Source organism: Kitasatospora sp. NPDC097643, assembly GCF_040302625.1.
GTDB lineage: Bacteria > Actinomycetota > Actinomycetes > Streptomycetales > Streptomycetaceae > Kitasatospora.
The window spans coordinates 56,776-110,765 of record NZ_JBEOSA010000023.1 but is presented as its reverse complement, the minus strand read 5'-3'; the positions used below and the strand labels follow the sequence as shown (position 1 = coordinate 110,765).

52 protein-coding genes and 2 pseudogenes (1 of these 54 running past the window's edge) are annotated in these 53,990 nt (G+C 73.9%); 24 read left to right on the top strand and 30 right to left on the bottom strand.

The annotated features are described in order from the left end of the window. Nucleotides 1-59 precede the first annotated feature (59 nt). Entirely contained in the window at nt 60-215 is a 156-nt protein-coding gene (locus ABTY15_RS39795; protein ID WP_502893525.1) for a DUF8730 family Cys-rich protein, read from the bottom strand. 189 nt (nt 216-404) lie between these two features. Here ABTY15_RS39795 and ABTY15_RS17325 point away from each other — a divergent pair, with 189 nt between their 5' ends. Then, nucleotides 405-710 (top strand): rhodanese-like domain-containing protein, encoded by a 306-nt coding sequence (locus ABTY15_RS17325; protein WP_350588934.1) that lies wholly within the window; start codon nt 405-407, stop codon nt 708-710. Between the two features lie 117 nt (nt 711-827). On the opposite strand, the gene ABTY15_RS17320 is transcribed toward ABTY15_RS17325, so the two are convergent. From ABTY15_RS17320 to ABTY15_RS17310, 3 genes are all read right to left on the bottom strand, one after another. Next, nucleotides 828-1,550 (bottom strand): DJ-1/PfpI family protein, encoded by a 723-nt coding sequence (locus tag ABTY15_RS17320; RefSeq protein ID WP_350588933.1) that lies wholly within the window; start codon nt 1,548-1,550, stop codon nt 828-830. A 229-nt stretch (nt 1,551-1,779) separates the two neighbouring features. Then, nucleotides 1,780-2,529 (bottom strand): Type 1 glutamine amidotransferase-like domain-containing protein, encoded by a 750-nt coding sequence (locus ABTY15_RS17315; protein ID WP_350588932.1) that lies wholly within the window; start codon nt 2,527-2,529, stop codon nt 1,780-1,782. 65 nt (nt 2,530-2,594) lie between these two features. Further along, complete coding sequence (locus ABTY15_RS17310) at nt 2,595-3,353, bottom strand: SDR family oxidoreductase (protein ID WP_350588931.1); 759 nt, start codon at nt 3,351-3,353, stop codon at nt 2,595-2,597. Nucleotides 3,354-3,613: 260 nt separating this feature from the next. On the opposite strand from ABTY15_RS17310, the gene ABTY15_RS17305 reads away from it, so the two are divergent. From ABTY15_RS17305 to ABTY15_RS17295, 3 genes are all read left to right on the top strand, one after another. Further along, the gene (locus tag ABTY15_RS17305; protein WP_350588930.1) at nt 3,614-4,792 is read left to right on the top strand and encodes a serine hydrolase domain-containing protein; all 1,179 of its coding nucleotides are present in this window, start codon (nt 3,614-3,616) and stop codon (nt 4,790-4,792) included. A gap of 221 nt (nt 4,793-5,013) precedes the next feature. Continuing rightward, on the top strand, nt 5,014-5,961 hold the full coding sequence (locus ABTY15_RS17300; RefSeq protein WP_350588929.1) for a hypothetical protein: 948 nt from the start codon (nt 5,014-5,016) through the stop codon (nt 5,959-5,961). 233 nt (nt 5,962-6,194) lie between these two features. After that, nucleotides 6,195-6,995: a thioesterase family protein gene (locus ABTY15_RS17295; protein ID WP_350588928.1), complete on the top strand. Its 801-nt coding sequence runs from the start codon at nt 6,195-6,197 to the stop codon at nt 6,993-6,995. A 30-nt stretch (nt 6,996-7,025) separates the two neighbouring features. Here the strand turns inward: ABTY15_RS17295 and ABTY15_RS17290 are convergent, their stop codons facing one another. Then, on the bottom strand, nt 7,026-9,308 hold the full coding sequence (locus tag ABTY15_RS17290; RefSeq protein WP_350588927.1) for a WD40 repeat domain-containing serine/threonine protein kinase: 2,283 nt from the start codon (nt 9,306-9,308) through the stop codon (nt 7,026-7,028). Between the two features lie 175 nt (nt 9,309-9,483). Between ABTY15_RS17290 and ABTY15_RS17285 the strand changes: the two genes are divergently transcribed. Further along, nucleotides 9,484-10,008 (top strand): GNAT family N-acetyltransferase, encoded by a 525-nt coding sequence (locus ABTY15_RS17285; RefSeq protein ID WP_350588925.1) that lies wholly within the window; start codon nt 9,484-9,486, stop codon nt 10,006-10,008. Between the two features lie 107 nt (nt 10,009-10,115). Here ABTY15_RS17285 and ABTY15_RS17280 read toward each other — a convergent pair whose 3' ends face one another. From ABTY15_RS17280 to ABTY15_RS17270, 3 genes are all read right to left on the bottom strand, one after another. Further along, nucleotides 10,116-12,185: an MDR family MFS transporter gene (locus tag ABTY15_RS17280; protein ID WP_350588924.1), complete on the bottom strand. Its 2,070-nt coding sequence runs from the start codon at nt 12,183-12,185 to the stop codon at nt 10,116-10,118. Nucleotides 12,186-12,275: 90 nt separating this feature from the next. Beyond that, entirely contained in the window at nt 12,276-13,115 is an 840-nt protein-coding gene (locus ABTY15_RS17275; RefSeq protein ID WP_502893524.1) for an SAM-dependent methyltransferase, read from the bottom strand. A gap of 107 nt (nt 13,116-13,222) precedes the next feature. Next, a complete protein-coding gene (locus tag ABTY15_RS17270) occupies nt 13,223-14,221 on the bottom strand; it encodes an ArsR family transcriptional regulator (RefSeq protein WP_350588923.1) in 999 nt (332 codons plus the stop codon). An 88-nt stretch (nt 14,222-14,309) separates the two neighbouring features. On the opposite strand from ABTY15_RS17270, the gene ABTY15_RS17265 reads away from it, so the two are divergent. Continuing rightward, on the top strand, nt 14,310-15,614 hold the full coding sequence (locus ABTY15_RS17265) for an MFS transporter (RefSeq protein WP_350588922.1): 1,305 nt from the start codon (nt 14,310-14,312) through the stop codon (nt 15,612-15,614). Nucleotides 15,615-15,719: 105 nt separating this feature from the next. Here ABTY15_RS17265 and ABTY15_RS17260 read toward each other — a convergent pair whose 3' ends face one another. From ABTY15_RS17260 to ABTY15_RS17250, 3 genes are all read right to left on the bottom strand, one after another. Continuing rightward, nucleotides 15,720-17,222, bottom strand: coding sequence for a phosphodiester glycosidase family protein (locus tag ABTY15_RS17260; protein WP_350588921.1), 1,503 nt, complete (start codon nt 17,220-17,222; stop codon nt 15,720-15,722). A 14-nt stretch (nt 17,223-17,236) separates the two neighbouring features. Then, complete coding sequence (locus tag ABTY15_RS17255) at nt 17,237-17,965, bottom strand: peptidase inhibitor family I36 protein (RefSeq protein WP_350588920.1); 729 nt, start codon at nt 17,963-17,965, stop codon at nt 17,237-17,239. 362 nt (nt 17,966-18,327) lie between these two features. After that, the gene (locus tag ABTY15_RS17250) at nt 18,328-19,179 is read right to left on the bottom strand and encodes a LysR family transcriptional regulator (RefSeq protein ID WP_350588919.1); all 852 of its coding nucleotides are present in this window, start codon (nt 19,177-19,179) and stop codon (nt 18,328-18,330) included. Between the two features lie 81 nt (nt 19,180-19,260). Here ABTY15_RS17250 and ABTY15_RS17245 point away from each other — a divergent pair, with 81 nt between their 5' ends. Beyond that, the gene (locus ABTY15_RS17245; protein WP_350588918.1) at nt 19,261-19,755 is read left to right on the top strand and encodes a cupin domain-containing protein; all 495 of its coding nucleotides are present in this window, start codon (nt 19,261-19,263) and stop codon (nt 19,753-19,755) included. A gap of 212 nt (nt 19,756-19,967) precedes the next feature. Continuing rightward, nucleotides 19,968-20,153: a hypothetical protein gene (locus tag ABTY15_RS17240; RefSeq protein ID WP_350588917.1), complete on the top strand. Its 186-nt coding sequence runs from the start codon at nt 19,968-19,970 to the stop codon at nt 20,151-20,153. 90 nt (nt 20,154-20,243) lie between these two features. On the opposite strand, the gene ABTY15_RS17235 is transcribed toward ABTY15_RS17240, so the two are convergent. Both ABTY15_RS17235 and ABTY15_RS17230 read right to left on the bottom strand, forming a co-directional pair. Beyond that, on the bottom strand, nt 20,244-20,648 hold the full coding sequence (locus tag ABTY15_RS17235) for a DUF2267 domain-containing protein (protein WP_350588916.1): 405 nt from the start codon (nt 20,646-20,648) through the stop codon (nt 20,244-20,246). A 116-nt stretch (nt 20,649-20,764) separates the two neighbouring features. Then, on the bottom strand, nt 20,765-21,199 hold the full coding sequence (locus ABTY15_RS17230; protein ID WP_350588915.1) for an Hsp20/alpha crystallin family protein: 435 nt from the start codon (nt 21,197-21,199) through the stop codon (nt 20,765-20,767). Between the two features lie 109 nt (nt 21,200-21,308). Between ABTY15_RS17230 and ABTY15_RS17225 the strand changes: the two genes are divergently transcribed. Together ABTY15_RS17225 and ABTY15_RS17220 are read left to right on the top strand one after the other, a co-directional pair. Beyond that, nucleotides 21,309-21,983 (top strand): hypothetical protein, encoded by a 675-nt coding sequence (locus ABTY15_RS17225; RefSeq protein ID WP_350588914.1) that lies wholly within the window; start codon nt 21,309-21,311, stop codon nt 21,981-21,983. Beyond that, nucleotides 21,958-22,185, top strand: coding sequence for a hypothetical protein (locus ABTY15_RS17220; protein WP_350588913.1), 228 nt, complete (start codon nt 21,958-21,960; stop codon nt 22,183-22,185). The genes ABTY15_RS17225 and ABTY15_RS17220 overlap by 26 nt, the downstream gene beginning before the upstream one ends. 81 nt (nt 22,186-22,266) lie before the next feature. On the opposite strand, the gene ABTY15_RS17215 is transcribed toward ABTY15_RS17220, so the two are convergent. From ABTY15_RS17215 to ABTY15_RS17205, 3 genes and pseudogenes are all read right to left on the bottom strand, one after another. Continuing rightward, entirely contained in the window at nt 22,267-22,830 is a 564-nt protein-coding gene (locus ABTY15_RS17215; protein WP_350588912.1) for a hemerythrin domain-containing protein, read from the bottom strand. Between the two features lie 43 nt (nt 22,831-22,873). Continuing rightward, a pseudogene (locus ABTY15_RS17210) lies at nt 22,874-23,140 on the bottom strand (WD40 repeat domain-containing protein); the annotation flags it as partial. Between the two features lie 214 nt (nt 23,141-23,354). Next, nucleotides 23,355-24,893, bottom strand: a complete 1,539-nt coding sequence (locus tag ABTY15_RS17205) for an amidohydrolase family protein (protein WP_350588911.1) — start codon at nt 24,891-24,893, stop codon at nt 23,355-23,357. Between the two features lie 37 nt (nt 24,894-24,930). On the opposite strand from ABTY15_RS17205, the gene ABTY15_RS17200 reads away from it, so the two are divergent. After that, nucleotides 24,931-25,608, top strand: a complete 678-nt coding sequence (locus ABTY15_RS17200; protein ID WP_350588910.1) for a TetR/AcrR family transcriptional regulator — start codon at nt 24,931-24,933, stop codon at nt 25,606-25,608. A gap of 67 nt (nt 25,609-25,675) precedes the next feature. Next, nucleotides 25,676-26,491 carry a maleylpyruvate isomerase family mycothiol-dependent enzyme gene (locus ABTY15_RS17195; protein WP_350588909.1) on the top strand — a complete coding sequence of 272 codons (816 nt, stop codon included), beginning with the start codon at nt 25,676-25,678 and terminating at the stop codon, nt 26,489-26,491. 65 nt (nt 26,492-26,556) lie between these two features. Here ABTY15_RS17195 and ABTY15_RS17190 read toward each other — a convergent pair whose 3' ends face one another. After that, on the bottom strand, nt 26,557-28,608 hold the full coding sequence (locus ABTY15_RS17190; RefSeq protein WP_350588905.1) for a SpoIIE family protein phosphatase: 2,052 nt from the start codon (nt 28,606-28,608) through the stop codon (nt 26,557-26,559). Between the two features lie 242 nt (nt 28,609-28,850). Between ABTY15_RS17190 and ABTY15_RS17185 the strand changes: the two genes are divergently transcribed. Beyond that, complete coding sequence (locus ABTY15_RS17185) at nt 28,851-30,149, top strand: cation:proton antiporter domain-containing protein (RefSeq protein ID WP_350588903.1); 1,299 nt, start codon at nt 28,851-28,853, stop codon at nt 30,147-30,149. Between the two features lie 64 nt (nt 30,150-30,213). On the opposite strand, the gene ABTY15_RS17180 is transcribed toward ABTY15_RS17185, so the two are convergent. The 4 genes from ABTY15_RS17180 to ABTY15_RS17165 all read right to left on the bottom strand — a co-directional run bounded on the left by ABTY15_RS17180 (nt 30,214) and on the right by ABTY15_RS17165 (nt 31,803). Beyond that, nucleotides 30,214-30,513 (bottom strand): SHOCT domain-containing protein, encoded by a 300-nt coding sequence (locus ABTY15_RS17180; RefSeq protein WP_350588894.1) that lies wholly within the window; start codon nt 30,511-30,513, stop codon nt 30,214-30,216. A gap of 85 nt (nt 30,514-30,598) precedes the next feature. Beyond that, a complete protein-coding gene (locus tag ABTY15_RS17175; protein ID WP_350588892.1) occupies nt 30,599-31,045 on the bottom strand; it encodes a DUF6325 family protein in 447 nt (148 codons plus the stop codon). Nucleotides 31,046-31,091: 46 nt separating this feature from the next. Beyond that, entirely contained in the window at nt 31,092-31,517 is a 426-nt protein-coding gene (locus tag ABTY15_RS17170; protein WP_350588891.1) for an SHOCT domain-containing protein, read from the bottom strand. A 64-nt stretch (nt 31,518-31,581) separates the two neighbouring features. Next, complete coding sequence (locus ABTY15_RS17165; RefSeq protein WP_350588888.1) at nt 31,582-31,803, bottom strand: hypothetical protein; 222 nt, start codon at nt 31,801-31,803, stop codon at nt 31,582-31,584. A gap of 254 nt (nt 31,804-32,057) precedes the next feature. Here ABTY15_RS17165 and ABTY15_RS17160 point away from each other — a divergent pair, with 254 nt between their 5' ends. The 3 genes from ABTY15_RS17160 to ABTY15_RS17150 all read left to right on the top strand — a co-directional run bounded on the left by ABTY15_RS17160 (nt 32,058) and on the right by ABTY15_RS17150 (nt 35,352). After that, the gene (locus tag ABTY15_RS17160; protein ID WP_350588887.1) at nt 32,058-34,763 is read left to right on the top strand and encodes a winged helix-turn-helix domain-containing protein; all 2,706 of its coding nucleotides are present in this window, start codon (nt 32,058-32,060) and stop codon (nt 34,761-34,763) included. Nucleotides 34,764-34,881: 118 nt separating this feature from the next. Beyond that, on the top strand, nt 34,882-35,079 hold the full coding sequence (locus ABTY15_RS17155; protein WP_350588886.1) for a DUF8691 family protein: 198 nt from the start codon (nt 34,882-34,884) through the stop codon (nt 35,077-35,079). A gap of 63 nt (nt 35,080-35,142) precedes the next feature. Beyond that, nucleotides 35,143-35,352, top strand: a complete 210-nt coding sequence (locus tag ABTY15_RS17150; RefSeq protein WP_350588885.1) for a hypothetical protein — start codon at nt 35,143-35,145, stop codon at nt 35,350-35,352. A gap of 12 nt (nt 35,353-35,364) precedes the next feature. On the opposite strand, the gene ABTY15_RS17145 is transcribed toward ABTY15_RS17150, so the two are convergent. After that, complete coding sequence (locus ABTY15_RS17145; protein WP_350588884.1) at nt 35,365-36,927, bottom strand: hypothetical protein; 1,563 nt, start codon at nt 36,925-36,927, stop codon at nt 35,365-35,367. Nucleotides 36,928-37,072: 145 nt separating this feature from the next. Here ABTY15_RS17145 and ABTY15_RS17140 point away from each other — a divergent pair, with 145 nt between their 5' ends. The 3 genes and pseudogenes from ABTY15_RS17140 to ABTY15_RS17130 all read left to right on the top strand — a co-directional run bounded on the left by ABTY15_RS17140 (nt 37,073) and on the right by ABTY15_RS17130 (nt 39,312). After that, nucleotides 37,073-37,981, top strand: coding sequence for a YhjD/YihY/BrkB family envelope integrity protein (locus tag ABTY15_RS17140; protein ID WP_350588882.1), 909 nt, complete (start codon nt 37,073-37,075; stop codon nt 37,979-37,981). 35 nt (nt 37,982-38,016) lie between these two features. Continuing rightward, a pseudogene (locus ABTY15_RS17135) lies at nt 38,017-38,835 on the top strand (formylglycine-generating enzyme family protein); the annotation flags it as partial. Nucleotides 38,836-38,922: 87 nt separating this feature from the next. Beyond that, nucleotides 38,923-39,312, top strand: coding sequence for a hypothetical protein (locus tag ABTY15_RS17130; RefSeq protein WP_350588879.1), 390 nt, complete (start codon nt 38,923-38,925; stop codon nt 39,310-39,312). 39 nt (nt 39,313-39,351) lie between these two features. Here ABTY15_RS17130 and ABTY15_RS17125 read toward each other — a convergent pair whose 3' ends face one another. Both ABTY15_RS17125 and ABTY15_RS17120 read right to left on the bottom strand, forming a co-directional pair. Next, a complete protein-coding gene (locus ABTY15_RS17125; protein ID WP_350588877.1) occupies nt 39,352-40,644 on the bottom strand; it encodes an MFS transporter in 1,293 nt (430 codons plus the stop codon). Continuing rightward, a complete protein-coding gene (locus ABTY15_RS17120) occupies nt 40,641-41,879 on the bottom strand; it encodes an aminotransferase class V-fold PLP-dependent enzyme (protein WP_350588875.1) in 1,239 nt (412 codons plus the stop codon). The genes ABTY15_RS17125 and ABTY15_RS17120 overlap by 4 nt, the downstream gene beginning before the upstream one ends. On the opposite strand from ABTY15_RS17120, the gene ABTY15_RS17115 reads away from it, so the two are divergent. Further along, entirely contained in the window at nt 41,878-43,281 is a 1,404-nt protein-coding gene (locus ABTY15_RS17115; protein ID WP_350588874.1) for an aminotransferase-like domain-containing protein, read from the top strand. The two genes, ABTY15_RS17120 and ABTY15_RS17115, sit on opposite strands and share 2 nt — an antisense overlap. Nucleotides 43,282-43,309: 28 nt before the next feature. Here ABTY15_RS17115 and ABTY15_RS17110 read toward each other — a convergent pair whose 3' ends face one another. Beyond that, on the bottom strand, nt 43,310-44,152 hold the full coding sequence (locus ABTY15_RS17110; protein WP_350588873.1) for a hypothetical protein: 843 nt from the start codon (nt 44,150-44,152) through the stop codon (nt 43,310-43,312). A gap of 13 nt (nt 44,153-44,165) precedes the next feature. Next, nucleotides 44,166-44,507 (bottom strand): hypothetical protein, encoded by a 342-nt coding sequence (locus tag ABTY15_RS17105; RefSeq protein ID WP_350588872.1) that lies wholly within the window; start codon nt 44,505-44,507, stop codon nt 44,166-44,168. 102 nt (nt 44,508-44,609) lie between these two features. Between ABTY15_RS17105 and ABTY15_RS17100 the strand changes: the two genes are divergently transcribed. Beyond that, on the top strand, nt 44,610-48,032 hold the full coding sequence (locus ABTY15_RS17100; RefSeq protein WP_350588871.1) for a CHAT domain-containing protein: 3,423 nt from the start codon (nt 44,610-44,612) through the stop codon (nt 48,030-48,032). A gap of 126 nt (nt 48,033-48,158) precedes the next feature. Here the strand turns inward: ABTY15_RS17100 and ABTY15_RS17095 are convergent, their stop codons facing one another. The 4 genes from ABTY15_RS17095 to ABTY15_RS17080 form a co-directional block, all read right to left on the bottom strand. Further along, on the bottom strand, nt 48,159-48,923 hold the full coding sequence (locus ABTY15_RS17095) for a hypothetical protein (protein WP_350588870.1): 765 nt from the start codon (nt 48,921-48,923) through the stop codon (nt 48,159-48,161). Nucleotides 48,924-49,121: 198 nt separating this feature from the next. Continuing rightward, nucleotides 49,122-49,712: a hypothetical protein gene (locus ABTY15_RS17090; RefSeq protein ID WP_350588869.1), complete on the bottom strand. Its 591-nt coding sequence runs from the start codon at nt 49,710-49,712 to the stop codon at nt 49,122-49,124. Between the two features lie 80 nt (nt 49,713-49,792). Further along, entirely contained in the window at nt 49,793-50,878 is a 1,086-nt protein-coding gene (locus ABTY15_RS17085; protein WP_350588868.1) for a DUF1648 domain-containing protein, read from the bottom strand. Then, nucleotides 50,875-51,222, bottom strand: a complete 348-nt coding sequence (locus tag ABTY15_RS17080) for a GntR family transcriptional regulator (protein WP_350588867.1) — start codon at nt 51,220-51,222, stop codon at nt 50,875-50,877. Before ABTY15_RS17080 ends, ABTY15_RS17085 begins: the two co-directional genes overlap by 4 nt. Nucleotides 51,223-51,352: 130 nt before the next feature. Here ABTY15_RS17080 and ABTY15_RS17075 point away from each other — a divergent pair, with 130 nt between their 5' ends. The 3 genes from ABTY15_RS17075 to ABTY15_RS17065 all read left to right on the top strand — a co-directional run. Next, nucleotides 51,353-52,777, top strand: a complete 1,425-nt coding sequence (locus tag ABTY15_RS17075) for a phytoene desaturase family protein (protein WP_350588865.1) — start codon at nt 51,353-51,355, stop codon at nt 52,775-52,777. A gap of 161 nt (nt 52,778-52,938) precedes the next feature. Continuing rightward, nucleotides 52,939-53,403, top strand: a complete 465-nt coding sequence (locus ABTY15_RS17070) for a hypothetical protein (RefSeq protein WP_350588864.1) — start codon at nt 52,939-52,941, stop codon at nt 53,401-53,403. 166 nt (nt 53,404-53,569) lie between these two features. Beyond that, nucleotides 53,570-53,990 carry the 5' portion of a universal stress protein gene (locus ABTY15_RS17065; protein ID WP_350588863.1) on the top strand. Its footprint extends 134 nt past the window's final position, so the window shows 421 of its 555 coding nt (coding positions 1-421); it begins with the start codon at nt 53,570-53,572; the stop codon falls past the right edge of the window.

Below are 53,990 nucleotides of genomic sequence, written 5' to 3'. Positions count from 1 at the left end.
CCGCACGGCCCGCGTCGGTGAGCCGAGCGGGGTCGCCACGGCATTCGGGCGTCGTCCGGTCATCGCCTCCCGAACGGCCACCACGACCGCTTCGGCGCCGGCGGGCAGCTGCACCGCTGCGCCTTGGGCACGCCGCCCAGCACCTGGTCCACGTGGTTCCCGCATCCGGAGTAGGTGGCCTTGCCGCACTGCTTGCACGTCACTCGACGGCACATGTCTCGGTCCTTCCTGTCCGGGGCGCAGCGCCACCGGACCGATCGCTTGGTGCAATAATACCCCCGGGGGTAATTGTCCGACGTGCCGGCGACGCTGGGGAGGCCCCTCGGCGGGCCTGGAATGCATCGCGGCACTCGCTGGTTCCCGTACGCTGAAGATACCCCGGGGGGTAATAGAAAGGTTTGATCATGCTGAAGGAAGTGGACATCGAGGCCTTCGCTGCGGCCCGCGAGGGCGGAGTGCTGGTGCTCGACGTGCGTGAGACGTTCGAGTTCGCGATGGGCCACGTGCCGGGGGCGCGGTCGCTTCCACTGGGCATGCTGTCCGGCGGCCTGGCCGAGCTGCCCCGGGACCGTGCCGTCATGGTGATCTGCGCCTCCGGCAACCGCAGCCAGGTCGGCGCCGAACTGCTCGCCCGAGCCGGCTTCGACGCCGCGTCCGTCCGCGGCGGCACCGCGGCCTGGTCCCGCTCCGGCCGCGAACTGACCACCTGAGCGGGCTGCCGCCGCCCCCGACCGCCTGGGCCGAGGCCGTCACCGCCGCCCTGGTGACGCACACCCCCGGCATCGCCGGAGCCGTGCCCGCCCAGCCCGTTGGCGTGTGACGGTCGTTCAGTAGGTCAGGCGTTCCAGGAGTGCGGGATGGTCGGCGAGGGCCTGGCGAAGACGCTTCTGGCCCTGGGGAGCGTACTGGCCGGGGTTGGCGGCCTCCCAGTCGATCGGGCCGAACGGGGGCTGGGGGTCGTACTCGAGGAACAGCTGGACCTTGCGCGCGACGTCCTGGCCGGCGAGCTCGCCGACCAGGTGGAATGCCATGTCGATGCCGGCCGAAACCCCGGCGGCGGTGATGACGTTCCCGTCCCGGACCCAGCGCTCGGCCACCGGGATCGCTCCGAACCTGGCCAGCAGGCTGCGGTACATCCAGTGCGAGTTGGCCCGGCGTCCTTCCAGGAGACCGGCGGCGGCGAGGAGCAGCGAGCCGGTGCACACGGAGCCGATGATCTGGGCCCGTGCGGCCGCGGTGCGCAGCTTGTCCAGCAGCTTCTCGTCGGCCATCGCGGCGAGGGTGGGGACCGTGCCACCGGGCACGATGAGCGCGTACGGATCGGGCATGGTCTCGAAGGTGTGGCTGGGAACCAGGGACAGCGGGGTGTCCGTGGCCATCGGTTCGATCTGCTCGGCGACCACGACCGTGTTGTAGCCGGGGACGAGATGGGACAGCTCGCCGAGGACCTGTAATGGGCCGACGATGTCGAGCGGGGTGAGGCCCGGGTACTGGACGAAGGCGATGGTCCTCACCGGGGCTTTGTCCTGGGAGGCCGAGGATTCGGTCATGGGGATGTGCTCCTGGTGGCTGGGCCGACCTGCTGGGGCGGAAGGACGTCCCTGCCACCATGCGTGCTGTTGCGGACGAGGACAACAGGAGGGACTGCGAAGTCGGTATGCCTGCGACACCCGTCTCCCGGACGCCGGTGCAGCTGGCCGGTCGGGTGAACGACCGGGCCCGCGCTCCGCGTGGTGCCGAGCGTGCGGGTCTCCAGGTGGGGCTTGAGCGCCAGTGGGTTCATGGCCGTTCGATCTCCGGACGGGGGGAGGCAGGAAGGCTCGCGGGGAACCGCGTTTCGATGGCATCGGGAGCGGCCGACCGCGCGGCGTCGAGGCGGCGGGTGACCTGGTACAGCGCGGAGTCCGGTGTTCTCGAAACGACGTCCGCGAGACGTCCGTCCGTGAACAGTGCGGCGGCGCCGTCGTCCAGGGCCCAGCCCTCCGGCAGCGCTCCGCTTGCCACGGCGGAGAGATATGCCGTTCTGCGTTCGGCCTCGGTGTCGTAGTGCGGGCACATGCTGCCGGGCAGGATTCCCAGGCCCCCGGTGAGCGGGGCGAGAGGACCGAAGGAGTCGGTGAGGCAGGCCTCGAACCAGCAGGCGGCCCCCGCGCTGATTCCGCAGAGCAGCGTCCCGCTCGCGTAGGCCGCACGCAGGATGTCGTCCACACCGTGCTCCCGCCACACGGCGAGCATGTTCGCGGTGTTGCCTCCGCCGACGTACACGATGTCCTGGGCCAGCAGGAACGCACGGAGGTCGTGGTGCGTGCGTCGGAACAAGGGCAGGTGGGCCGGCTCGCAGTCGTCGCGTTCGCCGAACGCGACGTGGAAGCGCCGGACGTAGCCGTCGGAGTCGCCGCTCGCGGTGGGCAGGAAGCAGATCTTCGGCCGCTTGCTTCTCGCGTGGCTCAGTACGAAGTCGTCGAGAAGGGTGTCCGGGTCGTCGGAGAATCCGCCGCCGAGCAGCACGATCTTCCGCGGTGTGGTCATTGAGGTGCTCTTCCTCCGTAAGGGGGGCAGGAGGTGCGACGCCTGGCGAGGTGGCGTCGCGCCGGTCAGTGGAGCTGGCCGGTGGGGCGGACCACCACGGTGTTGACGTCCACGCCGGTCGGTTGGCCGAGCGCCCAGACGATGGCGTCGGCGATGTGGTCCGCGGTCAGCACCGGTCCGGCCGGGGCGGCCTGGTCCGGGTGGGTGCTCCAGAACGGGGTGTCCACCCGGCCGGGGGCGACCAGGGTCACGCCCACCCCGGCCCCGGTGACCAGGACCCGGGTGTTCTCGGCGAGCGAGGTCAGGGCGGTCTTGGAGACCGAGTACATGTTGCCGGGGGTGTTCTTGATGCCCGCGGTGCTGCCGACCAGCACGATCCGCCCGCCGTTCTCCTTGAGCGCGGGCAGCGCGGCCTTGACCAGCAGGGCCGGGCCGAGGACGTTCACCAGCAGCATCTCGCGCCACTGCTCCGGGTCGCCGTCGGCCAGGTTGTCGTGGGTGGAGAAGCCGGCGTTGGCGATCACGTGGTCGAGCCGGCCGAAGTGCTTGACCGTCGCCTCGACGGCGGCCCGCACGGCCTCGAAGTCGGTGGTGTCCGCGGCGACGGGCAGCACGGCGTCGGCCTGGTCGAGCTCGGCCGCGAACCGGTCGAGGCGCGCCTGGTCGCGCCCGGTCACGGCGACCCGGTGTCCGGCGGCCAGCAGCCGCCGGGTGGTCGAGGCCCCGATCCCGGTGGCCCCGCCGGTGATCAGCGTGACGGGTGCGGCGGTGTGCTGGGCGGGGTGCTGTGCGCTGTGCTGTGCGCTGTGCTGGGCGGTGTTCATGATTCCCCCATGACGGTCGTGAAGTGAGTGTCCGTCATATCAGACGGATGGTGGGGCTGTCCGGTTGAGGCTCGGACCGACGTGATCGCGAAGTCGCACTGGAGTATTAGGGGTGAACCCCGGCAACGTCTGCGTCAGGAAGCGTGGTTGACCAGGGGGGTCTCAGGGGCGGAGCCCTCCTCGGCGGTGATCCAGGGCGTTCGTTCGGTCGACAGGATGGGCTCCACACGAACAAACAGGTCCACACCACGGAGTGTCTCTTGAGTATCCGCATACGTACCGCCCTGGCCACTGTGCTCGTGCTGGGCCTCGGCGCCGGTCCGCTGGCCGCAGCTCCCGCCATGGCCGCAGCGCCCAGCGCTCAGGCCACGGTGAGTCAGTTGTCCGGCCCGGATGTGAAGGCGTTGGAGAACGCCCTTCGCGAGCTGCCCGGCCCGGACGCGACGGCGGCCCTCGTACGTGTCGGCGGCTACGGGAGCTGGCACGGAAGCGCCGGGGTGCACGACCTGCAGAGCGGCCGCAAGGCCCTGGAAGGGGCCCGGTTCCGGGCGGGATCCGTCACCAAGGTGGTCACCTCGGTCGTCGTGTTGCAGCTCGCCGCGGAGGGCAGGGTGGATCTGGACGGCACCGTCCAGCAGTACCTGCCGAACCTGCTGACCGACGCCTTCGAGCCGATCACCGTACGGCAGTTGCTCACGTTCACCAGTGGGCTCCAGCCGGGCTCATCCCTCGGCCCGGATAACGCCGAGGGGTACGAGAACCGCTTCGAGACCCTCACACCCGAAGCCGTCGTCGCGGCGTCGGTCGCCAAGGGCCCCTACCAGGGGCAAGGGGAAGGCCCGGGCAGGAAACAGCGCTACAGCAACATCGACTACACGGTCCTCGGCCTGCTGATCGAGAAGATCACGGGTGACTCGTACGCCCACCAGGCGCAGGTCCGTGTCCTCCGTCCGGCCGGCATGTGGCACACCTCGTTCCCGGACGGTCCCGACCCGCGCATCCACGGCGCGCACAACGAGGGCTACCAGAAGCTGGCGGACGGCACGGTCGTGGACGCGACCGAGTGGAACATGTCGGACCGGTGGGCGGCGGGTGACATGATCTCCACCACCGATGACCTGGAGAAGTTCCTCTTCGCGCTGTTCAGGGGAGAGCTCGTCCCCCAGCCCCTGCTCGACAAGGAGATGTTCACCGTGCCGGACATCCCGGGCGCCGTGATGAGTGCGGGACTGCAGCGCTTCGACGCGGGTGGCGGGCAGATCCTCTGGCTCAAGACCGGAGAGCGGCCCGGCTACAGCACGCTCATCGCGGCAACCAGGGACCTGTCCCGAACCCTCGTCTACTCGGTCAACGCGACCGACGCCAAGGCCACGACCATGAACCCCGTCGGCGAGCGCATCGTCCGGGCCGCCTTCGCACCCCCGGCCGTTAGCGGCTGAGGCGGACCCCGGGCCGGGGGGAGGCACTGAATCCGCACGGCCACGGCCACGGCCACAGCCACGGCCGTGGCCATGACCAGGATTTGGCATAGCCACGGCAAAGTCTTCCCATCGCGGCCACCGCACATCTGGACGCCGGACCCCCGGACTGATGTGGTGTCGGGGCTCCAACTCGTACGCAGCACGTCCCTCCCTGACACCCTCACATCGGGAGCACACGCATGCGCACCAGACCGCTCAAGGCCGCCGTCCACACCCTCACGGCGCTGGCCCTGGCCGCCTTCGGCAGCACCTCGCTGGCCACCGGGGCCGAAGCGCAACCCGCCTCGCCCGCCGCCCACTTCGGCGTCAAGCCGCTGGCCGGCGGCGCCGCCGGACCGCAGCGTTCGATCACCGCCGCCGCCAACACCCTGAAGGTCGGGTCCAACGCCAGCCAGGGCGTGGTGTCCCCCACCCCGAAGGTGTACCTGGTCTTCTGGGGCACCCAGTGGTCCTCGGACCCGGCCGGGGTGGCCACCGACATGCAGAACATGTTCAAGGGCCTCTACGGCGGCCAGGACACCTGGGGCACCATCCTCGACCAGTACTGCGAGGGCGTCCCCAAGGGCACCGTCACCTGCGGCACCAAGGGCATCCACGTCACGCACCCGACCTCGTCCCCGCTGGCGGGGGTCTGGTTCGACAACACCGCCGCCGCCCCGGGCAGCGCGACCGCCGCACAGATCGCCGCCGAGGCCGGAAAGGCCGCCGCGCACTTCGGCAACACCACCCAGACGCCGAACCTCAACGCCCAGTACGTGATCGTCTCGCCCACCGGCACCCACCCCGACGGGTTCCCCAACTCGGGCTTCTGCGCCTGGCACGACTACACCACCAGCGCGTACGGCAAACTCGCCTACACCAACCTGCCGTACATCCCGGACAACGGCCCGGGCGCCTGCACCACCTTCACGGACGGCCGGCTGCTGTCGGGCATCGAGTCGACCGAGACCCACGAGTACGCCGAGACCGTCACCGACTTCTGGCCCAGCGCGGGCTGGAACGGCGGCGGCGGCGAGATCGGCGACGCCTGCGTCCAGCTCGACGCCTACGTGACGCTGAGCACCGGCACCTTCGACCTCCAGGGCCTGTGGTCCAACAGCGCCAACAAGTGCGTGACGCACGGCTGACCGCCGGCGTGACACGGCCTCCCCGGGCTCCGGCCCGGGGAGGCCGTGCCATTGGTGCGGGTGGCTCCCGGTGACGCGGTGTGGCAGGTAGCGCCGGTGACGCGGTGGGGCCTGTGCTGCCGGTGATGCGGTGTGGGATGCGCCACCGTTTCGTCCGACGGGCCGTTCGGCCGCCTACGATCCTGAGCGCGGACGTCCGCCGCCGTCCGTCCCGCCCAGAGGAGAAGCGCACCGTGACCACCCCCACCGCCGTGCTCGACAGCTACTACCACCGCACCGGCGAGCACCGGTTCAAGCCGACGGCCCAGGCGGGCGGCGCCTGGCACGCGGACGAGCAGCACTTCAGCCCGCTGGCGGGCCTCGTCGTCCACGCGATCGAGCAGCACCGGGCGGCCGGGCCGGCGGACGGCCTGGTGATGGCGCGGATCAGCTACGACATACTCGGTCTGATCGCCCTCGACGAGTGCGAGATCACGGTGCGGACCCTCCGGCCCGGCCGCACCGTCGAACTGGTGGAGGCCGTCGTCGTGATCGGCGAGCGCGCGGTGGTCCGGGCCCGGGCGTGGTTCCTCGCCGAGCTCGACACCGCCGCCGTCGCCGGCAGCCCCGACGAACCGCTGCCCGCACCCGAGGAGTTCGAGCCGTGGGCGATGAACGCCCGGTGGAGCGGCGGCTACGTCTCCTCCATCGACGTCCGCCGCCGACAGGTCGCCCCGGCGGGCCGGGCCGCCGCCTGGGTGTCGAGCCGCGTCGAACTGGTCGCCGGGGAGCCCAGCAGCCCGCTCGCCTCCTTCATCGCCCTGGTGGACACCGCGAACGGCATCGCCGTCCGGGCGGACCCCACCCAGTGGATGTTCCCCAACGTGGACCTGACGATCCACCTCCACCGCCGCCCCGAGGGCCCCTGGACCGGGCTCGACACCGGCGTCAGCTTCGGCCCCGCCGGGCACGGCCTCACCAGCACGGTGCTGCACGACCAGCACGGCCCGGTGGGCCGCGCCGAGCAGATCCTCACCGTCCGCCCGCTGACCTGATGCCGGGCCCACTTGCCGGGCCTTCCGGGCTCAGCCGACCTTCCAGAGGGCCAGGTTGTAGTCGAAGGCCCCGACCAGGAACCTGCTGTCGGGGCTGAAGGCGAGGTGCTGCGGCATGAAGGGCTTGGGCTCGAAGGCCTTCGCCTGGTCGAGCCCGCGGACGGGGTTCCAGGTGGCCGTGGACCAGATCCGGACACTTCCGTCCTTCTCGGCGGCGGCCAGCGAGCCGCCGTCCGGGCTGAACGCCAGGGCGGAGACCGGGTTCGGGGGGAAGGACAGCGTCCCGGTCACCGCACGGGTGGCGACGTCCCACACCTTCACCTCGCCCCGGGAGGCGGTGGCGAGGACCTTGCCGTCCGGACTGACCGCGAGAGCGATCACACCGTCCCCGGCATTCTCCACCGTTGCGGTGAGCGTGCCACTGCGGACGTCCCAGAAGCGCAGCAGATCCTGGAAGGTCGAGGCGATGACGGTGCGGCCGTCCTGAGCGAACGCCATGCCCTGCACGTCCCCGTCGGCATTGCTCACGACGGGCCGTTTCACCGGGTTGTTGACGAGGGTGGCGACCAGGGAGCGGCTCTGGACGTCCCACAGGGTGATCACGCTGTTGGCGCCGTACGCCAGGATCTTGCCGTCCGGGCTGTACGCGAGGCTCGCGTACCCGGCGTCCTTCTGCTTCGTGTCGCCTTGGAGGCTGCCCGCCTTCTTCCGGGAGGCCATGTCCCACAGCGTGATCGTCGCGAAGTTGTCGACGCCGGCGAGCTGCGAGCCGTCCGGGCTGAACTTCACGGCGAAGGTGAGGTTGCTGTCGAGGCCCGGCACGGCAGAGTTGCCGAGGTCGGCCGCGAGGTCCAGGCCGGGGCTGTTCCACAGCGTCACGGCGCTGTCCCGGTCGCCCACCGCGAGGAGCTTGCCGCCAGGGCTGAAGTCCAGGGCGGTCTGCCTGGTGTGCCACTTGGGGGAGACGTTGTAGGAGGGCTCCCACGGGGTGCTGGGTGATGTGGGGGTGGCCGAGAGCGAAGGCGACGCACTTGGACTGGGACTCGGACTCGCCGTGACCGAAGGCGAGGTGCTGGGCGGCGTGCTCGGCGGCGGGAGCGTCCCGGGGCCGCCCGCGTCCGGGGAACCCGAGGTCCGGCTGAGCGCGAGCGGCACGGCGACCGCCGCTGCGACGCCGGCGCCGAGCGCGCCGAACAGGACGGTCCGCCGGCTCGGGCGCTTGCTCGGGGCCGGGTCGTCCTCCGCTTCGTCCTCGGCGTCCTCCGCCGCTTGAGGCATCGAGACCGGCCCCGCCTGTCCTTCCGGCCGCTCCGGCACCGGGAGTGCGGTCCTGGTCGGCAGGTCCTCCTCCGCCGTCGTCCGCACGGTCAGCACGACCGTCCCGGTCTCGGAGGCCACCAGCCGCCCCTCGCCCTCGGGCAGGCCGAGGAGGCGGGTGATCGCGGCCTGCTGCTCGTCGATCAGGGCGTGCACGGCGGCCGGCCACGGCCGCACGGACGGCGCCAGCGGTCCCAGGGTGCGCGCGATCCCCGCCGTCGTGGGCCGCAGCGACCGGTCCTTGGACAGGCACCGCGCGAGCAGGTCGCGCAGCTCCACCGGGACGGCCGCGAGGTCCGGTTCGGTGTGGACGACGTTGTACAGCGTCTGCGGCGCCGAGGTGCCTGCGAACGGGCTGCGCCCGGTGCACGCCTGGACCAGCACCGCGCCGAGCGAGAACACGTCGCTGGCCGGGCTGAGTTCACGCCCCTCGGCCTGCTCCGGCGACATGAACGCGGGGGAGCCGACGAGCCAGCCGGTGTGGGTGATCTCGGTGCCGCCCTCGCTGTCGGTGGCCCGGGCGATCCCGAAGTCGATGACCCGGGGCCCGTCGGCGGCGAGCAGCACGTTGGACGGCTTGAGGTCGCGGTGGATCAGCCCGGCCCGGTGGATCCCGCCCAGCGCGGCGGCCAGCCCCGCGGCCAGGCGCACCACCGCGTCCGCCGGCAGCGGACCGGTCCGCTCCACGACGCCGCTCAGCGACGGGCCCGGGACGAAGACCGACGCCAGCCAGGGCAGCGGCGCGTCGGCGTCCGCGTCGATCACGGCCGCCGTGTAGGCGCCGGACACCCGCCGGGACGCCGCCACCTCACGGCGGAAGCGCGCCCGGAACCCGTCGTCCTCCACGAACTGCGAGCGCACCACCTTGACCGCGACCAGCCGCCCGTCCGGCGCGACACCCAGCAGCACCCGCCCCATGCCGCCCCGCCCCAGCTCGGCCACCAGCCGGTAGGGCCCGACCGTGAGCCGGTCCTCCGCCTCCTCCAACGGCTTCATCGGCACCCTCCGACGCCTCGGTGTCCCCGAGGTGCCTCCGGTACAACTCCTGGCCCTCGAAGCCCTGTTGCCTGCCTCGGCGTGAGCATCTCACATTCGCACGGGCCGGCGCAGGCAGCGGCGCCCGCCGGTAAACGGGTTGCTGCCGCGGGCGGGATGGGGCAGGGTCCGCACCATGGCTGAACTGCACGAACTCGAAATCCGCCGGCTGTCCTCCGACGACTGGCAGCTCTGGCGGGAGCTGCGCCTGGCCGCGCTGGCCGAGGCGCCGTACGCCTTCGGCTCCAAGCTCGCCGACTGGCAGGGCCCCGGTGACATCGAGGAGCGGTGGCGCTCTCGGTTGGAGATCCCCGGCGCGCTGGACCTGGTCGCGCTGCTGGACGGCCGTCCGGTCGCGATGGCCAGTGGTGTGCCCGGCGACGAGGACGCCGCGGGCGGTGTCGACGCCGCCGAGCTGATCTCGATGTGGGTCGGCCCGCAGGCGCGCGGCCGCGGCGTCGGCGACCGGCTGATCGGCGAGATCACCCGCTGGGCCGGCGAGCAGGGGTACGCCACCCTGAAGCTGGCCGTGATGCCGGACAACGACGCGGCGATCGCCCTCTACCGCCGCCAGGGCTTCGCCGACACCGACGAGCTGGGCGACCTGCTGGACGACGGCGTCGGGCGCGAGCTGGTCCTGGCGAAGCCGGTCCAGGCCTGACGTCGGGCCAGATGTGACGTCGGGCCAGGCCTGACGTCGGTCGCAGCCTCGGGCACGCGCCAGGGCCGTCCCGTCCTGGCGCGTGCCCGGTCGGCGGAGCGGGCGGTCTACTCCGCCCCCACGCCGACCTTCGGGCGGGCGTCGGCGGGGAGGCCGTTGGCGAGGTCCTCGATCATCAGGCGCCAGGCGATGGCGTCCGCGGCGGCGCGCAGCCGGGGGCTGCGGGGGCGGCCGGCGTCGCGCTCCAGGCGGGCGTTGAGCCAGTCCGACCAGGCGTCGGCGAGGGCGCGGACCTCGCGGCTGCCGGCTTCGGTGGCGGTGAGACGGTCGCCGTCGCGGGTGAGGTAGCCCTCGGCGGCCATCCGGGCGAAGACCGGCTCCAGCACCTCGGGCGGGACGCGCTTGCGGGCGGCGACCAGGTCGAGCGAGGCGTGGCCGACGGCCTTGGTGTGGCCGGCGACCTCCATCAGCGCCCAGGCCCCGGCGAGGTCGACCCGGGTGTCGGCCCCGGCGACGATCGAGCGCACGGTGGAGAGGTCCACCCCGCGGAGGATCCCGCAGACGGCGTACTCCAGGTGCGGGTCGGAGTCGGAGGTGGTGGGCTGCGCGAAGCCCTCGCCGAGGTCGGTGGAGCCGGCCCGGGCGGTGTCCCGCAGCTCCACCTGCTTGAGGAAGAGCGACACCACGAAGCCGACCAGGGCGACCGGCACCGTCCACAGGAACACCGTGTGCAGGGCGTCGGAGTACCCCTGGACGATCGGTGCGGCCTGGGCGGCGGGCAGCCGGTGCAGGCCCTGCGGGCTCTCCGCGGCCCGCAGGAGCACCGCCGGGTCGGCGCCGGTCAGGCGGGCCGAGACGGCGACGCCCTTGGCGAGTTCGGTCCGGAGGCTGTTGGCGTAGATGGTGCCGAACACGGCGGTGCCGAAGGAACTGCCGATGGTGCGGAAGAAGGTGACCCCGGAGGTGGCCGTCCCGAGGTCGGCGTAGTCGACGGTGTTCTGCACGGCGATGGTGAGCACCTGCATGCTCAGCCCGATGCCGACGCCGAGCACGAACATGTAGAACGAGGCCGGCGCGGTCCCGGTGTCCGGTTCGAGCCGGGAGAGCAGGTAGAGCCCGAGGGCCATCACCAGGGTGCCGACGATCGGGAACAACCGGTACTGGCCGGTCTTGCTGACGACGTTGCCGCTGGCGACGGAGGCGATCAGCAGCCCGAACACCATGGGCAGCATCCGCACGCCGGAGACGGTCGCGGAGTCGCCGTCGACGTACTGGAGGTAGGTCGGCAGGAAGGTCAGCGCGCCGAGCATGGCGAAGCCGACGATGAAGCTGAGCACCGAGCAGACCGCGAACACCGGGTTGCGGAACAGCCGCATCGGCAGCATCGGTTCGACCGCCCGGGTTTCGACCCAGCAGAACAGCCCGAGCGCGACGGCGCCGCCGGCGAACAGGCCGATGATCACCCCGGAGGTCCAGGCGTACTCGTTGCCGCCCCAACTGGTCGCCAGGATCACCGCGCTCGCGCCGACCGCGACCAGGCCGATCCCCAGGTAGTCGATGACGGGCCGGGTCGCCGTCCGGACCGCGGGGATGGTCCGGGCGGCGGCGACCACCACCACGATCGCGATCGGCACGTTGACGTAGAACGCCCACCGCCAGGACAGGTGGTCGGTGAACAGGCCGCCCAGCAGCGGCCCGATCACCGTCGCCACGCCGAACACCGCGCCGACCGCACCCTGGTACTTGCCGCGCTCGCGCAGCGGGATGACGTCCGCGATCAGGGCCATCGCGGTCACCATCAACCCGCCCGCGCCGATGCCCTGGAACGCCCGCCAGGCGATCAGCAGCGTCATGTTGGTCGCCAGGCCGCAGAAGAACGAGCCGGTGATGAACACGATCGCGGACACCTGGAAGAGCAGCTTGCGCCCGTACAGGTCGCCGAACTTGCCCGCCAGCACGGTGGCGACGGTCTCCGCCAGCAGGTAGGAGGTCACCACCCAGGACATGTGCGCGGCCCCGCCGAGGTCCGCGACGATGGTGGGCAGTGCGGTGCCGACGATGGTCTGGTCGAGCGCGGCCAGCAGCATGCCGAGCACGATCGTGCCGAAGACGACGTTCCGCTGCCGGACGTCCAGCACCGGCGGCGCGGACGGCGGGGTTTCCGTGACGGCACTCATGCCACCAGCCTCCGGGCCGCCGGTGCCCGCCGCGAACGGGCTCGCCCGTCCGGGTGAGCCGCTCGCAGCGGGCCGACGGGGGGAGGCCGGTCAGTGTTTGACGGCCACGCCCGCGTACATCGCGATGTCCCGGTCGCGGACCGGCGGGGCGTCGGCGTCCGGGCGCCAGTGGTGGACCAGGGTGACGCCGGGGTCGAGGAGTTGGTAGCCGTCGAAGAAGGCGGTGGTCTCGGCCTTGTCGCGGATCTGCAGCGGGATGCCGCGCGTGTTGTACTCCCGGCCGACGCCGCCGACGCCCACCGGGTCGGTGTCGCCGGTGAACACGGTGAGGGCGAGGAAGCTGCCGGGCGCCAGGGCGTCCATGAAGCGCCGGACGATGCCCTGCGGGTCGTCCTGGTCCAGGACGAAGTGGACGATGGCGATGAGCGAGAGCGCCACCGGCCGGGAGAGGTCGAGGACCTCCCGCAGCTTCGGGTCGTCGATGATCGACTCCGGGTCGCGGAAGTCGGCGTCCACGTAGCAGGTGCGGCCCTCGGGCGTGCTGTCCATCAGGGCCCGCGCGTGGGTCAGCACGATCGGGTCGTTGTCCACGTACGCGACGCGCGCCCGCGGGGCGATCCCCTGGGCGATCTCGTGCACATTGGGCGAGGTGGGGATGCCGGTGCCGATGTCCAGGAACTGGCGGACGCCGTACTCCTCGGTGAGGTGGCGGACGGCGCGCTGCATGAAGGCGCGGGTGGTGCGCATCGAGACCGGCAGCGACGGCCAGGCCTGCACCGAGGCGTGCGCGGCGGTCCGGTCCGCCTCGAAGTTGGTCTTGCCGCCGATGAGGTAGTCGTACACGCGCGCCGAGTGCGGGATGTCCATCCGCAGGTCCACCGAGGGGCGGTCCTCCCGCGAACTCCCCGATGTCCAGCCCCTGTTCGCCATCTCGCCCTCCCGGAACCACCGTTACCCGCCCCGCCACGGGCGGCGGGCCGTGGTGCGCATGGTAATCGCCTTTCAGTAGGACGATATGACGGTTGCTCAGGATGCCTTCAGATCGCCTCCAGTGCCCCGGCCCCGTCCGGCTGGCTGCGGTCCAGCAGCGCCGCGCCAAACTCGGTTGCCGTGTAGTGCACTTCGTGCCGGTACCGGTGGCCGGTGACCAGCCCGCTCGCCCGCAGCACCCCCAGGTGCTGCGAGACGGCACCCAGGCTCAGCCCGGTCCGGGCGGCCAGCTGGGTGGTGGTGCTGGGGGAGGTGGTGAGCGCCAGGACCCGGGCGCGGCTGCGGCCCAGCAGGCGGGCGAGCCCGTCGGGGGAGATCTCCTGGCGCTCCCACAGGGTGCCGACCGCCCGGGCCGGGTAGATCGCGACCGGCGGGGCGGTCGCACTGCTGGTCAGCAGCACGCAGCGGTCGGCGAAGACGCTCGGCAGCAACGGCAGTCCGCGCCCGCCGAGCCCGAGCACGGTGTCCAGCCGGTCGTCCACCACCAACCGGTCGCCCGCCCACCGCGCGCCCGGGTGCAGGCCGCCGAAGAGCGCCCGCACCCCGCCCGCCGAGAACTGGCGGGTCCGGTGCGCGATGTCCGCCTCCAGCAGGGCCCGCATCCGCGGCCAGTGCGGCTCCACCGCCGCCCGCCACCAGAGTCGCACCGCGTCGACCAGCTCCGGCAGCCGCCCGGGCACGTCCGTGGCCAACTGCCGGGCGAACGGCGAGGCCGGACCGCCGGCCAGTTCGGCCCGCACCCGGTCGGCCGGGGTGGCGGCCACCACCGCCAGCTCCTGCTCGATCTCGCCGAGCGCGCTCACCGGAGGCGGGGTGAGGAAGTCCGGCAGACAGCTGCCCGGCCCGACCAGATCGCGCAACGGCGCTACCCGGCGGGCGAGTTCGGGCCGCCGGAGGAGTGCCCTGGCCGGCCGGCTCCACGGCAGGTGGACGGCGTGCCGCTCGGGCTCGCCCACCGCCCAGAGCCCGGCCACCGTCTCCCACAGCGGCGAGACCGCGAACCGCACGTCCACGACGTCCTCGGTGTCGAACCGAACCTCGGTCACTCGTCCCCATCCCCCCGCACGGCCTGCATGTTTTCGTCCACGCTAAAACACTGGTCGCCCCCCGGGCCAGCTGATGGTGTTGGCCGCCATGAGAACGGACCTGCCCCCCAGCGACCTCGCCTCCCGCGACCTTTCCGCCCGTGACCTGCCCGCCCGTGAGCGCCCCTCCCTCCGCCGCGACTTCCGCCGGCTCTGGACCGCCGACACGGTCAGCCAGCTCGGCACCGGCGTCACCCTGGTGGCCCTGCCCCTGGTCGCGATCAGGACGCTGCACGCCACACCCCTGGAGGCCGGCCTGCTGGTGATGTGCGAGTACCTGGCCGCCCTGCTGATCGGCCTGCCGGTCGGCGCCTGGGTGGACCGGATGCGGCACCGCCGGGTGATGATCACCGCCGACCTCGCCCGTGCCGCCCTGCTCGGCTCGGTGCCCGTCGCCGCCGCACTCGACCTGCTCAGCCTGCCCCAGCTCTACCTGGTCGCCTTCGGCCTCTCAGTCGGCACCGCGTTCTTCGACACCGCCTTCCAGAGCCACCTGCCCCGTCTGCTCGGCGGGGACGACCTGCTCGCCGGGAACGTCCGCCTGGAAACCACCCGCAACGTGGTGCAGATCGGCGGCCCGGGCCTCGGCGGCGGAGCGGTGGCGGCGCTCGGCGCGCCGTTCGCCGTCGTGGTCAACACCCTCACCTACGTCCTCTCCGCGCTCTCCCTGGCCCGGATCCGCACCCCCGAGCAGCGCCCCCGGCCGGACGGCCGCAGCCGGCTGCGCACCGAGATCGCCGAGGGGCTGCGCTTCGTCCTCGGCGACCGGCTGCTGCGGGCGGTCACCCTCAGCTCCGCCGTCTCCAACCTGTGCGGCACCATCGGCGCCTCCATGCTGCTGGTGCTGCTCGCCGACCGGCTCGGGCTCTCCGCCTTCCTGTGCGGCCTGGTGTTCACCCTGGAGGCGGTCGGCGGACTGCTCGGCGCACTGCTGGTCGGCCGCGCCGTCGCCCGCTTCGGTCAGGGCCGGGCGATGTGCCTCTCCCTGACGGTGAGCGGCCTGCTCTGGCTGCTGGCCGTGCCGCTCTACCAGGCCGACTGGCGGTTCGCTGTCGCGATCACCCTGAACGCGCTCGGCTGGGCGGCCTTCATGACCTACAAGATCAGCGTGGTGAGCCTCCGCCAGCAGACCTGCCCGCCCGAACTGCTCGGCCGGGTCACCGCCACCTTCCGCTTCGTGGTCTGGGGCCTGATGCCCTTCGGCGCCCTGATCGGCGGCCTGCTCGGCCAGACCGTCGGCGCCCGCGCCGCCCTCTGGACCGGCGCCCTCGGCGAACTCCTCGCCGTCGCCCCGCTGCTGCTCTCCCCGCTGCGTGCCCTGCGCGACCTGCCGCAGGCCGGTGCCCGGGCGTGAGGTCGGACGCCGACAGTGGTGGATCTCGGTGCCATCGTTGAGTCGCCGAGCGGCCCTCTCGCCGGCTGGGCCGGGGAGAGGGCCGGGGTCGTTCGGTGCGTGGCCCTACTTGGCGAGGCCGTAGCCGCCGACGGCGGCGTAGACGGTGTCGGCGACGTGGCGGGGGGACGGGTCGGTCGTGGTGGTGACGGGAGGTTCGTTGCCGTTCTGGTCGCGCAGGTTGAGGGTGGTCGAGCCGCCGCCGTCCATGTTGACGGCGTCGACGAGGTTGAGCGCCTTGAGCAGCTGGGCGAGCTCGCTTCGGGTGGCTCCGGCAGCGAGGGGCGCCGTGCCGCCCTTCTGTCCCTCGACGGTGACGAAGAAGAGGTGGCCGAAGCCGTCCGCGCCGCCGGCGGTGCGCCAGGCCCGCTTGTCGGTGTCCGTGGCCGGCTGGTAGACGACCGAGGCGTCGCGGATCAGGACGTCGCCGACGGGAGTCGTGTACATCGCCGGGTCGATCGGGTGCTCGACGGCGCCGGCCGGGGCGCGGCCGAACCAGGTGTCGGCGACGGCGTCACCGAAGCGGGTGTCGGTGATCACCGTGTGCAGGGTGACCGGCTTGCCGGCGCAGGCGTTGTCCCAGAGCCAGGCAGCGCCGTCGCCGGTGCCTTCCAGTGCTCGCCCGCCGGGCGGCACGTCGTGGCCGCCACGCGGGGCGTCGGAGACGATGCCGCCGGGGGTGGCGCCGGGGCGGAAGCAGTCGGTGGCCACGCCCGCCGAGTTGAACAGCACCTCGACGCCCGGGTCGTCGTCGGTGGCGGTGTCCTTCAGGACGTCCGGCGCCGGCGTCCTCGCCCCGAACTCGGGGGTGAACTCGACGATCTCCGACGGGTCGAAGCAGACGCCGTCGACCACCGTCACGTCGGCGTTGGCGGGGTCGGAGTTGCGCAGGCAGTGGCCGGCTCGACCGGGCAGCCGGTTGACGCCGTCGACCTTGCGGTTGACGGTGGAGTCGTCGGAGAGCTGCACGGTGAGCTTGGTGGCGAGCTCGGTGACGTACGGGCGGCCGTTCTGGAGCATCAACACGGAACCGGCCGGGCGCAGCACGGGCTTGGCGCCGGCCGGGGCGCCGGCGGTGAGCGGGACGTAGCGGCCGCCGGCGGCCTCGCTGAGTAGCCGCCCGTTCCTGACCGAGGTGCCGCCGAGGTCGCCGAAGAAGATCCGGTTGGCCGGGTCCAGGACCACGGCGTCGTCGAAGTAGCCGCCGTTGACCCCGAGGTAGGGGCGTCGGCTGGTCACCCCGGTGGTCTGCTCCAGCATCTCCTGGACGGTTTGCGTGGTGTACATGCCCTCGCCGATCGAGCCGTCGAAGGTGATCGGGGCCCGGCCCGGGTCGATGTCCATCACGTTGACCGTCCACGTCCGGTCGACGTCCTGGTAGACGGTACGGGTGATGCCGGGGAAGGGCGTGGTGCGGGCGCCCTGGGAGAGGGTGATGCCGCCCAGGACGATGTCGGTGTCGGCCGCGCCGGCCAGGCCGCTGCCGGGGACGGCGAGGACGGAGGCCGCCAGGCCGAGGGCGGCGGCGGTCCGGATCACGGCGGCACGCCGTGTGAGGGTGTGCTTCATGGAGGTCTCCCGGATCAGCAGAAGTAGGTGGCGGGGTGGCCGTCGGCGGCGACGACCAGACGGTCGGAGCTGAGCGTGCCGGCGTAGGGCGCGGGCACGAAGGTGCTGTCGCCGCTGAGGACGACGAAGGCCCGGTAGGTGGCGCCGTTGGCGGTCCAGGAGCCGGTGAGCCCGCTGTCCGGGTAGAAGCAGGCGTGCTTGGCGGTGTGGTTGAAGACGGAGACCGTCCGGTTGTCCCACTCGGTGCCGTAGGAGCGGATCTCGTCCTCGGTGAAGGAGGTCATGGCGCCGCGGCCGCTCTCCTCGGCGAACAGGCAGAGCCGCCCGGTCTCGCAGCGCTCGTAGCCGGTGAAGCAGCCGGCCTTGGACTTGGCGCCCTTGAAGGAGGTGACCTTGCCGTCCAGCCGGGTGCCGAGGTCGGCGAGGTTGGCCTGGCCGCCGGGGCGGATGGCCTGGACGGTGCCGCCGTAGCCGCTGTCGGCGTAGAGGCAGGCCCAGTAGGCGGACTGGTTGTCCACCGAGCGGGTCCGGTCGTTCCAGGCCGGGTCGACGGCCTGGACCGGGGCGGTGGGGTCGGTGGCGAGCTCGGCGCCCTGGCCGCCGTCCTGGTCGTAGAGGCAGAAGCCGCCGACGGTGCAGTGGCTGGTCCAGCTCGCGGCGGTGGCCCGGGTACCGGGCAGGAAGGCGATGACGAGCGCCGTGAGCAGGATGCCCATGACGGCGCGCGGAAGGTGTTGCCGCACGGCGGAGTTCCCCTTTGGGTGACGTCGGATCGTGAAAAATGGACACCGATTCCGACCTTCGGAGAGGTTTGCGCAACGGCGAAATCACGTGAGATGCGGCCGGAATCAGAGGTCCGTGCTCGAACTCCCGAGCGCGCAGTCGCGTGCGCCCGTGAAGGCCGTTTCCTCGGCGTCGGAGCAGAACTTTAGGCTCCTCGGACGGTCGGCGGGCGTGGACTGACGGCGCGAGCGCCTGTCCCACAGCTGTCTCACGCTGCTGAACTGCTGCTGTGTCGGTCGATGGATCTCGAATGTGAGACACCGGGGCGGGGTCTCTCGCCGGTTTCCGAAGCGAGTTGACGCAGTTTCAGAGTTGCCTGCGCTCAGTGACGGTAGGCGGCTGTCGCGATCTCGACGAAGGAGCGGATCAACGGATTGGTGTCACTTTCGTTCCACACCGCCACCACTCGGCTCGGCACCATGTCGATCAGCGGCACCACGGCCAACTCCGCGGGCAGGTCGTGGCCGAGCGGGGCCAGGCCGACCGTGCCGTTCCACAGCACGGCGTGAAGGCATTCCTGGACGGCGCGCACCACTGGGCCCTCGCGCGGTGTGCCGCCGTTCCAGTAGGACTGCCAGACGGGGTCGGTGCTCTGCGGGAACTGGAACCAGCGGCGGTCGCTCAGCTCGGCCAGCCGCAGCCGGTCGCGGCGGGCCAGCGGATCGTCGGCGCGCAGGACCACGCCGACCGGATCGGTTCGCAGCGCACGCACCGTCAGGGCGGTCTCGTCGAACGGCGCCCGGGTCAGGGCGACGTCGACCAGTCCGGCGCGCAGCCCGCACGTCGGGTCGGTCAGATCGGTGTCGCGGATGCGGATGTCGATGCCGGGGTGGGTCCGGCGGTAGGCGGCGGCCAGCCTGGCCACTCCCGGGTCGGTGCCGTCGCCCAGGATGCCGACCGTGATGGTCGCGGCGCCGGCTGCCGCGCTCACCCGTGCCCGGACGCGGTCGGCATGGTCGAGCAGGGCCCGCGCCTCGTCGAGCAGCACCACGCCCACCGGAGTGAGCGTGACGCCGATGGGCGAGCGGGCGAACAGCAGGGCCCCGACATCGGCCTCCAACTGCTTGATCGCCCGGCTCAGCGGCGGCTGACTCATGTGCAGTCGGGTGGCTGCCCGGCCGAAGTGGAGTTCCTCGGCGACGGCCACGAAATAGCGCAGGATCCGTAGCTCCACGCTGCAAAGATACCCACGGGGTATCGGCGCGGCGGGACGGGTCTTGGACACCGGTTGGCCCCCGGCGGTGCACTGGTGACCATGACCGAAGAAGCAGAGACCAACGCGCCGCAGGTCGAGCCCACCGTATCGGTGGTGGGCCCCGGCGACGGCGAGACGATCGTCCTGGGCACCACGCGCATGCGCGTCCTGGAGGACGGCAGCCACACCGGGCACCGCCTCGCGATCGCCGAGTCCGTCCTCGCCCCGCACACCCAGGGACCGCCGCAGCACCGCCATGCCCAGCACGACGAGGGCTTCTACATCCTGTCCGGGACGGTGCGGTTCACCGTCGGGGAAGAGGACCACGACGCCACCGCAGGCACACTCGTGGTGGTTCCGCCCGGGACCCCGCACACCTTCGCCAACCCGACCGACCAACCCGCCGTCATGCTCAGCACGTTCACCCCCGACCTGTACGTGCAGTACTTCCGGGACCTCCAGCAGGCGCTCGCCGACGGCCGGCCGTTGACGCCACAGGCCAACATCGACGCGATGAGCCGCTACGCGACCGAGCCCGCCGCCGACCTCGCCTGAAGCAGGGCCGGGCGCACAGCTGCCGCACGGTCCGAGGCGGCCGGCTGGTCAGGTGGACGTTCCACTCCGGGCCCACGTGAGGAGGCGGTCGCGCGGCCAGGTGGTGACGAGGTGGTCCGCGGGGAGGCCGAGGCGGGCGGCGCAGCCCGCTGGTCCTCGCGACGGTCCTGGGCTCGGCCGCCGCACTCGCCGCCGTCGTGCGGACGCCGGGTGTGAGCCGCTTCTTCGGGTGCACCCCGCTCGGCCCGGTGGCCTGGGCGGGCGTCGCCGCGTCCGTCGCCGTCGCGGTGGCGGCGCCCCCGCTGATCCCGCAGGTCGAACGGCTCGTGCTGCTCGTCCTGGCCCGGACCACGAGAGCCGGGCGCGATCGAGCGGCCGAAGGGGCTCACCACGAATGACACCCTCGCCGAGTACGGCACGGGCACGGTGATCGTCCGGGACGAGGGCACCTTCCAGGTAGAGCCGGCCGCGGCGGGCCCGGGGAGGGGTCAAGGACGTCGGTCGGCGACGGGGCGGCCGAAGAGGAGGTCGTATCCGGGCGGCAGTTGGAGCAGGACCTGCTCCATGAGGCGCTTCCCGGCGGCATCGGCCACGGTGGACAGGACGGCGCCGATGTCCCACAGGGCCGTGGCTTCGGTGGCGCCTTCGATCCAGGCGGCGGTGGCGCGCACGAACCGTTCGGGGCTGAGCGGTTCGGCGGCCTCCAGGGGGTTGAGCAGGACGAGGGCGAGGGTCTCGGGCAGGCGGGCTGCGAGATCGGCGCGCACGGCGCCGACCAGGTGGGCGCCGAGCAGGGCCAGGACGACGCGGGCGGATCGTTCCGCCTCCTCTGGCGTGTCGTACTCGCCGCGTTCCCGGACCCTGTCCAGGAACGTCTCCCAGCGCAGTGTCATCGCGCTCTCCTCACTTCGGCGTCAGGAGCGGTTCGGGAGTGGACAAGGGGGTGGGTCCCGTGCCGCACCGCCGGGGGGAGGGATCAGGTACGGCACGGGACGGTTTCCGGGAGGGGTCAGGCCTGGATCTGCTTGCGGCCGTCGCTGTGGCCGATGGCGATCTTGCGGGGCTTGGCCTTCTCGGCGACCGGGACCTTCAGGGTCAGCACGCCGGCGTCGTAGTCGGCGGTGATGCCTTCCGGGTCGAGGGTGTCGGAGAGCATGACCTGGCGGGAGAAGACTCCGAGCGGGCGCTCGGCCAGCTCCCACTTCACGTCGTCGCCCTGCCGGTGCGGCCGGCGCTCGGCCTTGACGGTCACCATGTTGCGCTCGACGTCGATGTCGATCGCCTCCGGGTCCACTCCGGGCAGGTCGAAGCAGATCACGTACTCCTCGCCGGCGCGATAGGCGTCCAGCGGCATGGGAGTCGGACGGGACCAGGTGCCGGTCGTGTTGAGGAATTGCTGGGTCAGGCGGTCCAGCTCGCGGAACGGATCGGTGCGCAGCAGCATCGCGGATCACCTCCACTGGTCGATGGGTGCCAGTGCGCTTCACCTGACTCCGTTGTAGCACGTCATCCATCCGATGACAAATGGGGAGTGTCGTCTGTAGAATGACGGCATGAGTAGGCAGCCGCCCAAGTCCGGGCCCGGCCCTGAGCCGGTCTCCTTCCTCGCCGCCGCGGCGGCCCTCGCCGTCATCGACGACGCCGTTCGCGCCGCCCGCGCACCCGCCGCCGCCTCCCAGGACGCCACTGAGGACGGTGCCGAGCAGGCTCTCGCCGCCCTGGCCCTGCTCCGCGAACTGCGTGCCCAGCTCGCGGACTGGGAGGCCCCGCTGGTCGAGGCCGCCCGCGCCGGCGGAGCGACCTGGGCGGACCTCGCCCACCCGATGGGCGTCGCCAGCCGCCAGGCCGCCGAGAACCGCTACCTGCGCCTGCGTCCCGCCGGCAGCACTTCCGCCGGCGCGGAGACCGGTGCCGAGCGGGTCAAGGCCGTGCGCGACCGCCGGGCCGCCGACCGCGCCGTCACCGTCTGGGCCCGCGACCACGGCGCCGCGCTGCGCGTCCTCGCCGCGCAGATCACCGCCGCGCCCGGCCACGCGCCGGCCGCCGGGTCCGCACTGGACGCCCTCACCGCCGCCCTCGGGGCCACCGACCCGGCCGACCTCATAGCGCCCCTGACCGGCATGCGGCCCCACCTCGCCGACGCCCACCCCGACCTCGCTGCCCGCCTCGACGACCTCGCCCACCACACCGAACGCCTGCGCCATGACAGTGACCAACGACGCGGCTGACCCTCTCGCCGCCGCCCAGGACCGCTGGCAGCACATCGAGGGCCGGCTCGCCGCCATCGAACTGCGGATCCGCGAACAGAACACCGCCGCCCTCGCCACCCTCGACACCTGCCTGGCTCGCCTCGAAGCCCTCCGTCAGAGCCTTGCCACTCAGCCCTGGCCACCTCGGACCGGCACCCCCGACGGGCCCGCCCGCCGGTGACGAACCCGCCGGCCGGTCGGTCGCGCGGCTTGCGTGCCCGCGCCGGTCACGAGTGCGGTCCGTCCGGGGTCAGGAAGTCCTTCAGCCGCTCGACGAGTCGGCGAGTTCGCGGGCCACGGTGGCGGGACCGTTCAGCCCTCCAGTGCGTCGGCGATGCGGTGCAGCATGCCGCTGCCGCTGCCGCTGCCGCTGCCGGTGGGGGTGGCGCGGCGCGGTCTCGCGCACGGCCTGCATCCGCTCGCCCATCTCCCGGAGTTCCTTGCGGCCGAGTGCGGCCCGGACCTTCGGGAACCAGGAGCTCTCCTCCTCGTCGATGTGCCGCTCGACCGCGTCGATCAGCACGGCGGCCTTGGCGTCGTAGCCCGCGTCGGCGGGGGTCATCCGGATCAGCTCCTCGCAGAGCAGGTCGGCGACGTGGTGCTCCTCCCTGGCGCGGTCCATGTCGTCGGCCAAGCCCGGCACCTCCTGCCGGAGCCTGGGGTAGAAGAGTTCGTCCTCCAGATAGGTGTGGACGGTCAGCTCCTCGACGATCCGCTCGACCTTCTCGCGCCGGGCGTCCTCGCCGCCCTGCCCGTCGCCCGCCACGAGCCCGCGGTACTCGCGGAACAGACGCCGCACTTCCCGGTGGTCCTCGCGCAGCAGCACGATGGCGTCGCGCGATGGTCTCGCCGTCCGGGCTGAACGCCACCGAGAGGACCTCGGCGGTGTGGCCGGTGAGGGTGGCGGTGTTGCGGCCGGTGGCGACGTCCCACACCATCAGCGTCCCGCCGTTGACGAGGGTCTTGCCGTCGGGGCTGAACGCCACGGAGTCGACCGCACGGGTGGAGGCGCTGAGCGTGGCGGTGGTCCTGTCGGTGGCCATGCTCCACAGCCGTACGGTGCCGTCGTAACTACTGCTGGCAAGGGTCTTCCGTCGGGGCTGAACGTCACGTCGCCGACCGCTGGTGGTCTGCATGACCGGGCCGTTCATCCGCATCAGGGCCGAGTGGAAGGTGAGGCGGACGTCGAGCGGGACCACGTTGAAGGTGGTCGCGACATTGACGGCGCCGTAGCCGAAGGCGCCGGCGAGCAGGCCGGTGGACAGCAGGGCGAGCGCGTTGACGAGCCGGAGGCGCATGGTGGGACTCCTGGTCGGTAGGACGGCGGGCGGGCGGGTGGCCGGGTTCTGCTCAAGTCCCGGAGGGGCCGGCTTCGGTGGGCTCGGCGGCGGCGGTTGCGACGTCGGCCAGCATGCGGGCCCGTTGCTCCGGGCCGATGCGGTGCCCGCGGACCAGGACGGTGTGGATGCGCGTGGTGTTGCGGATGTCGGCCAGCGGGTCGGCGTCCAGGACGACGAGGTCGGCGGTCTTGCCGGGTTCGACCGTGCCGATGGAGTGGGCCAGGCCGAGGAAGCGGGCGGGTTCGAGGGTCGCGGCCTGGAGGGCGCGCAGGGGTGAGAACCCGGCGTCCACGAGGGCCGCGAGCTCGTCGTGCAGGCCGAATCCCGGGATGACGTACGGCAGGTCTCCGGCGTCGGTGCCGGCGAGCACCGGTACCCGGGCGCGCTCCAGCTCGCCGACGAAGGCCAGCCGGAGATCGAGCAGGGCGCGTCGCTGGGCGCTCTCCTCGGGGGTCCGACCGCCCTTGATGAGGTTCTCCAGTGCCCAGCGCCAGCCCTCGGCCACCGCCACCGGAACGTACTTCAGCCGGTCGTCGCTCAGCGCCACGTCGTCCGGCCGGTCGAGCATCCGGTACGTGACGAGGGTGGGGACGATGCGGGTGCGGTTGCGGGCCAGGGTGGCGAACACGGTGGCGGCCTTGCGCGGGCTGTAGCTGGTGGCCGCGTCCCACTCCAGCCGGTGGATCTCGTGCAGCCAGCTGACGAAGTCGCCGCGGCCGATCTTCAACTCGGCGACCCGCGCGCGCAGTTCCTGCTCCCGGGTGGAGGTGTCGTACCAGGTCGAGTAGAGGTGCTCGACGCTGCACTGCCCCCTCGCGCTGGCCGTGCTCAGCGCGACGGCGTCCGGACAGTGCCCGGCGAAACGGATCCCCTGCCGCCGTGCCTCGTCCGCGATCACCCGGTGCAGGTCGTCCGGCAGCCTGGAATACACCTTGACGAAGTCGGCGCCGTCCGCCTTGGCCTGGCGCACCGCCTGTCGTGCCTGCGTCTCGGTGGCGACCTCGACGAACTGGGCGGGGTCGCCGATGGTGGGAGCGCCGTCGATGATGCGGCTGGCGATGACCGACCGCGGTCCGAGCAGCTCGCCCCGCTCGACCCGGTCGCGCCATTGGTGCAGGAGGGGAGTGCCGGACATCTCCCGGACGGTGGTGACGCCGTTGGCGAGGTAGAGCGGCGGTGAGATCCGTTCCGAGGGGATGCTGTGCACGTGGGCGTCGACCAGCCCGGGGATCAGGTACCTGCCCGGCAGGTCGATGATCTCGGCGCCGGGCGGCAGCGCGACCTCGGCCCGGGCCCCCAGCGCCGCGATCCGCTGCCCCCGGATGAGCACGGTCATGTCCCGGCGTGGCGGCCGTCCGGTGGCGTCGACGACGGTGACGCCGGTCAACGCGAGGGCGGGGTCGGCCGGTTGCGCGGTCGCTCGCCCCGATGACTGGACGGTTGCTGCGGTTCCGGCCGCCACCGCCATCGCGCCGGCCCGCAGCACGGCGCGTCGGCGGAGCCCGGCCGTGCGCGATCCAGGTCCGGCTGTGCTCGTTAAGTTTGACATGACGTCAAACATAAGGGTCCCTGCTAATCTTGACAAGATGTCAGAGCAAACGACCCCCCGACGCCGGCGGCGCCGCACCGACGCCGATCGCAGCGCGGAAGCGATCCTGAGGGCCGCCACGGAAATCCTGGCCGCTCAGCCGAACGCGAGCGTCGAGGAGATCGCCGGGGGCGCGGGGGTGAGTCGCCAGACCGTCTACGCCCACTTCAAGTCCCGTGACGCACTCGTGAGCGCGGTGATCGACGCGATCACCGGCGAGGCGGTGGCGGCCATGGAGGCCGCTGCCCTGGACGACGGCCCCGCCGTGGACGCTCTGCTCCGTCTGCTCGACGTGAGTTGGCGAACGATCCAGCGGTACCCACTGCTGCTGGGCGCCCTCACCGCTGGCGCAGCAGCAGTGGACAGCGACCGCGACACCGAGGCCCAGGCCCGGGCCCGGGCCGACGAAACCCGCCATGAACCGGTGAACGACCACCTCGACCGCGTGCTCAGGAGGGGACAGGAGTCCGGCGAGTTCACTCACGACCTGCCGACCGCCTGGCTCGCGACCGCCGTCGTCGCACTCGGCCACGCCGCGGGAGGCGAGGTCGCCACCGGACGGATGACGCTCCAGGACGCCGCCGATGCTCTCGCCCGAAGCGTCCTGCGCCTCTGCGGCGTCGGCCCCTCGACGATCACCGGCGTCCTGGACCGGGCCGCCCGGCGCGAACACTGACCGGAGAGCGACCGGCCCGTACGTCGGGTCTGGACAGCGGCGCGGGGGTCGGTCAGTCTTCACCTCCATGACGCTCCAGTCCCCCCAGCACCACTCCGGCGCCGCGCGTACCGCGCTGTTCGAGGCGATCACCGCGGTCGGCGGCGAGGCCGTCGCCCTGCTCGCCGACTGCCGCGGCGAGACCCCGATACCCGGTGCCGAGTGGACGGTCGCCGAGGCCGCCGCCCACCTGGCGATGGCCAACGAGCTGATGGTCGCGCTGGCCGCCGGTGAGGAACGGCCGTACGGGGACGGCACTCCGGCTTCGCTGGCGGCGGCGAACGCGGCCTCGCTGGCCGAGCGGCCGGAGCGGGACCCGGCCGTGCTCGCGGAGGCGATCGCCCGGCTGGCCCGGGAGTTCGCGGTGGCCGCCGCCCCGCGCGCCGGCACCGAGCCGGTGCGGACCCCGCTCGGCCCGATGGACCTGGACACCCTCGGTGCCTACCTGCTGACCCACATGCTGGGCCACCTCTACGACATCGCCGTCGCGCTCGGGCGGCCGCACCCGATCGACCCGTACCGCGTCGGGCTGACGATGCCGTTCGTGCGGGCGGTGATGCCGTGGGTGCTGAGCGCCCGCGCCGCGGGCCACAGCGCCTGCTACCGGCTGCGGGTGCGCGGCCTCGGCGGCTTCGCGGTGACCTTCACGGACGGCACCGCCGTGGTGAGCCAGGAGCCGCCGCGCCGCCCGGACTGCACGATCCGCACCGAGCCGGTGGCGTTCCTCCTCATCGCGCTGGGCCGCTGCACCGCCACCGGCGCCCTCGCCCGGGGCAAGGTGCTCGCCTGGGGCCGCCGGCCCCGGCTGGCCCTGGGCTTCCCCGGGCTGTTCGCCGCACCCTGACCGGCGGTCCGCACCGCCTCCCGGCGAATCCGAACCACCAGCGCTCGTCCGGGCGCCGCGGGTCGTCAGGTGACTTCGGCGATGAGGAGGGCGACGTCGTCCTGGTCGTCCGGGTGGCGCAGCGCGGTCAGGAGGTGGTCGGTGGTGGCTTCCAGGGCGAGGGGCGGGCCGGTGAGGAGGTCGAGGAGGAGGTCGAGGCGGGCGTCGATGGGCTGGTCGCGGGTCTCGACGAGGCCGTCGGTGTACAGCAGGAGGCGGTCTCCGGGGCGCAGGTCGAGCGTGGTGGTGCGGAAGGCGACGTCGCCGACCCCCAGGGGCGTGCCGGTCGGGAGGGTGAGCAGTTCGGGTGGGTCGGTGGGCCGGACCAGGGCGGGGGGAAGGTGGCCGGCGAGGGCGATGCGGCACTGTCGCCGGCGCGGGTCGAAGACGGCGTAGACGCAGGTGGCGATGGTGTCGTCGAGGCCGGCGGTGGTGCGGTCCAGGTGGCGGAGCACCTGGGCGGGGTCGAGGTCGAGGCCGGCCAGGGTACGGGTGGCGGTGCGGAGCTGACCCATGGCGGCGGCGGCGTTGATGCCGTGGCCCATGACGTCGCCCACGACGAGCGCGGTTCTGTCGTCGGTGAGGGTGATGGCGTCGAACCAGTCGCCGCCGGCCTCGGAGACGGCGGCCGCGGGCTGGTAGCGGTAGGCGATCCGCAGTCCGACGGCGTGCGGTGGCGGGCGGGGGAGGAGGTGGCGCTGGAGGGTGAGGGCGGCGTTGCGCTGGCTCTGGTACCAGCGGGCGTTGTCGATGCAGACGGCGGCGCGGGCGGCCAGCTCGCCGGCCAGGATCACGTCGTCCTCGTCGAACGGCAACGGGTTGTCGGTGCGTTTGAGGTCCAGCGCGCCGAGGACCTCGCCGCGGGCGGTCAGCGGTACGGCCAGGTAGGAGTGCAGGCCCGCCTCGGCGAGGAGAGCGGCGCCCGCGTCGTCGCGGGCGATGCCGGGCAGGTCCGCTTCGCGAACGCGGGCGACGAGGACGGGGCGGCCGGTTCTGACGCTCCGGGTGACCAGGCGGTTGGCGTCGTACTTGGCGATCTCGCCGGGCGGGTCGGCGGCGCGGACGGCGGCGCCGGGACGGGTGGCCCGGACGGCCAGGGCGCGGAAGGTCGCCGGCCCGGTGACGGGCCCGGTGTTGGTGCGCGGTTCCAGCACCGAGTCGAGGACGTCCACGGCGGCGACGTCCGCGAGCTCCGGGACGACGAGGTCGGCCAGCTCCCGGGCGGTCTGGTCGAGGCCGAGGGTGGTCCCGATGCGGGCCGAGGCCTCGGCGATGAGCACCAGCCGTCGCCTGGTCTTCGCGGCCTCGGTGGCCGCGCGTCGGCTCTCGGTGACGTCCAGAACCGAGGTCGCCAGCCCGATCACCCGCCCGGCGGGGTCGTCCAGGCGGTAGTAGGACACCAGCCAGGAGTGGTCGTGGTCGGGGTCGGCGGGCGTGCGGCCGGTCGTGAAGTGGTCGAGCCGGGGCGTGCCGGTGGCCAGGACCCGCCGCATCACGTCCTCGACGTCGTCCGTGTCGAGGAAGGGCAGCGTCTCCCGGACGGTGCGGCCGAGGTGGTGTTCGGCCGGCAGGCCGTTGATGCGCTCCAGCGCCGGGTTGACCAGGACGAACCGCAGCTCGGGGTCGAAGACCGCCAGCCCGATCGGGGACTGCGCGACCAGTCGCACGGACAGGGCCAGATCACGTTCGACACCGCGCAGCACGCCGACGTCGGTGGCGATGCCCAGGGCGTAGAAGCCGCCGTGCGCGTCCTGGAGGCGCATGTTGCGGAACTCGATCAGCCGGGTACCGCCGTCCTTGTGCCGCACCGGGAACACCCCTGCCCACGGCCCGGAACCGCCCATCACGTTGGCGAACAGGTCGAGGACGAGGCCGACGTGCTCCTCCCGTACGAGCAGCTTCGCCGCGTACCGGCCGAGTGCCTCCTCGGCGGTCCAGCCGAACAGGTCCTGCGCCTGCGGGCTCCACAGCAGGATCCGCCCGTTCGCGTCCAGCAGCGCCGCGGCGACGCCCAGCACGTCCAGCAGGCCACCCGGCTCGGACGGCGTCACCCGTGGCGGTTCGGAGGAAGCATCCATGCTCCGCCTCCTTCTGCCGGGCGCGGGTGCTGACAGCCGCGCCAGGACCCGTGCGGTGCGGTGCCTCCCATCGTCTCTCCCCACCGGCTCACCCGACAGCCGCGGGACGGGCCGCCGTGGTCCCGCCGTGGTTCCGACGTGGGTCGGCCGTCACCGGGTGCGGGCGCGTCGGTCGCGGTGCGTGTCCGGAGGCTGCCCCAGAGTGGAGCGCATGCCCGGGAGAGCGCGTCAGCGGAGGTTCCATGAGTGACACGGCCTGGACCGTGGTGGCCGTCAGCGGTGTGACCGCCGCCTATGCGCTCGGCTCGCAGCGCCTCGGGCGGACGCCGGTCTCCTCCGCGATCGTGTTCGTCGGCTTCGGCATCCTGCTCGGGCCCGTCGGTCTCGACCTGGTGAGCCTGCGGCACGACAGCGGGCTGCTGCTCGGCCTGCTGGAGGCTGCCCTGACCCTGGTGCTGTTCACCGATGCCATGGCCGTGCGGGCGAGGGAGCTGCGGACGGGCGGTGCCCTGCCCGGCCGGCTGCTGGGGCTCGGACTGGTGCTCAGCGTCGGGCTGGGGTGGCTCCTGGCGTGGCCGCTGTTGCCGGGGCTCACCGTGTGGGAGCTGGCGCTGGTGGGCGCCGTGCTGGCTCCCACCGACGCCGCGCTGGGCATCAGCGCCATCTCCAACCCCCGGGTGCCGTTGATGGTGCGCCAGGCGCTGAACGTCGAGAGCGGACTCAACGACGGCATGGTGCTGCCGCTCTTCGTGCTGTTCCTGGCCGCCATCCCCGGCACCAGCTACGCCGAGGAGGGGATGGACGGCACGGTCTGGCGGGCGCTGGTGTTGAGCACCGTGCTCGGGCTGGTCGTCGGCGGAGTCGGCGGCCGGCTGCTGCAACTGTCGAGCGGCCGCGGCTGGGTGACCCTCGAATGGCGCCAGATCTACGTGCTCGCGGTGGCCGTGGGCGCCTACGGCCTGGCGGTGGTCACCGAGGGAAGCGGCTTCATCGCCGCGTGGGTCGCGGGATTCGCCTTCGCCTACGCGCTGCGCCACAGCGAACCGCCGGTGCCCGAGGAGGGCGACCGGACGGCCGACCTGGCCGAGTACCTGGGCGCGCTGCTGGCCATGCTCAGTCTGCTGGTGTTCGGCGCGGTGATGCTCGGCCCGGCACTGCAGCACCTCGACTGGCGGATCGTCGGCTACGCGCTGCTCAGCCTCACCGTGGTCCGCACGGTCCCGGTCCTCGTCGCCCTGGCCGGAGCGCGGCTGCGACCGCCCACGCTGGCCTACATCGGGTGGTTCGGTCCCCGTGGCCTCGCCTCGATCGTGCTCGGACTCCTGGTCGCGGAGCAGCACGTCCGCGGGGTGGAGCTGATCACCAGGGTGGTCGCGATCACGGTCGGCCTCAGTGTGCTGCTGCACGGCGCCTCCGCGGTGGTGCTCTCCGAGCGCTACGGCCGCTGGTACGAGCGGGCCGCGGCCGCCACCCCCGGCCTGCGGGAGAGCGTGGCCGAGTCGGCCACGCTCCGGCGGCGGCGCCGTCTCGATCCGCGGTGAGGGCCGGGGGCGGAGCCCGAGGGTGAGGGCCGGGGGCAGCGACCGGGGGTGGTGAGGGCGGAGGTCAGAGACCGAGCAGCCGGGACTTCGCGACGGCGAACTCGGCGTCGCTGAGCGCTCCCTGTTCGTGGAGCTGGGCAAGGCGCTCCAGGTTGGCGATCGCGTCCGAGCCGCCCGCCGGCGCCTGCGCGGGAGGCGGAGGCGGGGGCGGTGCGGCGACCGCCTCTTCGGCGGCTGCCTTCTCGGCCTGGTGCCTGGCCACCCGGCCGGAGACGGCGGTCGCGGTTCCGGCGACCACGGCGGTGCGGGCGGCGGTTCCGACGAGGCCTGGACGTCCGCCACGGGCCAGTCGACGACCCAACATGATGGTGCTCCTCTCAACCGAGATGAACCGAGATGAACGGAGGTGAACCGAGGTTGAACCAAGGTGAACCGGGGTGGATACGGGGTCAGGCCTCCGCCTCCGCCGCCGCCGCGGCGGCCGCCTCCAACGCCAGCGCCACGACCGGGGCCGGGATCCGCTCGTGCGCCACCACCAGGCCGCCGGCCCCGGCGACGGCCTGGACCATCGGGGCGGCCCAGGTGTTCTCCCAGGCGAGCAGTGCCGCCGAGGAGTTGGGCACGAGTTCCTGGGCGATGAGGTCGAGGTCCTCGTCGCTGAACAGACCGCCGACCTCCCCGTCGACTTCGAGGAACAGCGAGGCCTCCTCGGGGTCGAGCATCTGCAGTTCGACGTGACTGGTCGTGCCGTCCGCGTCCTTCTTCACGAAGGTCAGGTCGAGGATCCGGACGATCCCGTTGTCGACCAGCCGCTTCAGCTCCGGGACGATCTCGCCCTTGAACCGGTTACCGGGGAAGGCGATGACGACGTACTCGACCGGGCCGATGTCCAACATGTCGTGCGCTCCTGTCTGGGCTTGCGGGATCAGGCGGCTCGCGGGATCAGGCCAGGATCTTGGCCTTGGCCGCCGCGTACTCCTCCTCGGTGATGGTGCCGCGGGCCTTGAGGTCGGAGAGCTTGGCGAGTTCGTCGGCGGTGCTGCCGGTCGGGGCCGCGGTCTCGCGGACGTACTCACGGAACTCCGCCTGCTGCTTCTGGACGTGGGCCAGCTCCCGCTTGCCCATGCCCGTACCGCGGGCGATCAGGTAGACGAAGACGCCGAGGAACGGCAGCAGGACGACGAAGATGCACCACCCCGTCTTGCCCCCGCCGCCCAGGTCGTCGTCGCGGAAGATGTCCGCGATGATCCGGAACAGCAGCATGAACCACAGGATCCAGAGGAAGATGATGCAGGTGGTCCAGAAGAGGTTGAGCAGCGGGTAGTCGCTGGCCAGGCTGGTCGTGGCGAGGTTCGTTGCGGTCTGCATGGTCGTCTCCGGTGTCGGGGGCAGGAAGGGTCAGGAAGGGTCGGGAAGGTTGGGCGGGTCCGCGTCACTGGCGGGCCATGGCGATCCGGATGCGTTCCCCGGGTTGGATGTAGCGGTCGTACCCGACGTCGTCGAGCATCACGATCAGCACGTTCGGTGCCCTCTCCGGCGGCCGCAGCGGCCGGATCGGCGGGAAGGACGTGTCCGGGTCCTTGGCGTCGTACGTGATCGGTCCCGGGCGCGGGATGTCCGGGATCGGCAGGACCTGCCGCTGGATCTCTGCCATGAGCGACTGCCTTTCGTCCCGTCCGCGGGTCGGACCCGCAGCTCCGCTGGGTCCAGGTTGCGGTGGGGACGGATCGGCCGCCTCACCCCGTGGGGGTGAAGATCGGGGGCGGCGACCGGCGGGCGGAGGCCGGCCCGGTCGGGCGCCGCCCGGGGCCGGGCAGGGCGCGGGACCGGGGCGGAATCACCCGCTCCAGGTGACCACCGGTGGTGCGCACCGCCCGGCCGAGGTTGAGTGGAAGCAGCACCCCGCCCGTGGCAGACCCAGCCCGCACCCCCGGTGACCAGATGCAGAACCCCGCAGAACCAGGCTCCCCGGAGCCGCCCCGGCCGCCGTTGCCCGCCGGTGATCCGCTGTTGGCGGCCCGGTTCGACGTTCCGGCGGTGCCGCGGGTGCTGGTGCGCCGGCCCGGCCCGCTCGACCTGCTCACCTCCGGTGTCGAGGGGCCGCTCACCCTCGTCAACGGGCCGGCCGGAGCGGGCAAGACCGTGCTGGTCGCCGACTGGGTCGCGAGCGGCCGCTCCCCGTACCCGACCACCTGGCTGACCGCCGAGGCCGACGACGCCCCCGGCGTCTTCTGGGCCTACGCCCTGGAGGCGCTGCGCCGCGGCGGTGTCCGCACACCGGCCGGGCTGGGCCGGCCGGCCCGGGCCGAAGGAGTGGACCGCTCACTGCTGACGCGCCTGGCCGACGTGCTGTCCGAGGGCGCCGAACCGGTGGTCCTGGTGATCGACCACGTGGACGCCGCCACCGCGCCCGCCCTCGTCGACGGGCTGCAGTTCCTCCTGCGGCACGCCTGCGGGGGCCTGCGGCTCGTCCTGCTCGGCCGCTCCGAGCCGCTGCTGCCGCTGCACCGGTACCGGACCGCCGGTGAGATCACCGAGGTCCGCAACGCCGATCTGCGCTTCACCGAGGCGGAGACCCGGGAACTGCTGGCCGGCCACGGACTGGACATCCCCGAGGCGGGCGTGCGGCTGCTGATCGAGCGCACCGAGGGCTGGGCCGCCGGGCTGCGCCTGTGCGCGCTGGCGATGCAGCACACCGGCGATCCGTGGACCTTCATCCGGGAGTTCGCCGCCGACCGCACCACGATCGCCGACTACCTGCTGGCCGAGGTGCTGGACGCCGAACCCCTGCCCACCCAGGACCTGCTGCTGCGCAGCTGCATCGCCGATCCGATCACCCCCGGGCTCGCGGACGCCCTGACCGGCCGTCAGGACGCCGCCTGGACGCTCGCCGGCTTGGCCCGCCGCAACGCCTTCGTGGAGCCGGTGGACGGCTCCCTCGCGTACCGGCTGCACCCGCTGTTCGCCGAGGTGCTGCACGCCCATCTCCGGTACCGGGAACCGGGGTTGGAGGCCCAGCTGCACAGTCGGGCAGCCCGTTGGTTCGCCGGTGAGCGGCGGCTCAACGAGGCCGTGGAACACGCCGCCGCGGCCGCGGACTGGGAGTTCGCCGCCGCGCAACTGGTCGACAACCTGGCCGTCACCTCCCTGTTCACCGGGCTGGACACCGAACGGCTGGGCCGGGTGTTCGCCGCCATGCCGCCGGACGTCCCCGGTGCGACACCCGCCCTGGTGACGGCGGCCTGCCGGCTCGCGGAGCACGACCTGGCCGGCTGCGAGGAGGGGCTGCGGCGTGCCGACCGGTGCACCGGCCCGCAGACGCCCGCCGAATTGCTGCTGGGCAGGGCGCTCGTCCGGGTACTGGCGGGCCGGTTGGCCGCCGACCTGCCGGCCGCCGAGGAGGCCGCGGCCGACGCCGAGGGCCTGCTGGCCGAGGTGCCACCCCGGCTGGCGGCCGCGCACCCGGAGATCCGCGCCCTGGTGCTGGCCGGCCTCGGCTCGGCCGAACTCGGCGCGGGCAACCTCGACCGGGCCGAGACCGAACTGGTCGCGGCGGTCGAGGCGTGCGGGCCGGCGGGGACGGAGTACCCGCTCTGCGACTCGCTGGGCGCCCTGGCCCTGGTCGAGCTGCTCCAGGGGCGGCTGCGGAAGGCCGAGGCGCACGCCCGCGAATCGCTCGCCGTCGCCGAGGGGGCCGCGCTGCCGCCGGACCGGCCTCCGCTCGACCACCTGGTGCTGGCGGGCGTCGCGGCCGAGCACGACGACCTGCCGACCGCCAGGTCCCAGCTGGCCCTGGCGACCACCGGGCAGGACGGCCTGCCGGCCGAACCCGTCGCCGCGGTGGGCGCGGCCGTCATCGGGGCCAGGCTCGCGGTCGCCGACGGGGAGTGGCAGCGGGCCCTGGCCCTGCTGCACACGGTGGGCCGCGGCCCGGTCTCCGCGCGGCTGTCCGCGTGGACGGTGGACGAACTGGCCATCGCCGAAGCTCACGCCCACCTGGCCCACCGCGACCCCGCCGCCGCGCTCCGGGCCCTGGACGCCGCCCCGTCCGGACGGCCCGAGCACACCGTGGCCGAGGCACGGGCGCTGCTGGCGGACGGGCAGCGCGAGCGGGCGCTGGAGCTGCTGGCCGCGCTGCCCGGCGGCGAACCCGGCACGGTGGCCGGCCGGACCCAGGTGTGCCTGCTGCGGGCCCAGGCGGCGGCCGACGGCGGACAGTCCGAGGAGGCCCGGCGGCTGCTGGGCCGGGCCCTCGGCATCGCCCGACCGGAGGAGCTGCGCCGGGTGTTCGTCGAGAGCGGCCCGTGGGTGCGCCGGCTGCTGGGCGTCGACCCGCACCTCGCCCAGGCCCACTCCTGGCTGCCCGCCCGGACCCCGGGGGGCCTGCCGGCCGACGCCCGTGGTCTGTCACCCGGGATGGTGGAGCAGCTGAGCGAGCGCGAGCGGGAGGTGCTGGACCAGGCCGCGCAGATGCTCTCCACGGAGGAGATCGCCGCCGCGCTCTACGTCTCCGCCAACACCGTCAAGACCCACCTCAAGAGCATCTACCGCAAGCTCTGCGTCACCCGCCGCAGCGAGGCCGTCCGCCGGGCCCGCGAACTGGGGATGCTCTGAACCGGCTCTGACCGGCCCGGCGGGCGCGAACCACCCGAACCAGGCGACGTACACCCGGCGGGTGGGCGCGACCATGGTGGCCAGGACAAGCCAGGTCTCGGGCCCGGGGAGAAGGCGCATGCGCTACGAATTCAGGGTCGCCGGCTGTGTGTCGGAGGTGCTCGGCGCAGCCTTCCCCGAACTTGACCGCGTACCCCTCCCCGACCAGACCCTGTTCATCGGCACGGTGACCGACGAGGCCCACCTGTACGGGCTGCTGGGGCGCTTCCAGGCGGTGGGCCTGCGGGTCCTGGAGATGCGGCTGCTGCCCGACTGAGGCCCTCACCCGTGGCGGGCGAGTCGGCGGCGGTCGGCCGGTGAGGCGAAGGAGGACGGGGAGATGACGGCGTTCGCGTACACCCGCACCCAAGGCCGGGTACCGCGGCCGGCGGCGTCCGGATCCGCGCGGCTGCGTGCCGGAGCGGGCGAGCCGACCGGCTCGGGCCGGCCGCCGCACACCGTGCCGCACGGCCGGTCGGAGCGGATCCGGCGCCGCTGCGCGGCGGTCGCCGGCGGCGCCGGGTGGATCATCCGGCGCTGCGGCGCCTGAGCCCCTGAGGGGTCACGACTGCTTGGTGGGCCCACCCGGTTCGCCCGGTTCAGTCGGTCCGCCTGGTTCACCCGGTGTGCTCGGTCCCGTCGGTCCGGTCGGCCCGCCTGGTTCACCCGGTGTGCTCGGTCCCGTCGGTCCCGTCGGTCCGGTCGGCCCGCCCGGTTCACCCGGTGTGCTCGGTCCCGTCGGTCCCGTCGGTCCGGTCGGCCCGCCCGGTTCGCCCGGTGTGCTCGGCCCACCCGCTGCGCCCGGCCCGCCCGGCGGGGGCGGTCCGACCGGCAGGGCCGGTTCGGCCGGTCGGTCGACCCGGCCGGTCGCGGACAGCAGGGCCAGGATGGCGAGCAGCGCCAGCAGGATGACCACCAGCAGCACGATGGTCAGCGCCGTCGGGTGGTTCCACAGGGCGAACACCAGGGCCAGCACCAGCACCGCGCCGAGGGCGATCCAGCGCCGGTGGGCGTCGGTCCAGGTGCCGACCCGCCCGGTGTGCACCCCGTGCGCGTCACCCCACCGCGCGGCGGAGTCGGCGCCGTGGTCGGCCGTCCGCTGCACGGCGCGCGGCAGGCGGCCCGCGCCGGACAGGTAGGCGCCGAGCGCCACCACGATGCCGAGCACGACCGCGGTGCGCACGCTGACCTTCAGGAAGCGCAGCAGCGTGTCGAAGATCGCGGCGGCCGCGGCCTTGGACTGCACCTGGGCGGGCAGGTGGTCGAGGTAGTAGCGGCGGGCGATCACCAGGCCGATGGCCACCAGCAGCGAGGAGAAGGCCACGCCGAGGGCGGCGCTCACCATCGCCCGGCGGCGCCGTCGGGCCAGGACCACCCCGATCGCGAGGAACAGCACGGTGAGGATCGGCATCCAGTTGCCGACGACGTCGAGCAGATGGGCGGCGTCCTGCATCTTGGCGAGCTTGTCGGACTTGAACAGCACCAGCTGCTTGTTGATCTCGGGGATCTTCTCCGCGGGGGAGATCCCGGCGTCGACCAGATCCTCCTTGACCTTGTCGACGGCGGTGCCGACGTCGAGGGTCACGGTGCCCTCGCTCACGCCGATCGCGCCCCGGCCCTGGCCGGTCAGCGCGTGCACGATGGCGGCGTGGGCGGCGCGGTTGGCCGTGGTCCAGATGGTCTCGAACCGGTCGCTCTGCACGAACCGGGTGGCCACCTTGCTGACGGCGCTGTTCACGGCCGAGTCGAGCTGCGGCCCGAGCGCCTTGACCGCGTTGGCGGCGCGCGGCGGCAGCCCCTGGGATTCGAGCCAGGAGGCGACGTCGGAGGTGATCTCCTTGCCGTCCACCCGGACGTCGACCGCCTCGGTGATCCGCTTGGCCGCCGCCGCCTCGATGGCCGGATTGGAGGCGAGCGGGGCGACCGTCTTGACGTACTGATCGGTGTCGAGGGCGATGTCGTGCACCCAGACGGTGATCAGGGAGACCGGCACGAGGATGCAGCCGATCGTGATGAGCACGGCGGAGAGGGTGCTCAGCACGATGCGGACCGCCCGCGACTGGTGCTGCGCGGGTGCTGCCGCGGGCTTCTCGGACTTCTCGGACGGCTCGGGTGAGCTGGTCATCGGCGCTCCAGCGGACGGGTGGCCGTGGTGCCACTCAGGTCCATTGGTACGGACGGTGAGGGCGCTGGCACGTTCGGGTGCGCTGTCCGGGCGAGCGGGGCCACCCCCGGTGGTGCCCGACGAGCCGCTGTGCGAGGAATGGAGTATGAACCGGCCCGGGGACAGCTCTGACGCCGACGCCGACGCCGACGGCCCGGACCGCCCCGGCACCGGCGGACGGAGCCGGCTGACCGGTCTGACCCGCGCGGCCGCCGACCTGCCCACCCGGGTGCCGGTGCTGGGCCGGATGCTCCGCCGGTTGAACGAGGTCAACACGATGGAGGCCGCCGCGCGGCTGGCCGCGCAGGTCTTCCTCGCCGCCCTGCCCCTGCTGATCGTGGCGGCCGCCTTCACCCCGAAGCCCGTGAAGAACCTGGTGGCCGACGACTTCAAAGCCCTGATGGGGGACAGCGCGCCCGTCGAGGAGGTGCGGCGCACCTTCGCCGCGCACGGCACGACCGGGCAGAGCTTCGGGGCCGTGGGCATCGTGGTCACCCTGCTCTCCGCCACCGCGTTGAGCCGGGCGATCCAGCGGATCTGCGAACGGTGCTGGGACCTGCCGAAGGGAGGCGCCCGGCTCACCGCCTGGCGGTGGCTGGCCTGGCTGCTCGGCTGGCTGGCCGTCCTGCTCCTCCAGGCCCCGCTGCGGCACGGGTTCGGCGCCGGTGCGTGGGTGGGGGTGCTGTTGTCGCTGACGGCCTCCGTCCTGCTCTGGTGGTGGACCCAGCACCTGCTGCTCGGCGGACGGATCGGCTGGTTGCCGCTGCTGCCGGGGGCGGTGCTGGCCGGCGGTGGCATGGTCGCCTTCCTGCACGCCTCGCGCCTGGTGACACCGCAGAGCCTCCGCCGCAGCATCGACCAGTTCGGTGCCCTCGGCCTGGTGTTCACGATGCTGTCCTGGCTGATCGCCGTCGGCTGCGTCCTGGTCGTCGGCCTGACCCTGGGACAGGTGATCGCGAGCTCGGGGCCGTTCCCGCGCTGGCTCGGCACGCCGATGGCGGGTGACCGGTCGTGACGTCGCGGCCCGGCTCTTCGGAACGCGCCCGCCGGGTGGGCCGGACGGGCGGGGAGACCCCGTCCTGCTGCACGCCCGGACGCGGCGGCGGAGCGGTGGGACCACCGACGCCCGCGCCCGGCCCGGGCCCGGACCCGGACCCGGGCCCGGGCCCGGCCGGAGACGACGACGGTGGGACGGTCGCGCTGGCGGGCGGCTGGTTCCGGATGGGCAGCGAGGAGGCCCTCGCCTACCCGGAGGACGGCGAGGGACCGGTGCGCCGCGTCCGCGTCGGTCCGTTCGCCATCGACGCGCACTGTGTGACCAACGCACGGTTCGCGGCGTTCGTCGAGGCCACCGGGCACGTCACCGACGCCGAGCGGTACGGAGCCTCGTTCGTGTTCGGCGGGCTGCTGCCGGACGACTTCCCGGCGACCCGGGGCGTGGCCGCGGCCCCCTGGTGGCGCGAGGTGCCCGGTGCCCACTGGCGGCGCCCGGAGGGACCCGGCTCCGACCTCGCCGGCCGCGGGGACCACCCGGTGGTGCACGTGTCCTGGTACGACGCGACGGCCTACTGCGCCTGGGCCGGGAGCCGGCTGCCCACCGAGGCGCAGTGGGAGTACGCCGCACGCGGCGGGCTGGCGGGCCGGGCCTTCCCCTGGGGGGACCGGCTGCGCCCCGGCGGGCGACACCGGATGAACGTCTGGAACGCCACCTTCCCCGGCCGCAACACCCTGGCGGACGGCTACCTCGGTACCTGCCCGGTCGACGCCTTCGAGCCGAACGGCTACGGCCTGTACAACATGACCGGCAACGTGTGGCAGTGGACGGCCGACTGGCGCTGTGTCCGCCCCGCCGTCGAGCGCCCGGCCGGAGGATGACCCGTCCCAGGTGATGCCGTCCGCGCACCCGGCTGGGAGGGTGGCAGAGTACGAGGCGCCCCACGCGAGGAGGCGAGACGGATGTCCAGCGTTCGCCCGGAGAACCTGCCCGCAACTCTCCAGCCGCCGACCGAGGTCGGCAGGATCGGCTGGTTCGTGATCGGCGCGCTGAGCCTGGGGCTCGGTGCGCTCGCCCATGCCATCGCGGAGATCGTCAGGGAGATCCTGGGACCGCCCGACACCGCGGTCCGGACGTCGGCGGGCGGCCGCACCGGCCGTGTCGGCGACGAGGCGACCGGCAAGGTGGGCCTGGTGCTCATCGGTCTCGTCACGATGACCGTCGCGGCCTTCGTCCACGCCGTCGCGGGTGTGGTGAAGGTCATCTGGGAGGCCCTGCACCCGACCCCGAGCCGGCCCGCCCCGCCTGCCGTCCAGGTCGTCCACCACTGGCGCCGGCGCCGGGCCGCCTGAGCAGCGGCGCGGTGCGCCGGGCCGGGCCGTGGTGCGGGTTCAGGCCGCGGGCTCCGGTGGGGCCGTGGGGAGCTCCCGCAGGCGGACGACGGGGGAGAGCACGAGGGCGATGACGACCGCCGCCGAGCCGACGGCGGCGACGGTGAGGGCGCCGCGGGCGCCCAGGTGACCGGTGAGCAGGCCGGCGGCGAGGCCGCCGAGGGCGCCGCCGCCGAAGAGCAGGGTGCGGAAGGCGGCGGTCATCCGGCCCATCAGGGGCTGAGGGGTGAGCGCCTGGCGGAGACTGACGATGACGACCCCCGCGACGCCGAGGCCCAGGTAGGTGGTGAAGAAGGAGAGGACGAAGAGGGCGACCATCAGCGGCCGGGGGCCGGCCGCGGCCGGGAGCAGGGCCGGGCCCAGCAGCAGGGCGGACTGGGCGACCAGGTAGACCCGGCCGAGCGGGAAGCGGGCGATCACCCGACCGGAGATCACCGCGCCGACCAGCCCGCCGACGGAGGCGGTGGCGAGCACGGCGCCGAGGGTGGCCGAGTCGAGGTGCACGTCGTGGGTGCCGTAGAGCAGGAACATCGTCCAGGTGGTGATCATCGAGAAGTTGCAGCAGAAGCCGATCAGCGCGAGGGCCCGCAGCACGTCGTTGCGCAGCACCCAGCCGAGGCCCTCGCGGAGTTCGCGCAGCAGGTGCCGTTCGGCGGTCGGGGCGGGCGCGGGTTCGCGGGTGCGGATCAGCAGCAGGGAGAGGACGGACACCGCGTAGGAGCAGGCGTCGACGATCAGGGCGACGGGGGCGCCGAGCGCCGAGACCAGGACGCCGGCGAGGCCGGGCCCGGCGACGTCGGCGGCGGAGGAGGCGGCGCCCATCCGGGCGCTCGCCTCGACGTAGCGTTCGGGGCTGCGGACCAGCACCGGCACGTAGGACATCCAGCTGACGTCGAACACCACCGAGGCGACGCCGACCGCGCAGGCGATCGCCATCAGCACGGGCAGGTCGAGGGCGTCCCACCAGTACAGCAGCGGGACGAGGGCGAGCAGCACCAGCCGGACCAGGTTGGCGCCGAGCATGACCGGCCGCCGGCGCACCCGGTCGGTCCAGACGCCGATCAGCAGGGCCAGTCCGAGGTAGGGGACGAGCTGGAGGAAGCGCAGCAGGCCGACCTGTTCGTCGCTGGCGCCGAACGCGCCGATGGCGGTGAGCGGGAGGGCGAGGTTGGTGACCTGGGTGCCGAGCAGCGAGACCGTCTCGCCGAGCCAGAACCGCAGGAAGTCGCGGTTGTGCCACAGGCTTTGAGTCGCCGGTGTGCCGGTGGCGGGGGTGGTCGTGGTCGTGGTCATCGGGCGCTCCCGTTCGCGAGCTCGGCGACCGTGGCGGCCACGGTGTCGACCTCCTCCTCGGTGTTGTAGTAGTGCGGGGAGAGCCGCAGGCACCACTCGACCTCCTTGTCGGCGAAGTCGAACTGGGCGAACTCCCGGTAGCTGAGCGCCGAGTTGATGCCGCGGGCGTCCATCGCGGCCTTGAACGGCTCCGGCTGCCAGCCGTCGATCGCGAAGGTGACCAGGGCGGCCGGGGCGGGGCCGCCGTCCAGGGTCCGTACCCCGGGGAGGGCGGCCAGCCGTTCGCGCAGCCGTCCGGCGAGGGCCGGGGTGCGGCGGGAGATCGGCTCCAGGCCGACCCGCAGCGCGTAGCGGACGGCGGCGGCGCAGCCGAGCACGGTGGCGTACGGGAACTCCCACTCCTCGAAGCGGGCCGCCGTGTCGACCGGGCGGTAGTGCCCGGGAGCGACCCAGCGGGCGCCGTGCATGTCGATGAACAGCGGCTCGTACCCGGCCTCCAGAACCCGGTCGGAGACGTAGAGGAAGCCCGAACCGCGCGGCCCGCGCAGGAACTTGCGGCAGGTGGCGGTGAGCAGGTCGCAGCCGATCCGCTCGACGTCGAGCGGGTACTGGCCGACCGACTGGCAGGCGTCGACCAGGTACAGCAGGTCGAGCTCGCGGCAGTGCCGGCCGATCTCGGCGATCGACTGGACGAGCCCGGAGTTGGTGGGCACGTGGGTGACGGCGACCAGCCGGGGGCGGTGGGCGCGCATCAGGGCGGCCATCGCCTCGACGTCGACGCCGCTGCCGTCCGGGCGGTCCGGGGCGTGGACGATCCGGACGCCGTGACGCCGGCGCAGGGCGAGGAAGGCGATCTGGTTGGAGACGAAGTCGTTGCGGGTGGTGAGGACGACGTCGCCGGGCCGGAAGTCGATCGCGGAGAGGGCCTTGGTGTAGGCGTGGGTCGCGCTGCCGGCGAAGGCGATGTTCCGGGGGCGGGTGTGCAGCAGCTCGGCGAGCGCGGCATAGAAGTCGGCGACCTGCCCGGCCCGGGCCGCCGCGGCCTCGTAGCCGCCGATCGCGGCCTCCAACTGGAGGTGGTCGACGCTCGCCTGGAGCACCGGACGGGCCATCAGTCCGCAGCCGGCGTTGTTGAAGTGGATGACGGCCCGGCAGCCGGGGGTGTCGGCCCGCAGGGCGGCGAGGTCGAGGAGCGGTTCCGTCGGCTGGATGAAAGCGCTATTCTCATTCTTCATGTCTGACGGTAGCAGTATCGAGACCCTGGTGGCGATCCTCCGGACCGAGATCGGCCGCCTCTCCCCGGGCGACCGATTGCCCAGCAGCCGGGACCTGATCGCCCGTCACGGCGTCGGCCCGGTCACCGTCGCCCGGGCCATCGCGCTGCTGGCCGCCGAGGGCGCGGTCGTCACCAGGCCCGGCAGCGGGACGTACGTGACCGCACGCGGACGGCGCCCGGCGGCCGCCGAGGCCGACACCTCCTGGCAGGCCGTCGCCCTGGCGGGCCGTCACCTCGACGTCGCCGAGCCCGCCGAGCCCGGGCCGGCCGGGGAGGTACCGGCGGGCACCATCGCGCTGTCCGGCGGCTACCTGCACGAGAACCTCCAGCCGACCCGGGCGCTCGGCGCCGCCCTGGCCCGCGCCGCCCGCCGCCCGGACGCCTGGCACCGCGCCCCGGCGGCCGGCCTGACGACGCTGCGCACGATCCTGGCCCGCCAGGTCGGCGGCGACGTCGGCCCGCAGGACGTCCTGGTCACCGGCGGCAGCCAGGGCGCCCTGTCCATGCTGCTGCGCGCCGTCGCCGCGCCGGGCAGCCCGGTCCTGGTCGAGTCGCCGACCTACCCCGGCGTGCTCGCGGCCGCCCGCGCCGCCGGGCTGCGCCCGGTGCCCGTCCCGATGGACCGGGACGGGGTCCGCCCCGACCTGCTCGCCGACGCCTTCGCGATGACCGGCGCCCGGCTGTTCTACTGCCAGCCCACCGTCCACAACCCCACCGGCACCGTGCTCACCGCCGAACGGCGCCGCCAGGTCGTCGACGTGACCCGGGCGGCCGGTGCGTTCCTGATCGAGGACGACTTCGCCCGCCACCTCGGCCACGGCCGCCCACTGCCCCGCCCGCTGGTCGCCGACGACCAGGACGGCACGGTCGTCCACCTCACCTCGCTGACCAAACCGGCCTCGCCCAGCATGCGGATCGGCGCCGTGGTCGCCCGCGGCCCGGTCATGCGGCGGTTGCTCGCCATGCGCCGGGTCGACGACTTCTTCATCGCCCGCCCGCTCCAGGAGGCCGCCGTCGAACTGCTCAGCACCCCCGCCTGGGACCGCCACCTGCGGGCCCTGGCCGGCGCGCTGCACCAGCGCTGCGCCGTCCTGGCCGACGCCGTCACCCGCGAGCTGCCCGACTGGACCCTCGCCCGCGTCCCCGACGGCGGCCTGCACCTGTGGCTGCGGCTGCCCGCCGGGCTCGACGAACAGGCCGTCACCGACGCCGCCCGCGCCCACGGCGTGGCCGTCGACCCCGGCCGCCACCACTACCCGACCGAACCGCCCGGCCCCCGCCTGCGCCTGGCCTTCGCCGCCGCCCCCGAACCGGCCGACCTCACCGCCGCGGCCCACCGCCTGGCGGCTGCCGTGCGCTGAGCTCCCTCAGCAGGCCCGAGCTGGCCAGTCAGTTCTCGGCGGGCCCCCGGGCGGGGTCGGCCGCCGCCGGGCGGGGCGGGCGGCGGCGGAGGGGACGGCGGCGGGCCAGGTGGTCGCTGACCCGCTGTCCGGTTTCCGGGGTGAGGCGGCCGTCCGGGCAGTCGAAGCCCAGGGCGGTCGCGAGGGCGGCGCCGTGCACGTCGACCACGGACTCCACCAGGGTGGCGAACTCCTCGGCGGCGGCGCGCCCCCGGCCCCAGCCGGTGGCGATCAGGACGGCTGCCGGGACGGCCGCCGGCCACCACCAGCAGGCCACCGGGAGGCAGAGCAGCCCCCAGGCCTGCGCCTCGGCGGCCTGCCGGAAGCCGGCCGAGACCGTCGTGAGGTCGGCCCGGGCCGACTCGGGCAGCACGAGCCAGAGGCGCGGCCAGGCGGCGGCCAGGTCCAGCGAGTAGTAGGCCCCGATGTCCCCGTGCAGTCGGCCGAACCGGGCCCCGATCCCGGATGTCGGCGCACTCGCCCCGGTGACGGGATCCGTCCGCGCGCGGCCGAGCCCCCAACGGCCCTCGCCCAGCCACAGCTTCTGCACGACGGACCCCAACTCCCGGACGGCCAGCCCCACCACCGTCGCCGCCAGCGCCGCGAACACCACCCCCAGCGCCAGCCGCACCGCGACCCGGACGTCCGAGCGGGCCGCCGGATCCACCACGTCGGCCGAACCGTCCAGCAGCAGACGGACGTTCAGGGCGTCCGCGTGCCCCAGCCGGTAGGCCGACCAGCAGAGCGTGAGGAACAGCAGCCCGGGCAGGCCGAGTTGGGTCGCCCAGCGCTCGGAGGCCTTGCCGAGGAACCCCTTCAGCAGTGAGGTCACCGCCGGCACCCGGTCAGCCGCGCCGCAGCGGCGCCGCGTCGACCCCGCAGGCCGGCACCGGCTGGCCCACGAACCGTCGCTGCCAACGCCGTTCGCACCGACCACCCGGGCAACCCCACACCGCGTCCGGGTCGCCCAGTCGGCCACCCGGCAGCGAGGGCAGCGGAGTCGACCGGATCTCCTCCTCGTTCACCGCGAACCCCGCCCGCTCCAACGCCCCCGTCAGCTCCTCCGCCGTCGCCTCGCCCCGGCCGATCCGCGCCAGCAACTCCCGTACCTCGCCCGGCGAAAGCTCCTCCCGGAGCTCCTCCAGGTACTCGCAGACGTAGCCGACCACGGCTTCCCTCGAAAGCACTGACACCCTCCCCGCGCGTGACGCACCATGGGCGTCATGTCTATCGCGGGGGCCTTTCCGCCGGTCGGGACCGAGCCTGAACTCGTTGCAGTACTGGAACATTTGCTGGCCTACGCCGCCACCGGCGAACACCTGCGACTGCGCCGGGGCGAGGCACTGCGCGACCGCGCCGCGCTGCTCCGGCGGGCGGAGAACACCCCGTACTGCGAGACCCGCAAGGCACAGGCGCTCGGCCTCTGGGCCTGGGCCGACGTCCTCGCCGGGCGGGAGGACCAGCTGACCGTCGCGTTCACCGCCGAGTGGCTGACGATGGTCGCCCGCTACTCCCCGCTGCTGCTGCCGCCCTCGCTGCGCGAGCGGGCGGCGGCGACCTCGGCGGGGGACGGCCGGTGGCCGCTGGCGGCGCTCGCGGGCGGCCGGACGGCGGCCGTCACCGAACTGCGCGTCTTCCTCACCGCCGGGCTCGGGTGGGGGCGGACCGCCGGGGAGACGGCCACGGTGGGCCGGTACGACCAGGCCAAGCAACTGCTGCGGGACGGCAAGGGGCCGGCGGGAGTCGACCTCCTGGCGCAGGTGGCCGAGCGGCTGCCCACCGGTCACTGGCTGCGCCCGACGGCGCTCGGCGTGCTCGGCGCCGCCCGCACCGGCGAGGCGGCCCGCCGTGGCCGCTCCGAGCCGCTGCGCCGGGCGGCCCGCGCCGCGGCCGAACAGGCACTGGCCGAGGCACCGCCGGGCCACCCGCACCGGGCCTGGTTCCTCAGCGTGCTGGAACTGGCCTCGGCGCCCGTCGAGTCGGCGGCCCCGGAAGGCCGGGCCGAGCTGGAGGCCGCCCTCGCCGTCGGCCGGCAGGCCGTCGCCGTCACCGAAGCGGCCGACCCGGACCGGATCCAGTACCTCACCACCCACCTGACCTTCCTCTCGATCCGACTGCTCGGCGGCCCGGACGAGGACGGCGTGTTCGGCGCCGAACTGGAGGAGCTGGCGCTGCGGATCGCGGACGACGCGGCCGCCGCCGACGCGGCCGTCACCCAGGCCCTCGACTCCGTGGTCTCCCACCTGACCGAGCGCTACCGCGCCACCGGCGACCCCGCGACGCTCGCCCGCGCCCGGCGCCACGTCGAGCGGTGGACGCGGCGGACCGCCGCCGACCCCGAGCGGCTGGCCGCCGCCCGCCTCGCCGGAGCCCGGCTGTGCGGCATCGAGTACCAGCACACCGGCGCCGTCGCCCGGCTCGACGAGGGCATCGCGCTCTGCCGGGCCGTCCTCGCCGCACCCGGCCACGGCCTCGCCGGCGCCGACGCCCGCGACCTGCTCGACTCGCTGCGCGGCACCCGCCGGAGCGCCGTCGGTTCCTCGGACGGCCTGGCGGAGCCCGAGGAACCGCCGCTCGTCCTGCCGGGCGCCGAGGAGCTGGCCGGGGATCCGGCGCTGACGGAGCTCGCCGCGCGGCAGATCCGGCTGCGCCGGGTGTCGGCCCTGCTGGCGGCGTTCTCCCGGGCCGTCCAGCGGTACGTCGAGGCCTGGTTCGCCGGCGGGCCGCCGCAGGAGCCGGAGCACCGGGACCGGGCCCCGGCCGTGCTGCGGGCGGAGGCCGACGTCCGGGCGACGGCCGAGGCCCTGCTCGCCGCCGTCGACCCCGAGGCGGAGCCGGGCCTGGTGGCCATGGTGGAGGCGCTGCGGGAGGTGGTGACCGCCCCCGGCGAGCCCGATCTCGACGCGCTGGCCGCGCTCGGCGGGCGCCTCGCCGACGGCGGACTGAACGTACCGTCGGACAGTCCGACCGGCCGGGCCCTCGCGGAGTACAGCCGGGCGATGGAGACCGGCAACCCCTGGGCCCCCGGCGCGGCCGAACAGCTGCGGGCCCAGCTCGCCGACGCCGTACCCGGCGGCGTCCGCGAGGCCGAGATCCTCGCCGGGCTCGTCACCGCCGGGGCGGCGCAGCACCACGAGACCCCCGACCCCGCCCTGCTCGCCGACCTGCTCAGCCACGCCGACCGACTGCTCGCCCACCCGGCGGCCGCGCCCGCCCAGCTGGTCATGACCGCCCGGAACGCCGCCCACGCCGCCGCCGGAGCCGGCGACTGGCCCGCCGCCGCCCGGCTGCTCGGCTTCGCCGCGGACAGCGTCCCGCTCCTCGCCTCGCCCCGGCTCGGCCGCCAGGACCTCGAACGCGTGCTCGGCCGCCACGCCTTCGTCCTCGGCGCCGACGCGGCCGCCGCCGCCCTGAACGCCGGCGCCCCGCCGCTCCAGGCCCTGCGGCACCTGGAAGCCGCCCGGGGCGTGCTGCTCGCCGGCGGCCTCGCCGGTCGCACCGACCTCGGCGAGCTCCACCGCGAACACCCCGTGCACGCCCTCGAACTGGAGGCGCTGCTCACCGCCGACCACGGCGAGGACCACGACCGCCGCCAGGCCGACGCCCACGCCCGCGAGGTCCTGCTCGGCCGGATCCGCCGCCTGCCCGGCTTCGAACGCCTGCTGCTGCCCCCGCAGGACGCCGAGCTGCTCGCCCTCGGCGCGGCCGGACCGGTGGTCACCCTCACCAGCAGCCACCTGCGCGGCACCGACGCCATCCTGATCGCCGACGGGCAGTGCACCTCCGTGCGGCTCCCGGACGCCCCGCTGGAGCAGGTGGCCGGCTGGGCGGTGGAGCTGGAGGAGATCACCCGGAAGCGGGAGGACGGCGCGAAGGTGTACCCGAAGAAGCGCCTCGTCGAGCTGCTCGACCGGCTCTGGACGGCCGTCGCCGAACCCGTCCTCGCCGCCCTCGACCTGCCCCACCGCCCCGGCCAGGCCCTGCCGCGCCTGTGGTGGGTGCCCACCGGACCGTTCGCCGTGCTGCCGCTGCACGCCGCCGGGCGGTCGGCGGACGGCGGCCAGGCCCCGGCGCACAGCCTGCTCGACCGGGTGGTCAGCTCGTACGCCCCGACCCTGCGCGCCCTGCACCACACCCGCGCCCGGCCGCCGCGCGCCACTGCCCGGCCGCTGCTCGCGGTCGAAGGGCCCGGGCTGGGGCTGGCCGGGCAGGAGACCGCCGAGGTCGGGCGGCTCGTCCGGGGGACCGACCACCTGGACGCGACCAGCACCGCCGACCAGGTGGCGGCCCGGCTCGGCGCGTACGCCGCCGTGCACTTCTCCTGCCACGGCTACCGCGAGGCCGGCCTCGCCCTCGCCGACGACACCTGGCTCACCCCGCGCCAGGTGGAGGCGCTGCGGCTGGACGGCGCCCAGCTCGCCTACCTGTCGGCCTGCTCCACCGCGCTCGACTCCACCCGGCTGCTGGACGAGCCGCTGCACGTCGCGGCGGCCTTCCAGCTCGCCGGCTACCGGCACGTCGTCGGCACGCTCTGGCCGGTCACCGAGGGCAGCGCCGTCGCCGTCGCCGCCTCCTTCTACGGCGACGCGCGCATCCCGGGCGCCCCCGACAGCCGGATCGCCCGGGCCCTGGCCGCCGCCGCCCGGCTGCGGCGGGCGGAGCGCCCGCGGGACCCGGCGGACTGGGCGGGCTACCAGCACATCGGGGCCTGACCGTTCCGTGACAGCAGGCGGACGGCAGCGTCCGGGTGCCGGAGGTGCTGCGGACGTGGGGCCCGGGGGAGGTGCTGACCCGGGCCCGGTGCACCCGCGGCCGCCGCTGTCGTCAGGTGTGACCGGTCAGGGCTCGACCGGGGTGCCGGGCAGGGCGCCCGGCGGCTGGGGGAGGGCGGGGGAGCGGGCCGGGGCGCCGCCGGTGCGGTGGGCGAGTTCGAGCGCGGCGCCGATCCAGGCGGCGCCGAACGCCCAGGTCGACAGCCACTCGCAGAGGTAGAGCGGGCGGATCGTCCAGTCGGTGCCGACCCCGGCCGCCGCCGCGAGCACGGCCAGCGCCAGGAACACCAGGATCAGCACACCGGCCGTCAGGTACGCCCGGCCGACCCGGGGCGGCTGCTCGGACCGGGCGTTGCGGAAGGAGTACAGGCAGAACATCGCCAGCATCACCAGCAGCAGCACGGCGAATGTGAGGTGCAGCGCGCCGACGGTGTTCTGGAACGCGGTGGCGTTCGTGGGGGCGGTCGGGAACAGTGCGACCCCGATCGCGAACGCGCCGGCCGCCGTGCTCCACCGGTCGTCCCGGCGGTCGAAGCGGTAGCAGATCAGGAACACCCCGAGCGCGCACAGGGCGCCGACGAAGAGGTTCCGTGAGCTGGTGTAGTACGACCAGCTCATCGTCGGCGGCCAGAACCCGGCCGTGCTCCGGCCCCTGAGCTCGGCGAACAGCCAGTTCCCCAGGGGCAGCGCCACGGGCAGCAGCACCCCGATCAGGCCGATGCCGAGCCGCAGGATCGTGACGGTCCGTTCGTCCTGATGGTCCCGGGTTTCCGTGGTGGTGTCGTCGGTTCCGTCGTGCCGGGTTCTCCCCGAACGCCAGTCGTGGATCACGGACGCCTCCTTGCCTCCGCACGGGCACGGTGCCCCGGCCCGCCGACCGCCCGCCGCCCGGCGGATCGCGGCGGCGCCGTCAGCGGCACCGCCGCACCGGCGCGGCTGTCAACTGGTGTACCCACGCCACACGCTGGCACTACACCACCGGAACGGGTGGTTTGGTCGTACCGTCAGGTGCCCCGGGCGCCGGTGTCGTCAGGCCTTGAACGGGTTTGCCGTCACGTCCACGAGGGCCTTGCGCGGGTCGGCCGTCCCGTAGGTGTTGAAGTGCGCGACGCAGGCCAGGACCAGCAGCCGGGAGATCCGGGGGTCGTCGACCTGGACGGAGTAGGTGGCCCGCACCCCGGCGTGGCGGGTGAGTTCGAAGCCCGCCGACTCGGCGGACCGGTAGCGCAGCTTGAAGGTGAGGGCGGCGTCGACCACGCCCCGGTCGAGCAGCGGCAGCGAACGGCGGGCCTTGTTACCGAGGCCGACCGGCTCGCCCTCGAGTACGGCCAGGCCCTGCTGCGCGAAGGTCCACAGGTCGTGCCGCCAGGAACGGCTCTGGTGGTCGACCTTGCCGATCGGCGAGCGGTCGGGGCCGATGGCGGCGAAGCCCGTCACGTGGCCGAGGAGCTGGTCGAGTCCGGGGCCGCCGAACACCTGGTACGGCGCGCTGTGGTCGTAGGCGGCGTCCTTGTGCATCCGGGCCACCGGCTGGGCCGCGCCGTCCGCGTGGACCAGGAAGGTGGTGTGCGCCCGTCCGTAGTCGATGGCGACGGTGAAGGCGGACAGGGACTCGAACACGGGTGACTCCTGTGGCTGTGGATCGCTGTGGTTGCGGAGGTGGTCGGCGAGGTGGACCCTAAGGTGTTCCCGGCGGACCGTCAGACGGCGGGGTGGCCGCTGCGGGCGGCCAGGGCGTTGAGCAGGGCCGCGCCGCGCTCGGCGTCGTCGACGCTGACCGCGAACTCGGCACCCTTGCGGTCGCGGACCACCAGACAGTCGCCGCTCCGCAGCATCACCGTGGTGCCGAGGCTGTTGATCCGGTACCCCCAGCCGCCCGCCTGGGCCGGCGTGCGCCGCTCGGCCCGCGCCGAGGAGATCTCGGCGAGCGACCAGTGCCGGGCGGGCCAGCCGAACGGGCCGAAACCGACGTCCAGGCCCCGGGCCGTCACCCGGGCCTGCACCGAGGAGCAGAACAGCAACGGCGCCGCGGTGGCCACCAACGGCCCGATCAGCGACCAGTTGAACCCGATCAGCCCGCTCGCCCCGCCCAGCACGCCGGCCACCGTGCCCACGCCCAGCACGGCCGCCATCAGTTGCATCCACGGTTTGGCCGCCCGGGACAGCCACACCGCGCGCTCGCCGTCCGGGAGTTCCAGCACCGGCTCGCGTCCGTCTGCCGTGTCCGGCCCTGACCCCGCGCCCGACCTCGACCCGGACCCCGGGCCGCCGGACCGGGTGGCGCCGCCGCGCGGTCGGGCGGCCAGCCACGCCAGCAGGGCCGCGATCCCGGTGGCCGCGACCAGGAGCAACACCCAGGCGTCCATCGACGAGGCGTCCTGCCAGCGGGCGCGGTCCAGGTTGGCGTGCACGATGGAGGCCTGCACCCCCGTCAGCAGCACGCTGCCGCCCGCCAGCAGCGCCCCGGCACCGCCCCGGGCCGGTACGCCCCCGAACCGGTGGACGATCACGGCGGCCGCGACCACGACCAGCCAGAGCACCGCCGGCAGCAGCGTGGCCGCCGTCAGCGACATCGACCCGTCCGGCTCCCGCCCGCCCCAGTGCGTGGCCACCGGGTCCGGCAGCCGGTGGCGTGCGGCCCACGGCAGCGCCGGCAGCAGCACCAGCACCCCGGCCGACCAGACCGCGGCGGCCCACAGCGCGCCCCGGCGGGCCGCGTGGTGCGCGCCTTCGGTGCCCGGGTGCGTTCCGTCGTCCGTTCCGTCATCCGTCCCGTCGTTGTTCACGACATCCCCCTGATCATGTCCACGAGATCGTTCCTGCTGTACCCGACCCGGGCCGCGTCGGCCACCAACTGCCGCACCCGCTCGGCGAGTTCGGAGCGGGTGTCGGCGGCGGCCGCGATCGTGACGCCACGCCCGCGGCGGAACTCCAGCACCCCCTCGTCCCGCAGCGCGCGCAGGCCCCGCAGCACGGTGTTGCTGTTCACGCCGAGCGCCCGCGCCAGCTCCCGAGCGGGCGGCAGCCGATCCCCGGGCGCACACTCACCCTCGGCGACGGCCCGCCGAATCGCGCCCGCGACCTGCTCGTGCAGCGGCCGGGCGTCTCCGATGTCCAGCTTCAGCAACATGGTGCTAAAGACGATAGCACCATCCGGCCCATCGCTCGGGGGCGCGTGCCCCGGCGTCGTACGGCAGGCGGGAGTTTGAAGACAGGCCCTACGATGCGGGTGTCCGCCCGCCGTCCCCAGGGGAGGGCCCATGACCTCCGTCGTCGTCGTCGGCGCCGGCCCCAACGGACTGACCGCCGCCGCCCTGCTCGCCCGCGCCGGACTCGACGTCACCCTGCTGGAGGCCGCCGACGAGATCGGCGGCGGCACCCGCAGCCACCAGGCCCTCCTGCCCGGACTCCGGCACGACCACTGCTCGGCCATCCACCCGCTCACCGTCACCTCCCCGGCCCTCCGCGCCCTGGACCTCCCCCGGTACGGGCTGCGCTGGCGGCTGCCCGAGATCGACTGCGCGCACCCGCTGGACGACGGGACCGCCGGCGTGCTGCTGCGTTCCGTCGAGGACACCGCCCGCCGGCTCGGCGCCGACGGCCCCCGCTACCGGGCGCTGCTCGGCCCCTCCGTCCGCGCCTGGGACGCGCTCGCCGACGACGTCCTGGGCCCGCTGCTGCGGATCCCGGCCCACCCGCTGCTGCTCGCCCGGTTCGGCCTGCCCACCGCCCTGCCCGCCGTCCTCCTCGGGCGGCTGTTCCGGACCGAGCAGGCCCGCGCCCTGTGGGCCGGCGCCGCGGCGCACGCCTTCCGCCCGCTGAACCGCCCGTTCACCTCCGCCGTCGGCCTCGGCCTCCTCACCGCCGGGCACGCCGCCGGCTGGGCCGTCGCCGAGGGCGGCTCGCAGGCCATCGCCCACAGCCTGGAACGGGCCCTGCGCGCCCACGGCGGCACCGTCCACACCGGCGTCCGGATCACCCGGGCCGCCCAGCTCCCGCCCGCCGACGTCACCCTGCTCGACCTCGACCCCGGCCAGGTGGCCCGCCTCTACGGCGACCGGCTCCCGGCCCGGGTACGAGCCGCCTACCAGCGGTACCGCCGAGGCCCGGGTGCCTTCAAGCTCGACCTGGCCGTCGACGGGGGCGTGCCGTGGACCAACCCGGACGCCCGCCGCGCCGGCACCGTGCACCTCGGCGGCCCGCTCGCCGAGGTCGCGCGGGCGGAACGGGACGTCACGGCCGGGCGGCTGCCCGAGCGCCCGTTCGTCCTCGTCGGGCAGCAGTACCTGGCCGACCCCACCCGGTCGGTCGGCACCGTGCACCCCGTGTGGGCCTACGCGCACGTCCCGTACGGCTACGCCGGGGACGCCACCGAGGCGGTCCTCGGCCAGCTGGAACGCTTCGCCCCGGGCACCCGCGACCGGATCACCGCCCTGCGCACCACCACCCCCGCCGACTTCGCCGCCACCAACCCCAACTTCGCCGGCGGCGACATCATGACCGGCACCGAGACCACCACCCGCCTCCTGTTCGGCGCCCGCCCCACCCTCCACCCCTACGCCACCGGCCTGCCCGGCGTCCTCCTCTGCTCCGCCGCCACCCCACCCGGCCCCGGCGCCCACGGCATGTGCGGCGCCGGCGCGGCCCGCGCCGCCCTGCGCCACCTCGGCCTCACCGCGGCCTGAGGGCCGGTCACACCAGGCCGCCGGGCGGGGGCTACGGTCTGTGCAGGTGACACGGTCGGTTCGCCGACCGGCGAAGGGGAGGCGGGGAGACGGTGCTGGGGCTACCCCCTGAACCCCCTCAAACCCTCGACCAACGAACAGCGACAGCACAGGAGTTGCCGGTGGAATACGTCGACCTCGACGCCCAGATCGGTGCGCTGACGGGTGTGATCAGCCCCGTCCGCTACCTGCGGCACCTGCCGGAGCTCGCCGAGGGCCTGCCGCCCGGGGCCCGGGCGTTCGCGACCGACCGGGACCACTACAACTTCGGCTCGCAGCGCTGCGTCAAGGACCTGACGCCGCACCGGGTCGACGTCCGCGCGGGCGAGGTCGAGGCGCACTTCCGGCACAACTGCTGGAAGCACGAGGAGGATCTGGTCATCCGCTACACGGGCGTCGTCGAGCTGCGGATCGAGAGCCCCGACGGCGCCGAGTGGGACGACCTCGGGGCCGTGATCCTGGACGAGATCCTGCCCCATGCGCACGGGTGCTCGCACGAGGTGGCCTGCCGGCCCGGCACGCTCACCGTCGTCTGCCGGGACCTCACCGCCGCCTGGGTCGACGCGGACTGCCCGGACGCCCCCTGAGCTGCACGTCCTCGGCCGGACAGGCCCTGGGCCGGGGCCGGCGTATGGAGTGCGTACGGACGGCGGGCCGGGGCGTCAAGGAGGCGTCAAGGGCGTGCGACGGGTGCCCGGGGCGGGGGTTGGCTGGAGGCCGACACGACAGGGCGCGACGACACGAGGACGGACCATGTACGGCAACCGGCGGCACCGGGGCGGCGGCACTTCCAGGGTGGTGGTCGGGGTCAGTGGATCGCTGGGCAGCCTGGCCGCCCTCCACCACGGGGTGGCCGAGGCGCGGCGGACCGGGGCCGAGCTGGTCCCGGCGCTGGCCTGGGAGCCGCCGGGCGGCGAGCTCGGCTACCGCCGCTCGCCCTGCCCGCCGCTGCTGACCGCCGTGCGGGAGGCCGCCGAGCAGCGGCTGCGCGACGCCCTCGACGCGGCCTTCGGCGGCGCCGACCCGGGCGTCGTGCTGCGGCCGGTGGTGATCCGGGGCGACACCGGCCCGGCGCTGGTCCACCTCGCCGACCGGGCGGACGACCTGCTCGTCCTCGGCCCGAGCGGGGGCCTGTTGCGCCGTCGCTTCCGGCGCTCGGTGTCGGCCCACTGCG

What these genes read in the sequence shown, in the direction of transcription:
- ABTY15_RS17300 (WP_350588929.1), top strand. Translation starts at nt 5,014, where the DNA reads ATGCGCACCAGACCGCTCAAGGCCGCCGTCCACACCCTCACGGCGCTG.
- ABTY15_RS17235 (WP_350588916.1), bottom strand. Translation starts at nt 20,648, where the DNA reads ATGACACTGCGCTGGGAGACGTTCCTGGACAGGGTCCGGGAACGCGGC.
- ABTY15_RS17315 (WP_350588932.1), bottom strand. Translation starts at nt 2,529, where the DNA reads ATGACCACACCGCGGAAGATCGTGCTGCTCGGCGGCGGATTCTCCGAC.
- ABTY15_RS17310 (WP_350588931.1), bottom strand. Translation starts at nt 3,353, where the DNA reads ATGAACACCGCCCAGCACAGCGCACAGCACAGCGCACAGCACCCCGCC.
- ABTY15_RS17320 (WP_350588933.1), bottom strand. Translation starts at nt 1,550, where the DNA reads ATGACCGAATCCTCGGCCTCCCAGGACAAAGCCCCGGTGAGGACCATC.
- ABTY15_RS39795 (WP_502893525.1), bottom strand. Translation starts at nt 215, where the DNA reads ATGTGCCGTCGAGTGACGTGCAAGCAGTGCGGCAAGGCCACCTACTCC.
- ABTY15_RS17165 (WP_350588888.1), bottom strand. Translation starts at nt 31,803, where the DNA reads ATGGCAGAGATCCAGCGGCAGGTCCTGCCGATCCCGGACATCCCGCGC.
- ABTY15_RS17180 (WP_350588894.1), bottom strand. Translation starts at nt 30,513, where the DNA reads ATGTTGGGTCGTCGACTGGCCCGTGGCGGACGTCCAGGCCTCGTCGGA.
- ABTY15_RS17080 (WP_350588867.1), bottom strand. Translation starts at nt 51,222, where the DNA reads ATGTTGCTGAAGCTGGACATCGGAGACGCCCGGCCGCTGCACGAGCAG.
- ABTY15_RS17260 (WP_350588921.1), bottom strand. Translation starts at nt 17,222, where the DNA reads ATGAAGCACACCCTCACACGGCGTGCCGCCGTGATCCGGACCGCCGCC.
- ABTY15_RS17145 (WP_350588884.1), bottom strand. Translation starts at nt 36,927, where the DNA reads ATGACCAGCTCACCCGAGCCGTCCGAGAAGTCCGAGAAGCCCGCGGCA.
- ABTY15_RS17195 (WP_350588909.1), top strand. Translation starts at nt 25,676, where the DNA reads ATGACGCTCCAGTCCCCCCAGCACCACTCCGGCGCCGCGCGTACCGCG.
- ABTY15_RS17155 (WP_350588886.1), top strand. Translation starts at nt 34,882, where the DNA reads ATGCGCTACGAATTCAGGGTCGCCGGCTGTGTGTCGGAGGTGCTCGGC.
- ABTY15_RS17200 (WP_350588910.1), top strand. Translation starts at nt 24,931, where the DNA reads ATGTCAGAGCAAACGACCCCCCGACGCCGGCGGCGCCGCACCGACGCC.
- ABTY15_RS17325 (WP_350588934.1), top strand. Translation starts at nt 405, where the DNA reads ATGCTGAAGGAAGTGGACATCGAGGCCTTCGCTGCGGCCCGCGAGGGC.
- ABTY15_RS17115 (WP_350588874.1), top strand. Translation starts at nt 41,878, where the DNA reads ATGTCTGACGGTAGCAGTATCGAGACCCTGGTGGCGATCCTCCGGACC.
- ABTY15_RS17205 (WP_350588911.1), bottom strand. Translation starts at nt 24,893, where the DNA reads ATGTCAAACTTAACGAGCACAGCCGGACCTGGATCGCGCACGGCCGGG.
- ABTY15_RS17125 (WP_350588877.1), bottom strand. Translation starts at nt 40,644, where the DNA reads ATGACCACGACCACGACCACCCCCGCCACCGGCACACCGGCGACTCAA.
- ABTY15_RS17185 (WP_350588903.1), top strand. Translation starts at nt 28,851, where the DNA reads ATGAGTGACACGGCCTGGACCGTGGTGGCCGTCAGCGGTGTGACCGCC.
- ABTY15_RS17285 (WP_350588925.1), top strand. Translation starts at nt 9,484, where the DNA reads ATGGCTGAACTGCACGAACTCGAAATCCGCCGGCTGTCCTCCGACGAC.
- ABTY15_RS17120 (WP_350588875.1), bottom strand. Translation starts at nt 41,879, where the DNA reads ATGAAGAATGAGAATAGCGCTTTCATCCAGCCGACGGAACCGCTCCTC.
- ABTY15_RS17175 (WP_350588892.1), bottom strand. Translation starts at nt 31,045, where the DNA reads ATGTTGGACATCGGCCCGGTCGAGTACGTCGTCATCGCCTTCCCCGGT.
- ABTY15_RS17220 (WP_350588913.1), top strand. Translation starts at nt 21,958, where the DNA reads ATGACAGTGACCAACGACGCGGCTGACCCTCTCGCCGCCGCCCAGGAC.
- ABTY15_RS17265 (WP_350588922.1), top strand. Translation starts at nt 14,310, where the DNA reads ATGAGAACGGACCTGCCCCCCAGCGACCTCGCCTCCCGCGACCTTTCC.
- ABTY15_RS17075 (WP_350588865.1), top strand. Translation starts at nt 51,353, where the DNA reads ATGACCTCCGTCGTCGTCGTCGGCGCCGGCCCCAACGGACTGACCGCC.
- ABTY15_RS17140 (WP_350588882.1), top strand. Translation starts at nt 37,073, where the DNA reads ATGAACCGGCCCGGGGACAGCTCTGACGCCGACGCCGACGCCGACGGC.
- ABTY15_RS17245 (WP_350588918.1), top strand. Translation starts at nt 19,261, where the DNA reads ATGACCGAAGAAGCAGAGACCAACGCGCCGCAGGTCGAGCCCACCGTA.
- ABTY15_RS17290 (WP_350588927.1), bottom strand. Translation starts at nt 9,308, where the DNA reads ATGAAGCCGTTGGAGGAGGCGGAGGACCGGCTCACGGTCGGGCCCTAC.
- ABTY15_RS17275 (WP_502893524.1), bottom strand. Translation starts at nt 13,115, where the DNA reads ATGGCGAACAGGGGCTGGACATCGGGGAGTTCGCGGGAGGACCGCCCC.
- ABTY15_RS17150 (WP_350588885.1), top strand. Translation starts at nt 35,143, where the DNA reads ATGACGGCGTTCGCGTACACCCGCACCCAAGGCCGGGTACCGCGGCCG.
- ABTY15_RS17225 (WP_350588914.1), top strand. Translation starts at nt 21,309, where the DNA reads ATGAGTAGGCAGCCGCCCAAGTCCGGGCCCGGCCCTGAGCCGGTCTCC.
- ABTY15_RS17190 (WP_350588905.1), bottom strand. Translation starts at nt 28,608, where the DNA reads ATGGATGCTTCCTCCGAACCGCCACGGGTGACGCCGTCCGAGCCGGGT.
- ABTY15_RS17170 (WP_350588891.1), bottom strand. Translation starts at nt 31,517, where the DNA reads ATGCAGACCGCAACGAACCTCGCCACGACCAGCCTGGCCAGCGACTAC.
- ABTY15_RS17130 (WP_350588879.1), top strand. Translation starts at nt 38,923, where the DNA reads ATGTCCAGCGTTCGCCCGGAGAACCTGCCCGCAACTCTCCAGCCGCCG.
- ABTY15_RS17280 (WP_350588924.1), bottom strand. Translation starts at nt 12,185, where the DNA reads ATGAGTGCCGTCACGGAAACCCCGCCGTCCGCGCCGCCGGTGCTGGAC.
- ABTY15_RS17230 (WP_350588915.1), bottom strand. Translation starts at nt 21,199, where the DNA reads ATGCTGCTGCGCACCGATCCGTTCCGCGAGCTGGACCGCCTGACCCAG.